Genomic DNA, 54,762 nt, shown 5'->3' with positions numbered 1-54,762 from the left:
AACAAGTTCATGTTGGCGGTGTTGACGTTGGCGTCGTTAACGTGTTTTCGTTGTCAGCATTAACAGCTCGCTGGAGACGAGGCACGTTATGTTCCGCAAGTACGTCATCGCTCTGATGCTCGTCGCCGGTCCGGCGCTCGCCGGGTGTGCGGCCTCGGCCGAGCCGGAGTCGCCTGGGCGGGCGGGGCCGGGGCGGGTCACCGAGCTCGTCATCGGGCTCGACATGCCGTGGGGGCTGGCCTTCCTGCCGGACGGGTCGGCCCTGGTCTCCGGGCGCGCGTCCGGGCAGATCCACCGGATTCCGGCCGGCGGCGGGCAGCCGGTGCTGGTCGGGGAGGTGCCCGGCGTTGTGGCCAGCGCCGAGGGCGGCCTGCTCGGGCTGGCGACCTCGCCCGAGTTCGCCGAGGACCGGACGGTCTACGCGTACGTCTCCGGGCCGCCCACCAACCGTGTCGTGGCGCTTCGCGTCGCGGAGGATCTGCGGTCGCTCCGGCAGGAGCGCGTCGTCCTGGACGGGATCGAGACGGCCGACCGGCACCACGGCGGGCGGCTGCGCTTCGGGCCCGAGGGCAACCTGTGGATCGGGACGGGGGACGCGTTCGAGCCCGAGAACGCGGCCGATCAGGAGTCGCTCAATGGCAAGATCCTGCGGATCAAGCCGGACGGGTCGATCCCTGAGGACAACCCCACACCGGGCTCTCCGATCTTCTCTTCAGGGCATCGCAACGTGCAGGGCATCGCCTTCGGTCCGGACGGCACCGCCTACGCGTCCGAACTCGGTCACCGGACGTGGGACGAGCTGAACGTCCTGCGGCCGGGCCGCGACTACGGCTGGCCCGAGACCGAGGGGACGGACGGCGGCACCGGTGTGCGGCCGATCTTCACCGTGCATCCCGACGACGCGTCCCCCTCGGGCATCGCCTACGCGAAGGGGTCCATCTGGATGGGCGCCCTGGGCGGGCAGCGGCTCTGGCAGCTTCCGGTCGACGGGCCCGAGGCCGCGGGGGAACCCGTCGAGCACTTCGTCGGCGAGTACGGGCGGATCCGCACGGTGGAGCGCGCCCCGGACGGCTCCCTCTGGATCGCCACGTCCAACACCGACGAGGCGACCTGGGGAGGCACCGACCCCCGGCCCGGCGACGACCGGATCCTGCGGCTCGACCTCGGGTGATCGACGGGGATCAGGACGGGTCGAGGCGGTAGAAGCGCCACAGGTCGTGGTCGATGGGCAGTTCGGTGCAGCCGCCGTAGCCCGCCGCGGCGGCGTAGGAGCGCACGGTGCCGGGGCGCAGGACGGTGCCGGCCTCCACCGCGGCGCCCTCGGCGCGCGTGGCGGGCAGGCAGTGCAGGACGCTGAACCCGTAGTTCAGCCGTTCCAGCAGGTCACCGGGGGCGGTGAAGCGCTCGGCGACCTTCTCGTCGCCGATCAGGACCGCTCCGCCGGGGGCGAGGAACTCCCGCGCCGACCGGAGCACCGCCACCGGATCGGCCATGTCGTGCAGCGCCTCGAACGTGCAGACGAGGTCGTAGGGTCCGGTGGCGCCGGGTTCGGCCGCGTCCGCGCAGGCGAAGGTCACCCGGTCCGCCAGGCCGTGGTCGGCGGCGTGCTCCGACGCCTCCGCGACCGACGCCTCGTCCATGTCGACGCCGTGGACGCCGGCGGCCGGGAACGCCTCGGCCAGCGCGATCGAGGACCAGCCGGTGCCGCAGCCGAGGTCGAGCACCCTGGCCGGGCCGCTGGACAGCCGGGCCTCGATGTCCGGCAGCGCCGCGACCCAGTCGGCGATGCCGGCGCGGAACCCGGGCCGGTTCATGCCGCCGATCCCGTGCCGGGTGCCCGGCCCGTACGCGGCGTACGGCACGCCGTCGCCGGTCCCGTACGCCTCGGCCACCTGCGGCAGGATCTCGGCGAGGGAGACGACGAGTCCGGGGAGCACCCCGGCGTAGTTGACGCTGTCGGTGTCGAGCAGCGTCTCGCGCACGTCGTCGGGCAGGGCGAACGCCCGCGCGTAGGGGTCTTCCTCGTCGGCGGCCGCGGTCAGCAACCCGCTCGCGGCCTGCTGTTCGAGCCACTCCCGGGCGTAGCGGGGGTGGATTCCGGTCTTGTCGGCCAGGCCGCGGGCGTCGAGGGGGCCGCCCGCGAGTGCCTCGTACAGGCCCAAGCGGACGCCCAGCGCGGTGCTCATCATCTCCATCGTCGAGACCGCGTCCGCCAGCATGCGCTCGGTGATCTGTTCTGCCGTCATCTCTTTCACCCCGATAGGTCGGCGAGCCCCTACCTAGACTGGGCTCATGCCACGACTATTTCCCGTTATCGGTGTGGACGACATTCCCCGCGCGGTCACCTTCTGGACCTCCGCGCTCGACCTCGTGGTGTGGGAGAAGTCGGCCACACCGAGGTGGCGGACGCTGGAGCACGCCGACGGGTCGGGCCCGGCGCTGGGCCTGATGCTCAGCGAGACGCCCGCGGAGCGGCACCCGCGCATCCATCTGGACCTGCTGGTGGACACCACGGAGGAGCAGGAGGCCGAGATCGAGCGCCTGGTCGGCCTCGGGGCGAGCAGGATCGACTGGGACCTGTACCCGCCGGACTCGGACTTCGTCGTCCTCGCCGACCCGGACGGCAACGCCTTCTGCGTCGTGGACATGAGCCGGTAGGCCGGCCCGCGTCAGCCGGTGCTGCCCGCGCTCACCAGTTGCCGGATGTCGTCGGGGAGGGCGTCCTTGACCTTGTTCATCATGCCGCCCTGGGTGGCCTCCCCCACCACTTCCAGGACGACCCTCGCCATGTAGGCGGCCCGGGGGTCGTCCGCACCGGAGCGGGCCGCGACGCGCTCGATGAAGTCGTGCCGGTCGAAGCGCTCGCCCGTCCCGGCGCCGCCGAACACCTCGGTGCGCCGCAGGTGCTCGCCGATCTCGCGCGGCAGCTGCGCGGCGAGGTTGTCCGCGAGGCCCTCGGGCAGCCGCTCGCCGAGCGTTTCGAGTGTGGCGCGGCAGGCGGTCTCGGCTTCCCCCCGGCTGCGCAGGTGGGCGCGTGCCTGGACCTGACCGATCAGATGATCGTGCTGCATGTCGTCCCCCTCACGACTGTTCACGCTTTTTCCCGCCTTTCCCCACCAGAGCAGGAAAAACCCGCCCGACCTCGGGGGACGTCGAGGACGGGGACCGCGTGCCCCGCGTCAGAGCTTGACGGCGATGCCCGCCATCCCGAGCTGCTCGCCGGGGGCGAGGTCGCCGGGGTCGACCGGGCCGTCGGGACGCCACAGGGCCGTATAGGTCACGCCGGGCTCGATCAGCTCGAAGCCGGCGAACTGGGCCTCGATCTCCTCGGGCGTGCGGGCCCAGCCCTCTTCGAGGTTCTCGCGGGTGATGCGGGCGAGTTCCTGCTGCTGCGGGAGGCCGGTGTCGACCAGGGACGTGATGAACAGGTGGCTCCCGGGGACGAGGACGTCGCGGTAGGCGCTGACGACGTCGTCGACCACGTCCGGGGAGAGGTAGTGCAGCATCCCGACCAGCATGATCACGGCCGGGCGGGAGAAGTCGAGGAACCCCTTCACCCCGGGCGCGGACAGGACGGCCCCCGGGTCGCGGACGTCGGCGGTCATCACCTTGGTGACGTCGTTGTTCGCGAGCAGGGCGCGCCCGTGCACCGACACCAGGGGGTCGATGTCGACGTAGACGACGCGGGCCCCGGGGTTCTCGCGCTGCGCGACCTCGTGGGTGTTCTCGACGGTGGGCAGCCCGCTGCCGAGGTCGAGGAACTGGTCCATCCCGGCTTCCCGCGCCAGGTACCGGACGCCCCTGACCAGGACCTTGCGGTTCTCGATCGCCGACTCCCGCAGCCCCGGGATCAGCTCGGCCGTCTGGTCGGCCAGGGCGCGGTCCACGGCGAAGTTGTCCTTGCCCCCGAGCAGCGCGTCGTAGGCGCGGGCGATGGTGGGCTTGTCGAAGTCGAGCTCGGCCGGAGGCCATTCCGGCGTTTCGTCCGCCATGGTCACCCTGTCCAGTTCATGGTCCGGTTACGGGATCATGGTATTGCGGACGCGCCGGAAAAGCCGCAGAACGCCGCGACGGCTTCGGCTTCCGGCCGGCTACGTGCTGCGGAGCGCCCTCAGCGACTCCTTCAGGGAGCCGACCGTGCCGAAGACCGCCGTGGGCTCGTAGCCGCAGTGGGCCATGCAGTTGGCGCAGCGGGGGTCGCGGCCCCTGCCGTAGGACTCCCAGTCGGTCCCGTCGAGGAGTTCCCGGTAGGTCTGGGCGTAGCCGTCCGACATCAGGTAGCAGGGACGCTGCCATCCGAACAGCGAGTACGACGGGATGGCCCAGGCCGTGCACGGGAAGTCGACCTTGCCCTCCAGGAAGTCGAGGAAAAGGGGCGAATGGTTGAGCCGCCACCGTTTCCGGTTGCCGCCGGCGAACGCCTTGCGGAACAGTTCCCGCGTTTCCTGGACGCCCAGGAAGTGCTCCTGGTCGGGCGCCTTGTCGTAGGCGTAGCCCGGCGAGATCATCATCTCGTCCACCTCGAGGTCGTCGTTGAGGTAGTCGAGGACCTCGATGACCGTCTGCGGGGTGTCGGTGTTGAAGAACGTCGTGTTGGTCGTGACGCGGAAGCCGCGGCGCCGGCATTCCCGGACGGCGGCCACGGCCTCGTCGAAGACGCCCTCCTTGCAGACGGATTCGTCGTGGCGTTCCCGCAGGCCGTCGATGTGCACGGCCCAGGCGAAGTAGGGCGACGGCTCGAACCTGTCGATCTTCTTCGGGATGAGCAGGGCGTTCGTGCACAGGAAGACGAACTTCCTGCGCCGGACGAGCTCCGCCACGATCCGGTCGATCTGCGGGTGCATGAGCGGCTCGCCGCCCGCGATGGACACCATGGGCGCGCCGCACTCCTCGACGGCGGCGACGGCCTGCTCGACGGGCATGCGCCGCTTCAGCACGTCGGCGGGGTGCTGGATCTTGCCGCAGCCCGCGCAGGCGAGGTTGCAGGCGAAGAGCGGCTCCAGTTCGAGCAGCAGGGGGAACTTGTCCCTTCCCCGCAGCTTGTTGCGGAGGATGTGGGTGCCGACACGGACGCTCTGGCGCAACGGAATGCTCATGATTCGCGAACCTCGTTCGACGCTGCCACGTAACGGCCCAGGGCGCTGATCGGGAACACGAGCCGGTAGAGGTGGTAATTGATGTAGAAGTCGCCGGGGAAACCGGTGCCGGTGAAGTGCTCCTCGTCCCAGTTCCCGTCCGGGCGCTGGTGGTCGACGAGCCACCGGACGCCGCCGTCCACGGCCGCGGAGCGCTCCCCGGCGGCGAGCAGCGCGAGCAGCGCCCAGGCGGTCTGGGACGGCGTGGACGCCCCCCGCCCGATCCACGCCGGGTCGTCGTAGGAGCGCAGGTCCTCGCCCCAGCCGCCGTCGTCGTTCTGGTGCTCCTCCAGCCAGCCCACGGCCCGGCGGATCGCGGGCTTGTCCGGGCGGACGCCGGCGGCGATGAGCGCGGGCACCACGCTCCCGGTCCCGTAGACGTGGTTGGCCCCCCAGCGCCCGAACCAGGAGCCGTCGGCCTCCTGCGCCTTCAGCAGCCACACCACGGCCCGCTTGACCACGGTCGTCCGCGCGTGCCCCTCCTTGGCGAGGGCCTCGACGACATGGGCGGTGACGTCCGCGGACGGCGGGTCGATGACCGCGCCGAAGTCGCAGAAGGGCAGCCTCGTGCACAGCTCGCGGGTGTTGTCGGCGTCGAAGGCGCCGAAGCCGCCGTCGCGCGAGGCCATGCCCGCCAGCCAGCGGACGGCCCGGCCGATCGGCTCCGCCGCGCCCGGGAGGCCGGACCTGCGCAGGGCGAGGATCGCTTCGGCGGTGTCGTCGGTGTCGGGGTAGACGTCGTTGTCGAACTCGAAGGCCCAGCCGCCCGGCGGGAGGGACGGGCGGCGCACCTGCCAGTCCCCCGGGCCGCGGACCTCCTCGGCGGCGACCCAGCGCGCGGCCCGGAGCAGGGCCGGGTCGCCCGGCGGCGTCCCCGCGTCGGAGAGGGCGTTCATCGCCAGGACCGTGTCCCAGACCGGCGACTGGCACGCCTCCAGGCGGCGGCCCTTCTCGTCCCTGATCGTGAACCGGTCGAGCCCGGCGAGGCCGCGCCGGACGACCGGGTGGTCGAGGCCGTAGCCCAGCTCGTGCAGGGCCATCAGCGAGTACACCCACGGCGGCTGGATGCCGCCCCAGCAGCCGTCGGCCTCCTGCCGGGCGATGATCCACTCGGCGGCGCGGCGCAGCGCGGCGGTGCGCAGCGGCCGGACCGGGCGCTTCTCGTACACGTGCAGGGCGCGGTCGAGCGTGGTGAACACTCGTCCCCAGCCCTTCGCGTCCTGAGCGGGACGCACCCCGGACCGCAGCTCGGCCAGGTCGAACGGCAGCGTCCGGACGGGACGCAGCGACCCGAGGACCGTCAGCGGGACAATCGTCTGCCGCGCCCAGCACGCCCAGTCGTAGACGTTCAGCGGCACCCGGCTCGGCAGGAACATCAGCTCGGGCGGCATGACGGGCAGGTCGTCCCACGACCACTGCCCGAACAGCGCGAGCCAGATGCGGGTGAACACGCGGCTCGCCTCGATCCCGCCGGCCTCACGCACGCAGCCGGCGGCGCGCCGCATGTGCGCGGCGCCGGCGGGGTCGCCGGCCAGCCGCAGCGCGACGTACGCCTCGATCGTGGTCGACAGGTCGGGCGGGCCGCCGAAGAAGTTCGCCCACGTGCCGTCGTCGCGCTGCCGCGACCTGATCCAGCGCGCCGCCTCGCGGGTCTCGCCGTCGGCGCGGATGCCGAGGAACTGGCGGAGCAACAGGTCCTCGGCGTCCATGGTCACGTTGGTCTCCAGCTCCGCCTTCCACCACCCCTCGGGCGACTGCAGGCCGAGCAGGTGGTCGCGGGCGGCCTCGACGGCGGCCGCCGCCGCGCCGGTGAGTCCCGGCGCCTCGATCGTGGTCATGGAGCGCTCCCTTCCCTCCCGGTCAGTGGTTCTGCGCGGTCGAGCGGAGGTGCCGGCGGACGAGGCGGGCGGCGGTGAGGCCGCTGCGCACGGCGCCCTCCATCGTGTCGGGCCAGCCCGTGTCGGTCCACGCGCCGGCGAGGAACAGCCACGGCAGCCGGGTCGCGGACGCGGGACGCAGCTCGCCGCTGCCGGGGCCCTGCCGGAACGTGGCGTGCCGTTCCCGCGTGACGAAGAAGTCGGTGACGCGCGCCCGGCGGGCGGCCGGGAACAGCCGTGCCAGCTCGGCGAGGTACACCCGGCGCAGCTCCGCGGTCGGCGTGTCGATCCGGTCGTCGGCCGCCGACACCGAGACCGCGAGGTACTGGCCGCCGGTCAGGCCGCTCACCGCGGTCCGGTCGAACACCCACTGGACGGGCGAGCCGACCGCCGCGGCGAACGGCACGTCCATTACCGGCCGGTCGTAGAGGACGTGGACGTTGACGATGGGGCTGGAGCCGAGGCCCGCCCAGCGCTCGCGGTCCGGGCACGCCTCCGCCGGGACGAGCCCGGCCGCCTGCCGGTGCGGCACCGCGACGACGACGGCGTCCGCGGTGACCGGGGCGCCGTTCACCACCAGCTTCGGCCCGGCCTCGATCGCCGTCGCCTTCGCGCCGAGGTGGATCCGGCCGCCGTCCCGCTCGATCTTCGCCGCCGCGACCGTGCCGTGCAGGTCGCCGAGCGGGACGGACGCGACGCCGATGTCCGCGGCGTCGGACCGGCCGAGCAGCGCCGTCTGGCAGACCATCGCGGCGGGGCCGAGCGCGGCGTCGTCCAGCCCGATGTTGAGCGCGGCGGTCACGAACAGCTCCCACAGCGCCCGCCGGGCTTCCGGCCGCTGCCCGTGGCGGGCGAGCCAGCGGCCCATGGCGATCCCGTCGAGGGACGGGTCGGCGGGGTCGAGGCGCTGGAGCGCCAGCGACGCGCGGACGGCGCGCAGCCGGTCGGCGGGCGGGAGCAGCGCGTAGCGGGCGAGCGCGGGCATGAAGTGCAGCGGGCCGGGCGCCTTGGCGCGGCGGAGCCGGCCGTGCGCGCCGTCCGGGGTGAGGACGCGGACGTCGAAGCGGTCCTGGACGTCGACCCGCTCCAGCGCGTCCAGCCGCTCCAGCAGCCCCCGGTACGCCGTGCAGCACTTCAGGAAGATGTGCTGCCCGTTGTCGACGGTGAGCCCGTCGCGCTCGAAGGAGTGCGTGGCGCCGCCGAGCCGGGGGCGCGCCTCGTAGATCGTCGTCCGCACGCCCGTCTCCTGCAGCGCGAGCGCCGCCGTGATGCCGGCGAGGCCGCCGCCGACGATGGCGACGTGTCCTTCCCGGTCTCCGACGGCGCTCATCGGCGGAGCCCCGCCATCGCCTTGGCGGACACGGCGGCCTTCTCCCAGCCCGGCAGGGACGTGCGCCTCTCCAGCGCCGCGAGGGGGTCCGCGGTGATGCGCCGCAGCAGGTGCCGGTAGATGCCCGCCATCGCCCCGGCGCAGGCCGCGCTGCGGCGGTCGAGCATGGGCAGCAGCTTCAGCCCGGTGGCGTACCACTCCTCCGCGCGGGACGCCTCGAACCGGACGAGCGCCGCCAGCCGCTCCGGCGGGTCGGCCGGGCGGCCGCGCTCGTCCCGGTGCAGCGTGCACCCGAACCGGGCGAGGTCCTTGGCCGGGAGGTAGACGCGCCCGTTCTCCCCGTCCTCCCGGACGTCCCGCAGGATGTTCGTGAGCTGCAGCGCGACGCCGAGCGCGTCGGCGCGCGGGACGGCCGTCTCCGGGTCGGCGGTGCCGAACACGCCGAGCGACAGGCGGCCGACGGCGCCCGCGACGCACCGGCAGTACCACAGCAGGTCGTCGAAGGTGTCGTAGCCCGCGCCGCGGACGTCGGCCTCGCAGCCGTCGATGAGCTCCCCGAACGCGTCGAGCGGGATCGGGTGGCGGCGCGCCGCGTCGGCCAGCGCCACCAGCACGGGATCGGCCGGATGGGCGGCCGGGTCGGCGAGCCGCGCGCGCTCGTCCGCCAGCTTCGCGAGCCGGTCCGCGGCCGGTGCCCCGTGGTCGTCGCCGATGTCGTCGATCCGCCGGGCGAAGGCGTAGACGGCGCTCAGCGCCCGGCGTTTCGGGCCGGGGAGCAGCCGGATCCCGTAGGCGAAGTTGCGCGCCTGCGAACGGACGACCCCCGCGCAGTGCCGGTAGGCGCCGGCCGTCCCCACTCCGGCCTCGTCCATCTCGTCAGCTCCTTCCCAGCGTCCGCGACCACTCGGCGAGCAGCCGCGCCTTCCTCGGGCGCGGGGGGCCTCCCAGGACGTCGTACGCCTCGCGCTCCAGCGCGGCGAGCGCCGCCCGGCCGCCGGCGATGTAGCCCGCGACGGCGATCCGCGCGAAGCCGCGGAGCCGGCCGGTCAGCGCCTCGCCCTCGTCCAGCAGCCGCGCCGCCCGGCCCGCCTGGAGGGCGAGCACGCCCCGCAGCCGGGTCGGGGTGACGGCGGCGGCCAGGTCGTCCTCCGCGCACCCGAACCGGCGCAGGTCCTCGGCAGGCAGGTAGACGCGGCCGTTGCGGAGGTCCTCGCCTGCGTCCTGGCAGTGCTCGATGATCTGGAGCGCGCTGCAGACCCGGTCGGACAGCGCGATCCGGCCGGGGGTGGCGGCGCCGAACACGTGCAGGACGATGCGCCCGACCGGATCGGCGGACAGCGTGCAGTAGCCGAGCAGGTCGCCGAACGTCTCGTAGCGGGTGACGTCCTGGTCGCGGCGGTTGGCCTCCAGGAGGCGGCGGAAGGGGTCCGCCGGGATGGATCGGGCGGTGACCGTCCGGGCCAGGTCGCGCATCACCGGGAACTCCGGGCGGGCGCCCGCGTAGATCCGGTCGAGGTCGCGCTCGACCAGGTCGAGCAGCGCGGGCCGCTCGGCGGGCGGCGCCTCGTCGCCGATGTCGTCCACGAGCCGGGCGTAGCCGTACACGTTGAGCAGGTGCGCGCGGTACCGCGCCGGCAGCAGGCGCGTGGCGACGGGGAAGTTCTCCCCGGCCTGGAGTTCGTCCCGGGACCGGCGTTCCTCGGACCCATTCCACAAGCGCTCGCGGACGGACATGGCGTTCCTTCGACGGCGGCGGCGAGGAGGGCGTCAGTGATGCCCGGTAACCGGATGGCCGGCCGGTAAACACGGGCGTCGCGGGAGGCCCCTGTGCCGTACGTCCCCGGAGTGCCGTGCGATTCCTCCTGAATATCCATTATTTATGGATATAGGCCGGAAGTGGTCAGCCGGGAGTGCGTGATCGCCGATCCTGCCGCCCGTTCCGGTCGCCGGTTGGACTGGAACGGTCCGAAAAGGAAAGGCCGCTGGGAACGGCCTGCTCGAATGGCTCAGTAGGTGGCGAGGATGCCGGCCAGAATGCGCGGCGTGCGCTCGGGAGGGGACGCCTCGGTCACCAGGGTGTTGAAGACGTGCCAGTGCCGCTCGACCTCCTGCGGCCGGACGGGGTACACGCCGCTGTTCGCCCGCTCCAGGTACACCATGTCGGCCAGGCCCTGCTGCGGGAACCGGACGAGGGTGAGCGGCCCGTCGCCCGCGACGCGCCCGCAGATCCCGAACGGCGCGATCTGCACGGTGACGTTCGGCCGCCGGCACAGCTCGACGATGTGCCGGATCTGGGCCCGCATCGTCTCCGGGTCGCCGATCGGGCGCCACAGCGCCGCCTCGTCCAGCACCGCCCACAGGTTGAGCGGGCGCGGGCGGCGGCGCAGCACCCGCTGGCGCCGCATCCGGAACTCCACGCGCCGCTCGACCTCCGCCTCCGGGGCGACGCGCCGGATCAACGCGCGGGCGTAATCCTCCGTCTGCAGCAGGCCGGGGACGAACTGGGCCTCGAACGTGCGGACCAGCTTGGCCGCCTGCTCGGCGCTCAAGTAGGGCCGCACCCACGCCGGGACGATGTCGCCGTCCGCGTGCCACCAGGGGCGCGCGTTCGCCTGCTCGGCGAGGGCCAGCAGCGTGGCGCGCTCGTCGTCGTCCACGCCGTAGAGGGTGAGGAGTTCCGCGACGTCGCCGGGCTTGTATCCGGAGCGGCCGAGCTCGAGCCGGGAGATCTTGGAGCCGGAGCCGCCGATCGCCCGCGCCGCGTCCCGCCGGCCGATCCCCCGCGCCTCCCGCAGCGCGCGCAGGCGCCGGGCCAGGAGCGTCCGGGGGACGAGCGGGTCCCCCTGGGCGTCGATGGGACGTGTTCTGCCGGTACTCGTGACGGAGGCCAACGGGACTCCTCGTCGGGGGACAGGCGTGGCATCAAGGAACGGAGCGGACGAACGGCTCACTATACCTTCACTGATCGCATCGGCCGCGGAACGGTGTGCGACCTTCCGCGGAGGCTCCCGCGCGCCTCCCGCGGGCCGCGGCGAAGCGCCGCCGGGGCCCGCGGTGGCGTGGCGGTCACGCTGCGTCAGGGTTTGCGGGCCACCCCGCAGAGGGTGGGGAGCTCCTCGGCCTCGCCGCCGACCTCGGGGCGCCAGGCTCCGCTCGTCACCAGCCCCGGCTCCTCCATCTCCAGGCCGTCGAAGTAGCCGCGGATGAACTCCGGGCTGCGGAGCCGGAACGGGATGGCCCCGGTCTCGTCGTAGGCGCGCTGCGCGGCGTTGAACGCCTCGTTGGTGTCGGTGGAGTCGTGCAGGATCAGGTAGCTGCCGGACGCGAGCGGCTCCATCAGCCCGCGGACGACGCCGAGCGCCTCGCCCGGGTCGACGATGTGCCCCATGACGCCGATCAGCATCAGCCCGACCGGCTGCGACAGGTCGAGCAGCTCCGCCGCCTTCGCCATGATCGTCTTGGTGTCGTGCAGGTCGGAGTCGATGTAGGCGGTGCGGCCCTCGCCGGAGCCGGTCAGCAGCGCGCGGGCGTGCGCGAGGACGAGCGGGTCGTTGTCGACGTAGACGACCTTCGTGCCGGGTGCGGCGCGCTCGGCCATCTCATGCGTGTTGTCCATGGTGGGCAGGCCCGTCCCGCAGTCCATGAACTGGCGGACGCCGCGCTCGGCGGCGAGGAACCGGATCGCGCGGTCCATGAAGTAGCGGCCGGCGCGCGCGATCGGGACGATGCCCGGGTAGAGCGCGACGTACTGGTCGCCGGCGATCCGGTCGACCTCGTAGTTGTCGGTGCCGCCGAGCCAGTAGTTCCAGATCCGGGCCGACTGCGGAACGTCGGTGTTGATCTTCGTCTCCGCGCCATGGTCGGGGCCGTGGGGGGATTCCGTCATCGGGCCGGCGCTCCTTTCGGTGATGCGGCTCTGCACTCCGGGGCAAACGTAGACCGCCCTGGCGGGGGGTGACCAGAAATTGAAAATTCGGCCCTGACCGCTTTGCCATTGGGGACACCGGCGGATACGCAGGGTAGGTGCGGCACAGAGGGGAAAGTGGCACCGGTGACCACGGGTATCAGGGTGAAACTTCCGGATGCCGTATACGGGCCCCGTTGCACGTCCCGCCGGAATGATCACTTACGGACGCGCCAGTATGCCGTCACCGATTCCGCAGGAAGACCGCACCCGCCGCCGGGCGTTTCCCGGCCGACATTCCTGACATTCCACCCAGTTTGCCCGGAAAACCCGCGCGAACCGACATTCAGTTCGTCGGCCCCGCCCAGATCGCGATGGCCAGCGCCACCCGGTCCTCGAACTGGAGCGGGTTGCGGCCCGTGAGCGACTCGATCCGCGCCAGCCGGTGGCGGAGCGTGTTCGGGTGCAGGAACAGGGAGCGGGACGTGGCGCCGACCGCCCCTCCCATGGCGAGGAAGGTGCTGAGCGTCTCGACGAGGCTCGTCCCGTGCGCGTTGTCGTAATCCCGCAGCGGCCGGGCGATCTGCTCGGCGAACGGGGACACCTGGTCGGGGGTGAGGCGGCGCAGCAGGGCCGGGAAGGTCGCCAGGTCCGCGCCGCGGACGACGCCGCCGGTCCGGCGCGCGACCTCCAGGGCGGCGACGCTCTCGGCCAGCGACAGCGCCAGGTGCTCCAGGGGGCCGGGGCTGCCCACCCCGGCCGGTTCGGCCCAGACGTGCTCCTCGCTGCCGATGAGGATGGCCGTGTCGCCGTCCACCCCGAGGAGCCCCGGCAGGTCGTTCTCCGGGACGTCCATCGCGATCGCGAGCAGCGAGCCGTGGTCGAGCCCGGTCTCGTCGATCCGGGCGCGCAGCACCTCGGCGGAGGCGTGCCCCTCCCGGATCATGCGCAGCAGCCGCCCGGTCTCCTCGCGCTCGTGCCGCTCGTCGTGGGTGGAGGCGAGCCGCTCGGCGAACCACTCGGTGAAGCTGAGGAACGGGATCTCGGGCGGGACCGCCATGAGCGGCAGGCCGAGGCGCTCGCAGACCCGGCTCAGGGCCTCCGGGACGTCCTCGGTCACGTCGCCGACGCCGTAGCCGATCGCGCTGGCGCGGCTGGCCTTGACCGAGCCGGCGAACGCGACGCACGAGTCCGCGTCCCGCAGCGCCGCGCCGACCGTCAGGACGACCTCGTTGCCGCGCAGGTACGGGCCGGGCTCGAGCAGCTCGGTCGAGTGGGCCCAGCGGATCGGCCGGTCGAGGCCGCTCTCCCCCGCGACGAGGCGCAGCCGGAAGCGCGGCACCTCGAGGAGCTGCCGGACGGTGAGGCGCAGCACCGCGGGTTCGCTGGTCACAGCCTCAGCCTCTCATTCCGCCACGGCGGTGGCCCGTGATCATGACCGTGTTTTGGAGAAGGGCACGACAGCCGCGGCGTCCCGCAGTGCATTTGGCCAAGAAATCGCCATGTCCCTTGTCACCTGGGGTTATGGCGGGTTTGCCTGTTGTCTTCCCGACTGTGCGGAGGATCGATGCGGGAGCGAGTCGCACTCGTCACCGGAGCGGCGAGCGGGATCGGCGCCGCGATGGTGCGCGAGCTGGCCGGGCGCGGCTGGACGACGGCCGGGCTGGACCTCGCGCCGGCCGAGGACGCCCACCACTCCGTCGGGGTGGACGTGGCCGACCCGGCGCAGGTGAGTGCCTCAATCAGGCGGATCGAGCGCGAGCTGGGGCCGATCGAGGCGGCGCTGTGCGCTGCCGGGCACTACGCGCTCGTCCCGGTGTCCGACATCGACTGGGGCGAGTGGCGGCGGATGCTCCGCGTGCACCTGGGGGGCGTGGTGAACGTGTGCAAGGCCGTCGCGCCGGGGATGGTGGTGCGCGGCGAGGGGAGCATCGTCGCGGTCACGTCCGATCTGGCGATCGGCGGCGGGCACGCCGAGGCGCACTACGCGGCGGCCAAGGGCGCGGTGATCGGGCTCGTCCGGTCGCTGGCGGTGGAGCTGGCACCCGCCGGCGTGCGGGTCAACGGGCTGGCGCCCGGCCCGACCGACACGCCGCTGCTGTCGGCCAATTCGCCCTGGCGGCGGCCCTCCTACGTGCAGACCCTCCCGGCGGGGCGGCTGACGGCGCCCGAGGAGGTCGCGCTCGCCGCCGCCTTCCTGGTCGAGGACGCGACGTTCTGCACCGGGGAGATCCTCTCCCCCAACGCCGGGGCGGTGATCTAGATGCCCGTCGCACTGGTCACCGGCGCGGCCGGCGCGCTCGGCACCGCGATCGCCCGCCGGCTCACGGGCGACGGCCACCAGGTCGCGCTCAACGACCGTCCCGGCCGGGACGTGTCCGCGCTCGCCGCCGAGCTGGGCGGGGTGGCGGCGCCCGCGGACGTCTCCGACCCCGCCGCCGTCGAGGCGATGGTCGGGGACGTCGAGCGGCAGACCGGCGGGTACATCGGGATCCTCGTCGCCGGGGCGGCCCGGCTGACGGTGGCGCCGTTCGCCGAGCACGACCTGGACGACTGGTGGCGGATCATCGACGTCAACCTCGGCGGGACGTTCGCGTGCGCCCAGGCCGTCCTGCCCGGCATGGTCGAGCGCGGCGGCGGCCGGATGGTGCTGATCTCGTCCGAGTGGGGGCTGATCGGCTGGCCGGACGCGACGGCCTACTGCGCGTCCAAGGCCGGGGTGATCGCGCTGACCAAGTCGCTCGGCCGCGAGCTCGGACCGCTCGGCATCGCGGTGAACGCCGTCGCGCCGGGCGCCGTCGACACCCCCTTGCTGGAGGTGGACGCGGCCGCGGCCGGGGTCTCCGTCGCGAGGATCCGCTCCCAGTACGTCGGCCGGACCCCCCTCGGGCGCATCGCCTCGCCCGAGGAGGTCGCCGAGTCGGTCGCGTTCCTCGCCGACGCGCGGCTCCCGACCCTCCTGGGCCAGGTCCTGCACGTCAACGGCGGCACCACCAGGGCACGCGCGTGACCTTCCGGGGGTGAGGCCCTCCGCGCCCGGGGAGGGCGGCGGACGGCCGTGACGGGGCGTTCGCAAGTGACCGGCGATTTCGCCGATGTTCGCGGGGCGGGCGGCTGCTGACAATGACGGCGTCCTGGAGCCTCCCCCGGCTCCACCCCCGTTCGGGAGCCGCTCCCCCCGGCTCCCCGCGAACAGGAGCGAATCGACGTGCTATCCACCCCCAGGCTCGCTGCGAAGATGCTGTTCGCCGCGGCGCTGACCGCGGGCACCGTCGCCGTGCCGCAGGCCGCGCAGGCCGCCGACAACCCCTACGAGCGCGGACCGGACCCGACCGTGTCGAGCATCGAGGCCCTGCGCGGCCCGTTCTCGGTGTCGGAGGACCGCGTCTCGTCGCTGGTCGTCTCCGGCTTCGGCGGCGGGACGATCTACTACCCGCGCGAGACGTCGCAGGGCACGTTCGGCGCGGTCGCGGTCGCCCCCGGGTTCACCGCCGACCAGTCCAGCATGTCCTGGTACGGGCCGCGGCTCGCCTCGCAGGGCTTCGTCGTCTTCACCATCGACACCAACTCGCGCCTCGACCAGCCCGACAGCCGGGGCCGGCAGCTGCTGGCCGCGCTGGACTACCTCACCGAGCGCAGCGGCGTCCGGTCCCGGATCGACTCCTCGCGGCTCGCCGTGATGGGTCACTCGATGGGCGGCGGCGGATCGCTGGAGGCGTCCCTGTCGCGTCCGTCGCTCCAGGCGGCGATCCCGCTGACCCCGTGGAACACGCAGAAGAGCTTCAACAGCCGCGTCCCGACGCTGATCATCGGCGCCGAGAGCGACTCGGTCGCGTCGGTGCGCTCGCACGCCGAGCCGTTCTACGAGAGCATCCCGGCGGCGACGGAGAAGGCGTACCTGGAGCTCAACAACGCCAGCCACTTCGCGCCGAACACCTCGAACACCACGATCGCGAAGTACAGCATCTCCTGGCTGAAGCGGTTCGTGGACAACGACACCCGCTACGAGCAGTTCCTGTGCCCGGCACCCCGGGCCGGCGGTGACATCGAGGAGTACCGCGACACCTGCCCGCACTCCTAGGGCCCTACCGGACGGGCCGCCCGACGCCTCCCCGCGCGGGCGGCCCTCCGCCGTGCTCGGGGCCGGATCCGTGCAGGCGCAGCGCGCTCAGCGCGAGGGCCAGCTCGACCAGGTCGCCGGGGCGGGTCAGCGTCCGGCCGGTGAGCTGCTCGATCTTGCGGAGCCGGTTGAGCACGGTGTTGCGGTGGCAGAACAGCCGGTCCGCGGCGCGGGCGGCGGAGCCGTCGCACTCCAGCCAGGTGCCGAGGGTCGTCAGCAGGACCTCGCGGAACGCCGGGTCGACGTCCGCGAGGCCGCCGAGCGCCACGTGCCCGAGCCGCCCGGACAGCCGGGGCTGGGACAGCACGAGGGCGTCGGGGAGCCGGCGGTCCAGGCGCGCTATCTGGTTGCCGGGGCCGCGGCAGGTGCGCAGCGCCAGCTCGGCGAACCAGCGGGCGGTGCCCAGCTCGGCGAGGGAGTCGACGACGGGGCTGACACCGGCGTGCGAGCGGGCGTAGGGGCGGACGGCGGCGACCAGGTCGTCCAGTTCCGCGGTGCCGAGCGCGACGAGCGCCACCTGGGCGTCGGTGCGCAGCCGCCAGATGAAGCGCATCCCGGCCGTGTCGCCGGGGCGGCGTTCCACGCCGTCGCCGAAGCCGCTCTCCGCGCCGAGCATGACGACGGCGTAGCGGCCGGTGGCGGGCAGGCCGAGGACCGACGTGGCGGTGGACAGCAGGCCGCCGTCGGCGCCCTGGCCGTCCAGGAGCGCGTCGACGATCGCGTGGACGCGCTCCTCGCTGCGCCGCGCGAGCGCGAGCTCGGTGCTGTGGTAGGACGCGGCCGCGGCGCCGGACTGCTGGTCGATCGTGTCCCAGGTGCGGGTCGCCTGCCTGATCAGCGTCGCGACGCTCTCCGGGTCGTGCCGGTCGACGACCTCGACCACGGCCTCCCAGAAAACCTTCCCGGCGAGCCGGTAGGAGCGCAGGAGCTGGTCGAGCGGCTGGCCCTGGTGGGCGCGCCGCCGGCCGAGCCGCTGCGCCCATTCGAGGTCGGCCCGGCCGCGGCCGGGTTCCAGGATCGTCTCGAAGCCGTGCCCGAGCCCGGTATGGCACATCTCCCACACGTCGCGGGTGAACTCCTCGTCGCGGTGGGCGCCGTCCCCGGAAAGGATCTCGGCGGTGAGCCGGTCGGCGAGGTCGGGGAGCCGGTCGGTGAGGCGCAGCACGGCCTTGCGCATGATCTCGCGGTCGTTGGAGCGATCGGGGTTCACCCCGGCGGCCGCCGCGGGCCGTCCTCCCGTCATCGAGGGCCACCTCCAGCACAACGCGAAGGCCTCATGGTGCCATCAAGGGCGCGTTCCGGCCATCTCCGGACGTCCAGACTGTGCGGGTGCACAACGGGGACCCGTCCGGATTGCGCCGCGTCCCCGAACCAGAACGCCGCTCTAGACCCGTCCCGTGGACGCATGGTCATCTATGGGCCCGCTCCCTATTCGAGGACCCGTCCAACCAGAGGTTCATTGTAGAGGCTCGTTCTAGAGGTCTGTTCTAGCCGAGACCCGCTCGGTCAGGGTCGTTCCCGCAGAGGAGGACCGGCATGGCCCCTGAATCCCCGCCCCCACGGATCCACGGACGCGCTCGCGAACTCGGCGTCATCGGGACGCTGCTCGACCGGGCCCGCGACGGCCACGGCGGCGCGCTGGCGATCGTCGGCGACGCCGGCACCGGCCGGACCGCCCTGCTGGACGCGGCGGCGCGCCGGGCCGCACCCGGCTTCCGCGTCCTCGGCACCACCGGCGTCCGCCGGGAGGCGGCCGTCCCCTACGCCGGGCTGCACCGGCTGCTGCGGCCGCTGGCCGGGCTGTTCGCGGAGCTGCCCGCGGCGCACCGCGACGCGCTCGGCGCGGTCACCCGCGGCGGCCGCGGCGGCACCCCGTTCGTCCTGTACGCGGCGGTGTGCGAGCTGCTCAGCCGGGCCGCGGAGCACGGCCCCGTGCTCTGCCGGGCCGACGACGTCCAGTGGCTGGACCCGGTCTCGCTGGAGGCGCTGGCCTTCGCGGCGCGGCGCGTCCAGCACGACCGGATCGCGATGCTGTTCGCCGCCCGCGGCGGGCACGGCGACCCCGACGGCCTCGCCGGTATCCGGCGGCTGCACCTCCCGCCCCTCGACGAGGACGCGAGCCGCCGCGTCCTCCAGGACGCGCTCGGCGAGGCGATGGGCTGCGCGGTCCCGTACGCCGCGATCGGCGGCGACCTCGCCGAAGAGGTCATCGACCTGGCCTGCGGCCGCCCGCTGGCGATCCGCGACCTCGCCGCCGCGCTGACCCCCGGCCAGCTGTCCGGCACCGTGCCGCCGCCCCGCTCGCTCCCGGCGGGCAGCTCCCTGCGCTCCCTGAACCGCCACCGCTACCTGCGGCTTCCCCCGGGCGCGCGGCGGCTCGTCCTCATGGTGCTGGCGGACGAGTGGGTCAATGCCGCGACCGTGGCGCGGGCCACGCGGACCGGCGGCATCGGCCCGGCCGACCTCGACGCGGCCCGCGCGTCCGGCCTGCTGCGGTTCGAGGGCGACGCGGTGACCGTGCGCAACCGGCTCGTCCGGTCCTCGCTGTGGGCCGACGCGTCGCGGGAGGAGCGGCAGGAGGCGCACGCACTGCTCGCCGAGGTCCTCGTGCAGGAATGGCAGGCGCCGGCGCGGCTCTGGCACCGCGCGGCCGTCACCGGGGAGCCGGACCCGCGGATCGCGGACGGGCTCGCGGCGGCGGCGCGGGCGGCCCAGGAGGCCGGCCGGTACGCCGACTCGTGGCGGGTCTGGCAGCGCGCCGCCGCCCTCACCGGCGAGGACGGCGCACGGACCGACCGGCTGCTGTCCGCGGCCGGCGACGCCTGGGCCAGCGGCCGGTCCCGGCGGGCCCGGTCGCTGCTGCGGCAGGTCCGCCAGGTCGCGTGCGGCGAAGCGTGCGCCGCGCGCGCCGACGGGCTGCGCGGCGAGATCGAGGCGGCGGCCGGCTCCCCCGCGGCGGCCGTCCCCATGCTCCGGGACGCCGCCGAACGGCTCGCCCGGCACGACACCGAGGCCGCACTGGGCGCGCTGGCCTGGGCGGCGGAGGCCGCCGACGCGTCCGGTGACCACGGCGCCTACCTGGAGATCGCCGACCGGGCCGCGACGCTCCCCGGATCCGGTCCCGACGCCGCGCCGCGCTCCGCGCTGCTGCTCGCCCACCTCACCGGCACGGCCACCGCGATCCGCGGCCGCTACGCCGAGGCGGCGGAGCACCTCCGGCGGGCCGTGCTGCTCGGCGCCGAGGCCACCGACCCGGCCGCGCAGACGTGGGCGGCGCTGTCGGCGTTCATGCTCGGGGACGGCGCGGCCACCCGCTCCCTCGCCGACGCGGCCGTCGCGTCCGCCCGCCGGGCCGGAAACGCGCCCTTAGAGTCGTACGCGCTGATGGTCGCCGGGCGCTGCGAGGCGCTCCTCGGGCATCCGCCGGGTCCGATCGCCGCCTGCCACGACGGGCTGCGCCTCGCCCGCGCCGCCCAGCTGCACGCGCACACGGCCGAGCAGCTCGCCACGCTCGCGCTCACCGCCGCGTTCAACGGCGACGACGCCACCGCGCAGGGGCACCTGGACCGGCTCACCGGCCCCACCGGGGGCCGCGGCATCACCCGCGCCGCCGCCTTCGGCTCCTGGGCGCCCGCCGCTCTCGACCTCGCCGCCGACCGGCCCGCCGACGCGGCCGCGCGCCTCCGGCTGCCCGGCGGCGCCGGGCTGGCCCATCCGCCCGCGCGGCTGCTGGCCGTCCCGCACCTGGTCGAGGCGCTCGTGCACACCGGCCGGCGGGAGCAGGCCGCCGAGGCGTTCGAGCACTACCGGCGCTGGGCGGACGGGACGCCGCGCGCCCCGGGACGCACCGCGCTCGCCCGGCGCTGCCAGGCGCTGCTCGCCGCCCGCGACGCCGAGGCCGCGGAGCACTTCACCGAGGCGCTCCGCCTGCACGAGGCCGCCGGCGCCGTGTTCGACCTGGCCCGGACCGAGCTGCTGTTCGGGCACCGGCTCCGGCGCGGCCGCCGGCCGCGCGCCGCCCGCGAGCACCTCCGCGCCGCCCTGCGCATCTTCGAGCGCTACGACGCCGTCCCGTGGACGGCGCGGGCCCGCGCGGAGCTGCGCGCCGCCGGCGAGACGATCGCGCCCGCGGCCGCCGAAACGGCCCCGCCGCCCAGCAGGGCCGGAACGGACGGCGGGGCCGCGCCCGTCACCGCGGACGGCTTCGGGGAGCTGACCGCCCAGCAGGCGCACATCGCGCGGCTGGCCGCCGAAGGGGCCACCAACCGCGAGATCGCGGCGCGCCTGCTGCTCAGCCCGCGGACCATCGACCACCATCTCCGCAACGTCTTCACCCGGCTCGGGATCCGGTCGCGCGTCGAGCTGGCCCGGCTGATCCGCTGACCGCGGGATGCGGCCGTTCGGGTCGGCGCCACCCGCCCGTCAGCGGGCGGGCTCGTACTCCTCGGTCTCCTGCTCCTCGGCCTCGGGAGCGTCGTCCTTGCGGTCGCGGTCCTCGTCGTCCAGGGCCTCCTCGTGCGTCCGGACGACCTCGCTGTCGCGGATCTCGCCGCGCCAGCCCTCGACCTCGTCGGCGCGGGTCAGCGACTGCGTCATCACGAAGCGGCGGAAGTGCTTGAGCTCCAGCCGGACGCGGCGGCCCTGAGCGCGCCAGATGTTGCCGGTCCGCTCGAAGAAGCCCTGCGGGTGGTACTCCAGGACCAGCAGGACGCGGGTCAGGTTCGGGGACAGCTTGTGGAAGCTGACCGTCCCGTCCACGTGGCCCTTCGCCCCCTGCGAGCGCCACACGATGTGCTCGTCCGGGACCTGCTCGATGATCGTGGCCTCCCAGGTCCGCTTGGACCAGAAGATCTTGGCCTGCCAGTTCAGCTTGGTCTCGTCGGCCTGGTCGACGCTGATGACCTTCTTCATGAAGGACGGGTAGTCCTGGAACTGCGTCCACTGGTCGTAGACGAGGCGGCGGGGCGCACCGATGTCGATGTGCTCGACGATGTTGGTGACCTTCACCTTCTTGCCACCGCCGCCCTTGCCGCCGCCCTTGCCGTCCTTGTCCTCGCCGTCCTCGTCGTTCTTGCCGAGGCCCGGGACGGCGCCGCCGACGGTGTCCTTGATGCGGCCGAGCACGCCCTGCCCGTTCTTGTCGGACTGGTCCTCGGACTGCTCGGGGGCCTCGTCCTCGTCCCGGGACTTCTTGCTCTGGGCTTCCTTCTGCTCCGGCTCCTCCTGGTGGGAGGACTCCTGGTCGTCCTTGCGGCCGGTGAAGGCCCGGCTCGCGGCGACGGCCGCGCCGGCGCCGAGCAGGACGCCGCCGGCGGTGCCGACGGCCCGCCCGCCGGGCAGGCTCTTGACGATCCCCCCGCCGCCGCCCGGCAGGGCCTTGGTGATGCCGCTCAGGCCGGGCACCTTCTTGCGGCGGCCGCCCGGCAGCAGCTTGGTGACGCTTCCGACGGGCAGTGCGCCCATCCGGCTTCCACGTTTCATGGTCTCGCTTCTCTCACTAGGGGCTGGTGACGGTCTCGCCGTCCCGGATCTCGCCGCGCCAGCCCTCGATCTCGTCGGGGCGGGTCAGCGACTGCGTCATCACGTGACGGCGGAAATGCTTGAGCTCAAGGCGGGCACGGCGGCCCTGGGCGCGCCAGAGGTTGCCGGTCCGCTCGAAAAGGCCCTGCGGGTGGTACTCCATGACGAGCAGGACACGGGTCAGGTTCGGCGACAGCTCGTGGAAGGTGACCGACCCGTCCACGTGACCCTTCTGGCCCTTGGACCGCCACACGATGTGCCGGTCGGGGACCTGCTCGGTGATCGTCGACTCCCACGTCCGGCTGGACCAGAAGATCTTCGCCTTCCAGCTCAGCTTCTCGTCGGACTTCTGGTCGACGCTCTCCACCTTCTTCATGAAGGTCGGCCATTCCTGGAAGAGCGTCCACTGGTCGTAGACGAGCCGGCGCGGGGCGCCCACGTCGATCTGCTCGACGATGTTGGTCGGCTTCCCCCGCCCCCGCCCGAAGATGTTGGCGAGGGTCTCCTTCAGTGCGGTCCAGCCGAAGCTCAGCAGCGCCCGCACCGGGGACTTGCCCGCGGCGAGCGCCTTGGCTCCGGCCAGCGCGGCCTTGACGATCGGCCCGCCCTGCTCGGCCTTGGCCGTGAGGTCCCGCACGGTGCGTTCCAGCCGCCGTTCGAGCCGCTGGACGGCCCCGCCGAGCACCCGCCGGCCCAGCCGCCGGGCCGACAGCACGGCGAGGGCACCGCCCGCGCCGGCGGCCAGACCCGTCCGGAAGTTCATGTTCTGTTCCCACTTCGATAGTCCGCTCGTGTACGGCGCCGCATTACCCGGTCAAATCACGGCAAAACAGGCTGCAGGCCAGGACAAGGCCGGAATTCCCCGATCTGACGGCTCCCGGTGACACGGGTCACGGTTGACCTCAAGTCGACTTGAGGTCCTAGCGTGGCGGGCGTCCGGCGGTTCGGCACGGGGAGGAAGCAGCATGCAGGCAGAAGGCCAGGTCAGCGTCATCGGCCTCGGGGACATGGGGTCGGCGATCGCCAGGATGTTCGTCGGCCGCGGCTACGCCACGACCGTCTGGAACCGGACGGCGAGCAAGACCGCACCGCTGACCGAAGCCGGCGCCACCGCCGCCGCGACGCCCGCGGACGCGGTGGCGGCGAGCCCCCTCACCGTGCTCTGCCTCCTCGACGGCGCGGCGGTCGAGGAGGTGCTCGCCGCCCTGGACGGCGCGGTCGCGGGCAAGGTCCTGGTCAACGTGACGAGCTGCTCCCCCGCCCAGGCCAGGGCGAACGAACGCTGGGCCCACGAGCACGGGGCCGAGTACCTGGACGGCAAGGTCATGGGAGACCCGCCGTACATCGGGACGGCGAACATCATGCTGCCGTTCAGCGGCTCACACGACGTCTTCAAAGCGCACGAGGCGACACTGGCGGAACTGGGCCCGATCACCTACCACGGCGAGGACGCCGGATTCGCCGCAGTGGAATTCCTGGCCCAGGTGGCGGTCTCCTACGAACTGCTCATCGGCTTCCTGCACACGCTGAAGTTGGTGCAGGCAGAAGGGTTCGACGTGGCGGAGTTCGCCAAGCGGATAGCCGACTCCCTGACCGCCTACCCGCCATTGCTCACCACGATGGCGAACGCGGTGCAGAACGGCGACTACGCGCCCGACATGGGCCCGCTCAACGTCCAGGCCGCGCTCATGGACGACATGATCACCCACCGCGAGTCCCGCGGCGTGGAGGCCCTCCGGATGCGCGAGGTGAAGAAGCTCATGGACGCCCGGATCGCCGAAGGCCACGGCGACCAGGGCTTCTCCAGCCTCTTCGAGCTGCTGCCGGTCGCGAGGGATCAGCTGTCGTAGCCGAGGTGTTCTTCGGAGTCCAGGTGCCAACCGTCGCCCCGCTTGACCAGGACGAAGGCGACGCGCTCGAAAACGTCGTAATACCCGGCATCCGGAGCGTGCCCGTGATGAAACAAGGACGCCACGACCCGCGCCGAATCTGGCGTCTCGCTGACGACGGCCACCTCATCCAACTCGACCGTGTCGCCTGTCGCATCGGTTACTGGGTCGCGGTGCGCTTTGGCGTACTCGGCACAAAAGCCAGCAGGACTCCGGTAGAGCATCTGAACCTCTTGGGTGCGAGTTGCGGCCGGTTCGCATGAGCGTAACGACGTTGTCGCCGCCCGCGGAAGCCGCCGCGGCTCAAGGCCGGGGGGCGAAGGCGCTGAGGAATGTGCCGACCGCGGATTCGGCGATGGCCTTGCGTTCGAGGCGGGGGATGCGGCGGGTGCCGAAGCGTGACCGCGCCTCCAGCGGCCCGGTCAGCAGTGCCGTGAGGTGCTCGGCGGCCAACACCGGGTCGGAGATGTCGATGTCGCCTTCCAAGGCCAGTCGGGCGAGCCGGTCGGCAAGTGCTTGGGCGACCGGTTCGGCGACGCCGACCTGCGTCAGTTCCAGCAGATCGGGAAACTGCGGAGTCTCGGCGTACAGCAGGCGCCTTAGCGCCCAGGACTGCGGGTCGCAGTAGCAGTCGACGAGGCGCGTCCCGACGTTGGTCAGCGTGGCGGGCAGGTCGTCACCCGCCTTGGCCAGCAACGCCACCGCGGCCAGGTTGCGGGCCAGCGCCCGCTCGGACAGCGCGGCGATGGTCTCGCGGAACAGGTTCTCCTTGTCGCCGAAGTGGTTGTAGACGGTGGCCTTGGCGACTCCCGCCTCCGCGGCGATCTGGTCGACACGGGCCTGCGGGTAGCCCTCGCGCGCGAACACGGCGAACGCGGCGTCCAGGATGTCCTTCCGCTTGTCGATGCGGCCCCGGTCCAGCTGTGGGCTCATTTTCTCAGCATACCGGCCCGTTCACCGAACCAGACTCATCAGGCTAACGCGTTCCCAGGTCGAGACTATCCTCAAAGGACTGTTGGATTAGACTCGTGAGTCTACTTGGGGAGGATCTTTGAAGACCATCGTGATCACCGGGGGCACTGACGGCATCGGCAAGGGACTCGGCCTTCACTACCTGGGCCGCGGCGACCGGGTGATCGTCGTCGGCAGCGCCCCGGACAAGGGCCGCCGGTTCCTGGAGGAGGCCCGGGCCATCGGCTCGGGCGAGCGCGCCGCATACCTGCAGGCCGATCTGAGCCTGGTGGCCGAGAACCGGCGGGTCGTCGCCGAAATCACGCGGAGCCACCCGGTCGTGGACGCCCTGGTGCTGGCCGCGCGCTATTACCGCTCGACCCGCCGCGAGACCGCCGAGGGCATCGAGCACAACTTCGCGCTCTTCTACCTCAGCAGGTATCTGTTCGCCCACGGCCTGGCCGGCCGGCTGGAGGCGGCGGAGCGGCCCGTGATCCTCAACCTGGCCGGGCCGGGCGGTGACCTGTCGGCGATGAACTGGGACGACCTCCAGTTCACCCGCGACTACCGACCGGACCGGGTCATGGCGCAATGCGGCAAACTCAGCGACCTGGCCGGCGCCGAGTTCACCGCCGTACACCCCGGCACCCGGATCCGTTACGTCCTGGCGCATCCCGGCCTGACCGCCACCGGATTCACCGGTGACTACAACGAGGCCGACGCCGCGCTGGTCGCCGGGATGGACGACCGCGGCCAGCCGGTCGACGCCGCCGTTGACATGCTGCGACGCCACCTCGACGACCCCGACCCGGAACCGTTGAGCGCCTACATGCAGTACACGAAGATCGACGTGGGCGGCGCACCCTTCGACCCCGCCGCCGCGCGACGGTTGGCGGACATCACCCGGGCCATCCTTTCCGGGAGCGGCCAACCGGCGACCTGAGCGGGAGGCGCACCAGGCACGAGGTCTCCGGTGCCGTTCTAGCCCTCCACCAGCTTCGCCAGGTTGTCGAGCGCCATCCGCATGCCCAACTCGTTGTCGGACGGGGACACCGCGTCGGGCATTCCCTCCTGCACCATGGTGATCTCCGTCCCTCCGTCGAATTCGACGAGCGCGGTTGTCATCGTCACCTCGCCGCGCAGGAAGAATCGGCGCACACGCTCCTCCGCCTCAGGTTCCGCCACGGCGAGAACGTCCAACGCCCCGTCAAGGGACGACACGGAAAGACGAACGTGCCCGCTGACCCGCCAATCACCGTCGTCGCCCTTCGTGATCGACCATTCCGGAAAGATCCGCTGAAGGAACAACAGCAGCACCCCCTCGTTCACACGTACACCGGCTCGATCTCGGCCCAGACGACCTTGCCGCCCTCGCTCAGCGGCCGCGTCCCCCACCGCCGGACGAGCGCCTCCATGAGGAGCAGCCCCCGCCCGCTCTCCGCCGCGTAGTCGACGACCCCGACCACCGGCACCACCTCGGACCGATCCCACGCCTCCACCACGGGCACCCCGTCCTCCCTCCGGTAGACCCGCACGACGACGAGATCCCCTTCACGCGACCCATGGGTGATGGCATTCGTGGCCAGCTCGCTTATCACCGTCCGGGCAACGTAGTCCTCCAGCCCCCACGCCCCGAACACCAGACCGACGAATTCCCGCGCCTCCCTGACCGCCCCCAAGTCCGCCTTCACCACCATCGTCGCCGGTTCATTCACCTGGCCCACCTCACAGATTGTTGTGATGTGGTGACACAGTGCGCCCGCCGGCCTATCGTTGTCGCCAGCCCCTGCAAAACCTGGAAATTTGGCGATCTTGGAAACCCAGAGGACACGACGAACCAACCCCCCGATCCGCGGTCGAGCATGTGGGCATGGATGGCCCACCACCTGCGTTTTCAACGCATAGAGCGCGGACTCAGCGGCGATGCCGTCGCCAAGACTCTCCACTGTTCACGATCCACGATTTCCAGACTCGAGAGTGGCGAGTCCCGGCTGACCGACAAGCAGGCAGTCAAGCTGGACAAAGCATGGAGAACGGGTGGTTTCTTCACCTACGCCCTGTGGTACGCGCGACTCGCCCCCGACCCGCAGTGGCTCTCGAGCTACACCGAGTTCGAGGCACGCGCATCGCTCATCCAGATGTTCAGCGGCCAGCTCATCCCGGTCCTTTGCCAGACTCCCGAGTACGCGCGCGCACTCCTGCTGGCCGGACGCAACGCGGACGTTGAGGGTGATCTCGCGAAGCGCCTTGCGCGCCAGAAGATCCTCTCTCGACATGAACCACCGGAACTGTGGATCCTCATGACGGAGAACGTGCTGACGTGGCCCGTTGGGGGCACGGAAACCATGCTCGGCCAGTTGACCTACCTGAAAGAGCTGGCTGAACGGCCCAACGTAGTCCTGCGCATTGTGCCCCGAGGCTCAGGGGAGTCCGAGGCGCTAGACGGCTCTTTCAAAGTCATCACGGTGCGAGAAGGTGAAATAGGGTACATAGAGGCCCCCACCGGCGGACGCCTCGTGATGGACGCGGACGGCGCGCGGGCACTCCGCCGACGCTTCGAACGTATCGGGGCAAAGGCCGCGCCCGTAGACTCCACGGCAGGATTCATCGAGCGAGCGATGGAGGCTTTGAGTGAGCACTCCGGCATGGCGTAAGTCCAGCCGTTCCGCTGAAGGAACGTCCGGTCAGTGCGTGGAGGTGGCGCGGTTCCCCCAGGCAGTGGCCGTCCGAGACTCCAAGAACCCCGACGGCCCCAAACTCCTGCTCACCCCCGACGCCTTCCGCGCCGTCCTCAACGACCTCAAGCTTTGAGCCGTCCGGCCTGCGCCCATAGCGACGTCAACGTAGTGAGGCCGCAGCCATCGGCATGACGGCCGTGCCTCTACGCGCTGACCGCCAACGTCCCCTGGATTCGTTGACTTGCGGCGTGTTGTTGTTATGGAGAGCTCCATAACAACAACACGCCGCAAGTCAACGGGCTGGCGAGTCGGGGGACGGTCGTGGACCGCCACTAGAGTTCGGTGGCCGATCATGACGACGACGGGAAAGGGGTGGTATGTCCAACTCCTCGGCCGCGGCGGGCCGGACCGGTAAGCGGCGGAGCGCGGCGCGATCGGTAGGGATCTGGGGTGTGACCGGGCTCGTGTCGTACGGGCTTACGCTCACGCTGGTCAGTGACACCTTCTTCTGGTTCGCGATTCCGGGGGTCCTCGGGCTGCTCACCGTTGTGATCGTCGCGACGCAGGCGGTGCTGACGCGAGCGCCCGGGAGCGGTGATCTCCGGGTGTTGTTGAAGCGCTACGCCATGATCGTGCTGGTCTCGGCCGTGCTGGTGGCCGTGCCGCTGGTGGTGGACGTCCGCTACGCCTACCCGCTGATCGGCGTGGGGATGATGGCTTTCCTCGTCGCCGGAAAGCTCCTGGTCGAGCAGAGACGCAGCGCCTGATGCCGGGCTAGGGTTTCGGCGTGCTGGTGGGACGGGACCGGGAGAGGGAACGGGTCGCCGGGCTGCTCGAGGGCGCCCGGGGCGGGCGCAGCGGGACGGTGGTGATCCGGGGCGAGGCGGGCATCGGCAAGACCGCGCTGCTCGACCAGATCGCGTCGGACGCCGGGGACATGGGGCTCGTCCGCGGTGCGGGCATCGAGGCCGAGACCGAGCTGGCGTTCAGCGGGCTGCACCTGATGCTGCACCCCTACGGCGACCGGTTCGCCGGGCTGCCGGCGCAGCAGGCGGCGGCGCTGCGGTCGGCGTTCGGCCTCGCCGAGGGACCGGCCGGGGACCGCTTCCTGATCGGCGCCGCCACCCTCACCCTGCTGTCCGAACTGGCGTCGGACCGTCCGCTGCTCTGCCTGGTCGACGACGCGCAGTGGCTCGACGGCGCCTCGCTGGACGCGCTGCTGTTCGCCGCCCGCAGGCTGGGCGCCGACCCGATCTCGATGATCTTCACGGTGCGGGACACGGCACGTCCTTTCCCCGACCACGGCCTCGACGTCCTGCGGCTGGCCGGGCTGGACCGCGCCGCCGCCCGGGAGCTGGTGGCCGCGCACGCGCCCGCCCTGACCGTCCCGGTGCGGGAGCGGCTCCTGGACGAGGCGGCCGGGAACCCGCTCGCCCTGATCGAGCTGGCGAACGCCCTCGGGTCGGAGCCGGCCCGGCACGCCGGGCCGCTGCCGGTCGGCGGCCGGGTGCAGGAGACCTTCCGCCGCCAGCTCGCCGCGCTGCCGGACACCGCCCGGCGGCTGCTCCTGGTGGTCGCCGCCGACGGGACCGGCGACCTCGGCGTCGTCCTGCGCGCCGCGAAGGCGCTGGGCCTGGGCCCGGCCGATCTGGAGCCCGCGGAGGAGGCCGGGCTCGTCGTCCTCGACGGCGCGGACGTGCGGTTCCGCCATCCGCTCATCCGCGCCGTGACGTACCAGGACGCCGCACATCACCGTCGCCTCGCCGTCCACGACGCCCTGGCCGGGGCCCTCGGCGGCGACGAGCACGCCGACCGCCGCGCCTGGCACCTGGCCGCCGCGGCCACCGGCCCGGACGAGGGCGCCGCGGCCGAGCTGGAGCGGGCCGCGGAGCGCGCCGGGCGGCGCGGCGGGACGGCCGCCGTCGCCGCCGCCTACGAGCGCGCGGCGCGGCTCAGCACCGACCCGGAGGGCAAGGCGCGGCGGCTCGTCCACGCCGCGCGGGCCGCCTACGACGCCGGCCGGCCGGACCACGCCACCCGCCTCGCCGCCGAGGCCGCGCACCACACGCGGGAGGACGCGGTCATCGCCGAGGCCGCGTTCATCCGCGCCCAGGTCGCCTACGAGCGCGTCTCGCCGGCCGCAGACGCCGAACTCGCGCTGGAGGGCGCGGGCCTCATCGCCGGGAGCGACCCCGAGCAGGCGGTGTCGATGCTGACCGAGGCCGTGTGGTCGGCGCGGGACGCCGGTGCGCACGATCTCGTGCGGCGGAGCGTCGAGCTGCTCAGGACGGTGCGGCTCCCGCCGGGCTCGGCGAAGGCCCCGGTGACCGGCGGCCTGATCGCCTACGGGCGGCTGATCGAAGGCGCGCCCGACGCCGTCCCGCCGATACGCGCGCTGGTCCAGGCCGCGCTCGCCGGGAAGGTCGAGGACTTCGTCGAACGCGTCATCGCCGGCTACGTGGGGCTCCTCGTCGCCGAGGACCGCGCCGCGACGACTCTGCTGGAGCGCATGGCGGCGGACGTCAGGGCCGAGGGCGCGATCGGCTGGCTCCCGTACGTCCTGGAGCCCCTCGCGATCGGGCGGCTCCTGCTCGGCGACCTGCACGGCGCGGATTCGGCCGCGGCCGAGGGCATCTCCCTCGCCGCCGACATCGGCATGGACATGCAGGTCACGGCGCTGAGATGCGTCGCCGTCCGACTGGAGTCGGACCCGGACCGCACCCGGACCGAGGGGCCCGGCGTCCTCCGGCACGCCGAGCTGCATCCGGCGAACGCCGCGCTGGCCGCCTGGGGCCTCGGGCTCCTCGATCTGGCCGGCGGCCATGCCGACGCCGCCCTGGTGCACCTGGACGCGGTGTGCTCGGGTCCCGCCCGCCGCGATCTGCTGATCCGCGCGATTCCCGACCACGCGGAGGCCGCCGTCCGGGCCGGGCGCCCCGAACTCGCCCGCGTCCACCTGCCCGCGTACGAGGCGTGGGCGGCGGCGACGTCGCGCACCGCCATGGTGTCGCGCTGCCGCGCGCTCCTCGCCGGCGGGAACGATGCGGACGAGCACTACCGGACCGCGCTCAGCCTGCACGGCGACCACGCCTACGACGCCGCGCGGACCCGTCTCCTCTACGGCGAATGGCTGCGCCGGAGACGCCGCCGCACCGAGGCCCGCACGGAACTGGCCGCCGCCGAGGACGCCTTCACCCGGGTCGGCGCCACCGCCTGGGCCGAGCGCGCCCGCACCGAACTGGAGGTGCTCGGCGACCGTCCCGCCGCCCGCGCCGGGGACTCCGACCCCATGAAACGGCTCACCCCGCAGGAGATGCAGGTCGTGCGGCTCGCCGCCGCGGGCCTCAGCAACCGCGAGATCGCGGCGCAGCTCTACTTGAGCCCCCGCACGGTCGGCCACCACCTCTACAAGGCGTATCCGAAGCTCGGTGTGACCCGCCGCGCGGAACTGGCCCGCCTGGTGCCGGTCACCTGACCCGGGGCCCGGCCCGGCTCAGGGCGTGATGACGAGTTTGCCGCGGGTGTGGCCACTGCGGCTGGCGTCGAAGGCGTCGCCCACCCGGTCCAGGGAGAACGTTTCGGCCACTTCGACCTTGAGCGCGCCGCGGTCGGCGAGGGCGGCCAGTTCGGCGAGTCCGGTTCCGTCCGGGCGGACCCAGATCCAGTGGCCGCCGTGCTTCTCCACCTCGTTGTCGGCGACGGAGACGTGCCGTCCTTCCGGCCGCAGGACCGCGAGCGTCGTGTCGAGCTGGCCGCCGGCGAAGTCGGCGACCGCGGAGACGCCGCCGGGCGCCATTTCCCCGACGCGGTCGGCCAGCCCCTCCCCGTAGGCCACCGGCTCCGCGCCGAGTTCCCGCAGGTAGTCGTGGTTCTTCTCGGACGCCGTGCCGATGACGCGGGCGCCCCGGTCGCGCGCGATCTGGACGGCGAGGCTCCCGACACCGCCGGACGCCGCATGGATGAGCAGGACGTCGTCGGGGCCGATCTCCAGGCGGTCCAGGGCGCGCTGGGCGGTCATCCCGGCGAGCGGCAGTCCGCCCGCCTGGTTCCAGTCGAAGGCGGCGGGCTTGCGCGCCACGTCGTCCGCCGACACGGAGACGTACTCCGCGAACGTCCCGGCGTGGACGACGTCCTTGCGGGCGTAGGACATGACCTCGTCGCCCGGCGCGAACTCGGGCGTGTCGGGGCCGAGGCCGCGCACCACGCCGGCGACGTCCCAGCCGGGGATGACGGGGAACACCGCGTCCATCATCCCGTCCAGGCCGCCGGCCATCACCTTCCAGTCCACCGGGTTGACGCCGGCCGCCCGCACCTCGATCAGCACCTGGCCCGGGCCGACCTTGGGGGCGGGGACGTCACCGACCTTCAGGCGGGAGTTGTCAGAGGCGAACGAGTCATAAGTGACGGCACGCATGCCCTCAACCTGCCACCGCCCCCACCGCCTAAACCCGCGGCCGCGGCCTCGGCAGGAACCGCTCATGGCCCGATCGGTATCCGTCACATGACTTAGCCGCGCGGCCCGCCCCCGCCGGGCACGTCCGGCGGGACCGTTCCGACGGCTCGCGTTTCCGCTTCGACCTGCGCTGTTCCACGCCCGTTCCGCGACCGATGCGGCTCGCGTGTCCGCGGTCCTAGCGTCGAGTCACCTCGAAAACAGACGGAACGGAGCACGACATGCTGCTGGAGAACAAGACGGCGATCATCTACGGCGGCGGCGGCGCGATCGGCGGCGCCATGGCCCGCGGGTTCGCCGCCGAGGGCGCGCGGGTCTTCCTCGCCGGGCGGACGCCCGCCACGCTCGACGCCGTCGCCGACGACATCCGGGCGCGCGGCGGGCTCGCCGAGACCGCGCGCGTGGACGCCCTGGACGAGGACGCGGTCAACGGCTGGGTCGACTCCGTCGCGCAGACCGCGGGCGGCGTCGACGTCTCCGTCAACCTCATCTCCCAGGACGCCGTGTTCAAGCCCTTGATCGAGATGCCGGTCGGGGACTTCGCCCGCGCCATGGACAAGGTGGCCCGGTCGTTCCTGCTCACGACGCAGGCCGCCGCCCGGCACATGGTCAAGCAGGGGTCCGGCGTGATCCTGCACTTCGGCGGCTCCGACGCCACGAACCGGATGCCCGGCCTCGGAACCGTGCAGGTCGGTTGCGAAATGGTCGAGGCGATGCGCCGCCAGTGGGCGTGCGAGCTGGGGCCGCACTCGGTCCGCGTCCTGACGATGCGCACCGGCGGCATCCCCGAGTCCATGCCCGACGTGCCGGAGATGGACCAGGTGAAGCAGCAGATGGTGGACGCCACCCTCCTCAAGCGCGCCGTGACGCTCACCGACGTCGGCCGGGTGGCCGCGTTCCTGGTCTCCGACCATGCCGCGAGCCTGACCTCGACCCAGATCAACATCAGCGCCGGCGCCCTGGTCGACTGAGCATTCGCCCCGATAACGGTAAGTAGGGATTTTCCTACGCTTGACACGTAGGGAAAGTCCTACCTATCGTGGGGTTCATGAACATCACGCATGTGCGGATGGTGACCGTGCCGGTCTCCGACCAGGACGCCGCCAAGAGCTTCTACGCCGACGACCTCGGGTTCGAGGTCGTGACGGACCAGACGATGGGGCCGGTCCGCTGGCTCCAGCTCGCCCCCAAGGGCGCGGACACGAACGTGGTCCTGGCGGACCACATGCCCGGCATGGCGCCGGGAAGCGTCCAGGGGCTGATGCTGGAGACGTCCGACCTGGACGCCGACTGCGCGCAGCTGCGCCGCGCCGGGGTGGACGTCGACGGGCCGCAGGACCTGCCGTGGGGGCGCCAGGCCACGTTCACCGACCCGGACGGCAACGGCATCGTCCTGGCCGAGCGCTGACATGGGCGCTGACATGGGCGCTGACATGGGCGCTGACATGGCCACGGACAGGGGCGGCGACGTGTTCGGCGCGCTCGCGAGCCCCGTCCGGCGGGAGCTGACGGCGCTGCTGCTCGACGGGCCGAAGCCGGTGAACGACCTGGCGTCCCACTTCGCGATGAGCCGGCCGAGCGTCTCGGAGCATCTGAGGGTGCTGCGGGACGCCGGGCTGGTCAGCGAGCGGCGCAGCGGCCGGCAGCGGCTCTACCGGCTGGAGGCGGGGCCGCTGCGGGAGCTGTCGGAGTGGCTCGATCCCTACGAGCGGTTCTGGCGGGAGCGGCTGTCCGATCTGCGTGAACTGCTGGACGAGGACGAGGAGGACGACCGATGACCCCTCCGCAGGACGGGAGCGGGGAGCGCGCGTCGATCGAGGTCGAGGAGTTCCTGCCGCATCCGCCCGCCAAGGTGTGGCGGGCGCTCACCGAGCCGGAGCTGCTGGCCCGCTGGCTCATGCCGAACGACTTCAAGCCCGTCGTCGGCCACCGCTTCACGTTCGCGTCGAAGCCGATCCCGAACGTCGACTTCGACGGGACGGTCGACTGCCGGGTCCTCGCCATCGAGGAGGAGCGCCTGCTGCGGATCAGCTGGGGCGGCGGCGGGCTCGACACGACCGTGACCTGGCGGCTCGTCCCCGAGGGGCGCGGCACCCGCCTGTTCATCGAGCACGCCGGGTTCGACCTGGACGACCCCGTCAACGCGTTCGCGTTCCGCGGGATGGGGAGCGGATGGCGCACCGGCGTCATCCGCTCCCTCCACGCGGCCCTGGCCGAGGTCGGCTGACCGGTCAGCCGACGGGTTCCAGGGGCGGCTCACCGGGCTGGTCCGCGAACTGAGTGTGGTACAGGTCGGCGTACCGGCCGCCGGCGGCCAGGAGCTCCTCGTGGGTGCCCCGTTCGGCGATGCTGCCGTCCTCCACGACGAGGATCAGGTCGGCGGCCCGGACGGTGCTGAGGCGGTGCGCGATGACGACCGCGGTCCGGCCGTCGAGCGCCTCGGCGAGGGCCTCCTGGACCGCCGCCTCGGACGTCGAGTCGAGGTGGGCGGTGGCCTCGTCCAGGATGACGACGCGCTGGCGCGCCAGGAGGAGGCGCGCGATGGTGAGGCGCTGGCGCTCCCCGCCGGACAGGCGGTAGCCGCGCTCGCCGACGACGGTGTCGAGCCCGTCCGGAAGGCCCCTGATGAGGGTGTCCAGGCGGGCGCGGCGCAGGACGTCCCACAGGTCGTCCTCGGTGGCCTCGGGCCGGGCGAGCAGGAGGTTGTCGCGGATCGACTCGTGGAACAGGTGGCCGTCCTGCGTGACCATGCCGAGCGTGTCGCGGATGGTCTGGAAGGTCAGGTCGCGGACGTCGACGCCGCCGAGGCGGACCGCGCCCGAGTCGACGTCGTACAGCCGCGGGACGAGCTGGGCGATCGTGGACTTCCCCGCGCCGGACGAGCCGACCAGCGCCACCGTCTGTCCGGGCTCGGCGCGGAACGACACCTCGTGCAGGACCTCGACGCCGCCGCGGGTGTCGAGGGTGGCGACCTCCTCCAGGGACGCCAGCGACACCTTGTCGGCGGACGGGTAGGCGAAGCGGACGCGGTCGAACTCGACCGAGACCGGACCGTCGGGGACGGCGCGGGCCTCCGGCCGTTCCGCGACGAGCGGCTTGAGGTCGAGGACCTCGAAGACGCGCTCGAAGCTGACCAGGGCGCTCATCACCTCGACGCGGGCGCTGGCGAGGGCGGTCAGCGGCGCGTAGAGGCGGGTGAGGAGCAGCGCGAGCGCGACGACCGCGCCGGCGTCGAGGTTGCCGCGCAGGGAGAAGTAGCCGCCGAGGCCGTAGACGAGCGCGAGCGCCAGGGCGGAGACCATGGTGAGCGCCGTGATGAAGACGTGCTGCACCATCGCGGTGCGGACGCCGATGTCGCGGACGCGGCGGGCGCGGGCGGCGAACTCGGCCGACTCGCGCGACGGGCGGCCGAACAGCTTCACCAGCGTCGCCCCCGGCGCCGAGAAGCGCTCGGTCATCTGCGTGCTCATCGCGGCGTCGTGCGCGGCGGCCTCCCGTTCGAGCCGCGCCAGGCGGCTGCCCATGCGGCGGGCCGGAAGGACGAACACGGGCAGCAGCACCAGCGCCAGCAGGGTGATCTGCCACGACAGGCGGACCATCACGGCGAACGTCAGCAGGACCATCACCAGGTTGCTGACGACCCCGGAGAGGGTGTCGCTGAACGCGCGCTGAGCACCGATGACGTCGTTGTTCAGGCGGCTGACCAGGGCGCCGGTGCGGGTGCGGGTGAAGAAGGCCACCGGCATCCGCTGGACGTGGTCGAACACCGCCGTGCGCAGGTCGAGGATCAGCCCCTCCCCGATGCGGGCCGACAGCCACCGGTTGGCGAGGCCGAGGCCGCCCTCGGCCAGCGCGAGGAACGCGATCAGGACGGCGAGCCAGACGACCGTGGACGGCGCGGCCTGCTCGACGATGGCGTTGACGACCTGCCCGGCCAGCACGGGCGTCGCGACCGCGAGTACGGCCATCACCACGCTGAAGCCGAGGAACACGGCCAGCCGCCGCCGGTGCGGGCGGGCGAACCGGCCGATGCGGCGCAGCGTCGCCTTCGAGAAAGGCCGGCTGTCGCGCGCGTTCATCGCGTGGTGCAACGACATCCACGCGGTGACTTCCATGTCCATGACGAACCCCGTGCTCGGTAGGCGATGATCGATATCTGGAAGAGAGCATGCGACCTCAATGAAGGTTGAGGTCAAGTCGCCGCCTGTGCCAAGGGTCGCGCGGGGGTACGACATTTTCGAAGGGACGCGGCACGTGGACATCGGCAGGCTCCGGACCGACACCCCCGGCTGCGCGAGGGTGGCCCATCTCAACAACGCCGGCGCCGCGCTCCCGCCGCGCCCGGTGATCGACGCCGTCGCGGAGCACTTCACGCTGGAGAGCACGATCGGCGGGTACGAGGCGGCGGAGGCCAACGCGGACGCCGTCGAGCGGTTCTACGGCGCGACGGCCGGGCTGATCGGTGCGCGCCCGGACGAGATCGCCTATGTGGAGAACGCCACCCGGGCCTGGGACATGGCGTTCTACGCGGTCCCCTTCGCCGAGGGCGACCGCATCCTCACCACGACGAGCGAGTACTCCAGCAACGCGATCGCCTACCAGCAGGTGGCCGCGGCCAGGAACCTGAGCGTCGAGGTCCTCCCGGACGAGGCCGACGGGACCCTCGCACTGGACGCGCTGGAGGCCGAACTCGTCAAGGGCGGCGTCCGGCTGGTGTCGCTGAACCACGTCCCCACCCACAACGGGCTCGTCAACCCGGTCGCCGAGGTCGGGCGGCTGTGCCGGGAACACGGCGTCCTCTTCCTGCTGGACGCGTGCCAGTCGGTCGGCCAGCTCGCCGTGGACGTCCGCGAGATCGGCTGCGACATGCTGTCGGCGACCGGCCGCAAGTTCCTGCGCGGCCCGCGCGGGACCGGGTTCCTGTACGTGCGGCGGGAGGTCGTCCAGACGCTGGAGCCGCCGTTCCTCGACCTGCAAGCGGCCGACTGGAAAGCCCCCGACGGCTACGAGACGCGCGACGACGCGCGCCGCTTCGAGACGTGGGAGCGGTACGTCGCCGGCCAGATCGGACTGGGCGTCGCCGCCGACTACGCCGCCGACCTGGGAATCGCGGCGATCGAGGACCGCGTGACCGGACTCGCGACCGGGCTGCGCGCCGCGCTGACCGAGCGGCCCGGGACGACCGTCCTGGACAAGGGCGCCCGTCCGTCCGGCATCGTCACATTCACCGTGGAGGGCCACGACCCCACGGAGATCAAGGACGCCGCCAGGGAAGTGGACGTCAACATCAACGTCACGAACCCGGTCTCACACGGATACGACCCGCACGCCGCTGCGGCGGCCGTGCGAGCTTCTGTGCACTACTACAACACCGAAGAGGAACTGGACCGCCTGCTGTCGGTCCTGCCCTGACGGGGACGGGCGCGCCCGGCGGCCGGGGACGGGGAATCACGGGAGCCTCCGGACGCGCCCTGGATCGGGGGGTGAGGCGGATCGGTCACCGCCGCGGATCAGGTGTTCGGACGGGCCGCGCTGATGTCGGCGAGCGCGGAGACCTCGTCCTTCTCCATCGCCAGGTCGCCGATCGTCACGATGCCCACCGGACGGCCGTCCTCGATCACCGGCAGCCGGCGCACGGCCCGCTCCCGCATGATCTGCGCGGCCTTGTCGAGCGAGTCGTCCGGCCCGACGGTCGCGGTCGCGGTGCTCGCGATCCCGCCGATCTTCTGCTGCTTCGGGTCGCCGCCGGCGGCGAGTCCGCGGATCACCAGGTCGCGGTCGGTGACGAGCCCCATCAGGTCGTCCCCCTCGGCCACCAGCACGGCGCCGATGTCCTCGTCGCGCATCGCGCGGGCCACGGTCACGATGTCCAGCTCCGGGGACACCGACGTCGGGGAACCGGTCATGATGTCGCGAATCTTCGTTGCCATGTGCTGCTCACTCCTTGAGCCTCGTGGGTCGTCGCTCGGGCCCGGGATGAGTCGGCACCTACCCGACAGAAATGACCTCACTCCTGGCTCACTCCCGGAACGGCGCGAACAGTCGCTCGGCGGCCTCCGCGTCCCAGACGAGCCGACTCGGGTCCGCCGCCGCCGGCCGGACGGGAACGGTCCTGAACTCCACGTCGTCCGCCCCGGTCCTCGCGAAGGTGTCCGCGAGGGCCCTGAGCCCGCCGACGTCCAGCCGGGGCACGGTCTCGACCGACACGGCCGCGGCGGCGAGGAACCTGCCGAAAAGCAGCCGGTTATCGCGCTGGTGCGCCCTCATCCGCCGCGCCAGCGCGGCCATGAACATCTGCTGGCGCTCGATGCGGCTCAGGTCCGAGCCGTCCCCGAGCCCGCGGCGGGCACGGACGTAGGCGAGGGCCTGGCGGCCGTCCAGCACCTGGGTGCCGGCGGGCAGCCGCAGGCCGGCCGCCGGGTCGGCGACGGGCGCGGGCAGCGTCATCTCGACGCCGCCGAGAGCGTCCACCATCCGCCTGAACCCGCCGAAACCGATCACCGCGGTCTGGTCGATCCGGACCCGGGTCAGCCGCTCCACGGTCTTCAGCGTGCATGCGGCGCCACCCTGCGTGAACGCCGAGCCGATCGGCACGGGGCCGACCGGGACGCCCTTCCCGCGCGGGTTCGCGCAGTCGGCCAGGGTCACCAGCGAGTCCCGGGGAATGCTCACCACCCGGACGTTCTTCCTGCCGGCCGGCACGTGCACCAGCATCAGGGTGTCCGCGCGCGTCGGGTACCCGTCGCGCCGCGCGTCCGAGCCGATGACGAGCACGTTGAGGGGCCCGGCCGCCGCCGGTGCGGACGTGCCCGCCGCCGGTTCCGTGCGCCGGTCGTGGAACGCCAGCATCGGAAGGAGGATGGCCGCGGCCGTCACCGCCGCCACCGCGCCGAGCATCCGCCACCGCACCCGGCCGCCCCGCCCGCGCGGCCGCGACGCCTCCAGCAGCCTTCCGCGCTGCCGGGTGAGCGAGGCCGGCGGCTCGTGCTCCAGCTCCCGGCCCAGGTCGCGGAGCAGTTCGAGATCGTCCATGGTCACGCCTCCTCGCGCGTCGGGTCGGTGCCGCCGAGCGCCTCGCGCACCTTGCGCCGGGCCCGGTTCAGCCGGGAGCGGACGGTGCCGACGGGGATGCCGAGCGCCCGCGCCACCTCGTCGTAGGCCAGGTCGCCCCACGCGACGAGCAGCAGGACGTCCAGGTCCCTTCTCGGGAGCCCCGCCAGCGCCTCGGCCAGCATCGGACGCGACGCCGCCGCGGTCACCCCGGCCGCCACCCGGTCGGCCGGCCCCTCGACCGGCCCGTCCACCGGGCTCCTGCGCAGCGCCCGGTAGCGCGCGGCCTCCGTCCGGTGGTGCCGCGCGACGAGCTTCGTCGCGATGCCGAACAGCCACGGCCGCGCGTCGCGCTGCGCGGCGTCGTACCGGTGCCGTCTGCTGAAGGCGGCGAGGAACGTCTCGCCCACGATGTCCTCCGCGGCCTCCGGCCCGAGCCTGCGGGAGACGTATCGGAAGAGCATCGCGGAATAGCGGTCGAACAGCGCGGCGAACGCCTCAGGGTCGGCGAGCGAACTCCTGATGAGATCGGCGTCGTGCTCCTGCGCCGTGGGGGGAACGGTCATCGCGGCCACCATGGCATGCGCACCGAGCCTTCCCGTGCGGGGATGTTGTCGGCGATGTCTCTCCACAACGCCCCGTACGGGTTCACGACGGGCTCGCGACACCCGCTCCGCGATCACCGGCCCGCGCGAACCTTCTCGGTAAACTGCGCATCTTCATATGCACGGGGCCGTCGGGGGAGACCGCTCCAGCTGCCTGGGGGCACCGGCCGAGGAGGGGCATGCCGTGGACGACGCCAAGCGGGAGCGGGAGCCGTCGGCGTCCGGCAGCGGGGACGAGCGCGAGTCCGCCCGCACCGCCACCACCGAGTTCCGCATCCCGGCGAAGGTCGACCTGACGCGACCGGACATCCCCGTCCGGCGTCCCGCCGAGCCGGAGGAAACACCGCCCGAAGAGCGCGCGGAGGACGAGGCCGCCACCGAAGAGGCCCCCGCCGAACCAGAGACCGAACCCGAAGAGACCAAGCCCGAAGAGGCCGAGGCCGCTCCCCAGAAGGACCCCACCGAGCCCGCACCTCCGCCTACCGGAACCGGGCCGACGCGGATCGAGCGCCTGCCGGATCTGACGGCCCCGCAGGAGCAGCCGGCCGTTCGTTCGTCCGGGCCCTGGACCGTCCAGTGGGACGGAACGCCGCCCGCGGCCGTCGCCGCGCCCGAGGCGCCCGCGCCGGAGGAGAAGGCGGAGGGCGAGGGGGGACGGACGTGGCTCGTCGTCCTGGCGGCGGCGCTCGTGCTGGTCGCCGGCCTCGTCGCCGGGCAGCTCGTGCGGCCGGTCCCGGAGCCGACCGTCGGGCTGACCGTCGACCCCAGCGTGGTGTTCGAGGGGCAGGCGCCCGCGTTGCCCTGGCCCTCGTCGGGGCAGTCGGCCGTCCACGTGGAGGGCCTCGGGGCGATGGGCGCGTCGGGCGGGTCGGCGTCGACCCCGACGGCGAGCGTCGCCAAGGTCATGACGGCGTACGTGTACCTGCGCGACCATCCGCTGAAGCCGGGTGAGCCGGGCCCGGTCATGACGGTGTCACCGCAGGCGGCGGCGGAGATCCCGGCTCGCGAGAGGCGCGGGGAGTCGATCCTCGGCGTGACCGCGGACCAGCGGCTGACGCAGCGCCAGGCGCTGGAGGCCCTGATGGTCATCTCGGCGAACGACGTCGCCCACGAGCTGGCGCGCTGGGACGCCGGAAGCAGCCCGGCGTTCGTGGCGAAGATGAACGAGACCGCGCGGTCGCTGGGCATGACCGGCACGCGCTACACCGACCCGAGCGGCTACGACTCGGGGACGGTGAGCACCGCCGCCGACCAGGTGAAGCTGCTGCGGGCGGCCATGGAGATCCCGGCGTTCACCGAGATCGTCAACAAGCGGGCGTACGAGCCCGGCGACGGCGGCGCACCGCGGCAGGGCGGGAACTTCCTGCTGGGTCAGCACGGTGTCGTCGGCGGGAAGACCGGCTACACCGACGAGGCGGGCGGGAACTTCGTGTTCGCGGCGCGCAAGGAAGTCGAGGGCGTGCAGACCCTGATCGTGGGCGCGGTGCTCGGGCAGGACACCGCGTCGGCGGCCGGAGCCGTCGACGCGGCGCAGCGGCTCGTGGTCGCGGCCCAGGAGGCGCTGGTCGCGAAGACCATCGCCCCGAAGGGCGCGCGGGTGGCGCGGATCGAGGACGGCCTCGGCGACCGGACGCCGCTGCGCGCCGCTGCGCCCGTGACCGTCGTCGGCTGGCCCGGCCTGACCGTGCAGGTCGGCATGGACGGCGACCCGCCGCGCGAGGCGGACGCCGGCGCGCGGGTCACCGCCCTGACGGCCGGTGCGGCGAAGGTGCCGCTGGAGCTGGTCCGGACGCTGGACGAGCCGTCCGTCTTCGAGCGCCTCACCCGCCTCGGCTGAGCCCGGCGGCGCCCGTCACGCGTAGAGCGCGGACAGGAAGCGGATCAGCAGCGCCTCGCGGGTGGCGGGCGGCAGCGCGTCCAGGATGGCGTTGACCACGGCCATCTCGGGCTGGCCGCCGCCGTCGAGGTCCACGCCGACCGACGCGAGCAGCCCGGCGAAACCGGCGTCGTCGAGCGAGTCGAGGTCGAGGCCGGCGAGGGCCTCCACCAGGTCGGCCGGGACGTCGGGCGGCCCGGCGGCGCGGGCGGCCTTCGCCGAGTCGGCGAGGGCCGAGAGCAGCGGCTCGATGTCGCTGACGCCGGTCAGCGTGAAGTGCAGGTTCGGCGGGATGCCCGCGTAGGAGAGCTGCGGCTGGAAGAACCAGCCGCGCGACCGGGCCTCGTCGGCGATGACGAACACGTCCAGGCCGGGCTCGGACGACGCGACGGCCACCAGCGGCGCCACGGGCTCCCCGAGCACCCGCAGTCCGGGGATCTCGGCGACACCGGCGACGAGCCGCTCCGCCGCCTCCATCGCGTTCCCGGCCAGCTCGCGGTAGCCCTGCGCGCCGACCGCGTTGAGGGTGGCCCACGCCGCGCCGAGCGGCCCGGCGCTCTTGCTGCTCTGGACGGTCGCGTTGATGACGGTGTAGCCGGGCCATTCCGCGGCGGCGAAGTAGGCGTGGCGGCGGAGCGACTCGTCCGCGTAGAGGACGACGGAGGCGCCCTTCGGCGCGTAGCCGTACTTGTGCAGGTCGCAGGACAGCGACGTCACGCCGGGCACGGACAGGTCGAAGGGCGGGACGTCGCGCCCGGTGTCCCGCAGCCACGGCAGGACCCAGCCGCCGACGCACGCGTCCACATGGCACGGGACGCCCGCGGACGCGGCGACCGCCGCGATCTCGGGGACCGGGTCCATGACGCCGTGCGGGTACGAGGGGGCCGAGGCGACGACCAGGACGGTCCGGGGCGTGATGGCGGCGGCGGTCGCGGCGGGGTCGGCGCGGAACGACGCGTCGACCGGGACGTGCACGACCTCCATGCCCAGGTAGTGCGCGGCCTTGTGGAACGCGGGGTGCCCGGTCGCCGGCAGCACGATCTGCGGCTTCCCGGCGACCGGGCGGGCGTCGCGCGCCGACTTGACCGCCAGCATGATCGACTCGGTGCCGCCGCTGGTGAACACGCCGGACCCGCCGCCGAGCCGGCTCGCGACGGCGGCGACGACCTGCCGCTCCAGGGCGACGATGCTGGGGAACGCGGTCGGGTCGAGGCAGTTGACCTCCAGCATCTCCAGGTAGGCGGTGGCGGCGAGGTCGTGCACGGCCTCGCGTCCGGTGTCGTAGACGTAGGCGGTGACCTGGCCGCCGCGCACGGGCAGGTCCGCCTCGCGCAGCCGCGCGAGTTCGGCGAGCAGCTCGCCGGCCGGGCGGCCGGTCTCGGGCAGCGCCGGGTCGTGGGACGGGGCTGCGGGGGTCTCCGGCGCGTGGTCAGACGGCATGGCGTTGCGCTTCCTCGGTGCTTCGGTGGGGGCGGGGCGGTCATCGGCGGGCCCGGGGGCCTTCAGGCCGCCGGGTCGGGCAGTCCGATCGCGGTGGCGACGAGCCGCCGCACGTTGGCGCGGAACCGGGCCAGCTCGCGCGGGTCGTCCAGTCCGTGGCGCGTTCCATCGGCATCGAGGACGCCGCCGGACCCGAAGCCGTGGGTGCACCAGACGACGGTCCAGATGACGTACTCGACGTCGACGCCGTCGGGCACGACCTTGCGGGCGGCGGCGGCGACCATCTCCAGCAGCGGCCTGACGTAGTGCTCCTCCAGGTGCGCGACGTCGGCGGCGTCCGACAGCCACCGGTGCATCCACAGGGCGGGGACCTCGGGGTGCTCGGCGCAGAAGTCGATGTACCGGTCGACGAGCGTGAGGAGCCCGCCGGCGTCCTCGACCTGGGCGACCGCGTCGGACAGGACCTGGCGCTCGGCCGTGTGGGCACGTTCCATGACGGCGACGTACAGGTCGCGCTTGCCGCCGACGTGGTAGGCGACGGTGGCCACGTTGAGCCCGGCCGCCTCGGCGATCATGCGGGTCGAGGTGCCGTCGTAGCCGAGCGCCGCGAACAGCCGGGTGGCCGCGTCGAGGATGCGCTCCCGGGCACCGTCGCTGCTGGTCATAGCCCCAAGCTAGGCGCTGGCCCGGCTGTCGGTCAATCGCTTGATTGAGAGGTCGCGGGCGCGGTGAGGTGCACGGCCAGCACCATCTCCAGCTCCAGCCGCGCCTCCGGGTCGTAGAGCCCCTCGCCGAACAGTTCCTCCAGCTGGTGCAGCCGGTACCGGACGGTCTGCGGGTGGACGTGCAGGCGCCCCGCGACCTCCGTGGCGTTGAACCCGCTCTGCAGGCAGGCCAGCAGCGTGCGCATCAGCCGCTCGCGGTGCCGCGGCCGGACGCCGTTCAGCGGTGCGAGGCGCAGCTCGGCGACCGTCCGGACGAGCTCCTCGTCCTTGAACATGACGAGCGCCGGCATGTGGTCGGCGCAGCGGATCAGCCGGTCGGCAGGCAGGATGCCGCGGCGCGCGAGCGGCAGCGCCTCGCGGGCCCAGCGCAGCGACCGGGCGGCGTCCTCGACGCGGACGGTCGGGCCGAGCGCGGCGACCCAGTCGCGCAGCAGCGGCTCCAGGACGCGGCCCCGGCCTGGCCCGTCCGGGTCGGGGACGACGAGGCACGGCTCCCGGCGGTTCACGTCGGCGAGCACGTCGGGCGGCAGCCGCGGGCGGGAGAACGGCTGCTGCCGCCGCTCGTACAGGACGACCGCGGCGACCTCGCGCGGCACCCGCCACTGCGCGAGCCGCGCGAGGTCCGCGACGGCCTGCGGGGCGGCGGGCGGTTCGGCGAGCAGCAGGTCCAGCAGCCTGCGGCGGCGGTGCTCCAGCTCGCCCGCCTCCTGCTCGCGGGCCTTGGTGTAGCCCTCGGTGGCGGCGCGGGCGATCTCGTCCAGGAACGCGAAGATGGCCTCGGCGATGCTGGCGAGCGTGCCGCGCGAGATGTTGTACCGCTCGGACTCGGCGGCGAGGCGGCGCCAGGCGACGCGGGCGCCGAGCCGCAGCGACGTCTGCAGGATGTCCAGGCTGCGGCCTTCGCGGGCCTCCGCCCAGCCGATCTCCCGGTAGACCGCGGCGACCGGCTCCCACGAGCTCTCCGGGTCCATGATGAGGTCGACGAACTGGCGCAGGGCGCCCTCGACGGCGAGCCGGACGAGCCGCGCGTACTCCTCGTCCTGCGGGCGGGAGTACTCGGGGATGCCGGCGAGGATCTCCTCGATCATCTCTTCGGCGAGGGCGTCCAGGTGGGGGCGGAAGACGTCGGACAGCTCGCTGGGAACACCGGCCCAGGGCTTCAGCGGCGAGCGCTCCCCCAGCGTCGTCGTCACTGTCCGCACCTCCCGGCCGCTCCGCTTGCGGGCTCTAGGGAAGCTACCGACGGCGGGCCGGGCGGGCTGTGTCCCCGTCCAATCAATGCGCCGCGAGCCTTGTCATTCGGATGACAAAACCGGCGCCGGCAGGTGCGGGTGCTGGACCGTTACGGGGCGGTGGTGGCGGCGAGCGCTCCGGCCAGCACCAGCCGGCCCGCGGTGCGGACCATCGCGGCGACCTCGTCGGCCGGCTGCCGCAGCGACGCCAGGCTGACCAGCGCGGAGAGCAGGACGTGCCCGAGGACGATCTCGACGTCGTCCCGCTCGGGCACCGGGTCGCCGATCGCCGTGGAGAGCCGGTCGCGCAGGAACAGGAACAGGACCGTCCGCGGGTCGTCCACGCTGGAGTCGTCGGAGGTCACGGCCTGGATGATGGCCGAGGTCAGCGTCGGCTCGGCGGCCGCCACGTACACGATGCGCTCCAGCAGCGCGGTGAGCCGCTCCAGCGGGGTCTCGCCGATCTCGACCGCGCCGATGTCGTCGATGGCGCGGTGCGCCCAGGCCGCCGCGACCTCGGTGAGCAGGTGGTCCTTCGTGGCGAAGTACCGGTAGACGGTGGCGCGGGCGACACCGGCGCGGTCCGCGACATCGTGCATGGTGACGGCCGCGTAGCCGCCCTCCAGCGCGAGTTCCCGCGCAGAGTCGATCAGCCGTTCCCGCCGCGCCTGCTGGTCCTTGCTCAGCGTGCGCGTGACGGTGAACCGCATGTCGCCGCTCAAAGCGTCCTGCCTCTCCCGATGCCCCCGCCTGGCCGTGGCCTCTCCCATTCTTCCGTACCGGGCCGCCGAACACCTACATCGCGGGTCTTTCCCGACTTCACGCCCCGCTTCACGACCCCGCCTTACGACCCCGCCTTACGACAACCGACGCTTACTGCCGTCGAACCCGCCCGCCCGGCGCCGCGTACCACCTGCCAGACCGGGGACCACGCCCGGCCAGGGAATGCGACAGGGATTGGTTCGCGTGGAATCGGGCTTGCGGCTGACGGAGCGCTACCGGCTGGTGGACCTCCTCGAGGACGACGGGACGCGGGAGGTCTGGCGCGCCTGGGACGAGCTGCTCGGCCGTCCCGTCGCCGTGAAGCTCCTGGCCTCCGCGCGCACCGACCTGCACCGCGCGTTCCAGAAGGGCGTCAACCGCGCCGCGGGTCTGTCCCACGCCGCCCTGGAGACCGTCTACGACAGCGACCAGACCCGCGACGTGTCCGGACGCCTCGTCTCCTACGTCGTCACCGAGTTCCTGAGCGGCGAGACCCTCGCGGAGCGCCTCCGCCTCGGGCCGCTCAGCGCGTCCGAGACCGCCGGGATCTGCGCCCAGGTCGCCGGGGCGCTGCGGACCGCGCACCGCGCGGGGGTGCCGCACGGGGACCTGACCACCGGCGAGATCGTCCTCTTCTGCGGCGACGTCAAGGTCGTCGACACCGGTCTCGCCGGGATCGTCCGGGGCGCCCGCGGCACGTCCGGCCATGACCGGACTCCCGGCACCGCCGAGTCCGCGGTGGCGGAGGCGAAGGCGTCCGACGTCCGCGCGCTCGGCGCCGTCATCGCGGCCTGCCTCCCCGCCGGGCCGCCCGCGGACCTGGCCGCGCTCGCCGCACGCTGTGCCTCCGCGACCGCCGAGCACGGCCCGTCGATGAACGAGATCGCCGCCCTCCTCACCCGCGAGGACGAGCCGCCGAACGCCGTCTTCAGCACGGTGCGCCGGGCGCCGTCCCCCGAGGACCGCACCCGGACGCTGCGCCCGATCGCGCGCCCGCGCCGGTACGGCAGGCACGCCCGGCTGGCGGCGCTGGCCCTCGTCATCGCCATCCCCGCCACGGCCGCCGCCGCGATGCTCGTCTCCGCGCCGCGCGCCCCGGTCACCGTCGTCCCGGCACCGTCCCAGCCGCGCGCGGACGGTCCGCCGGCACCGGCACCGCCGGCCGCACGCGGCGGCCGCGCGACGGAGACGGGCGTGACCGACGCGCTCGGGCGGCTCCGCCCGATCGTCAGCCGCGGCTACAGCTCGGGCGAGATCCGCTCCGACGTCGCGATCGACCTCAACAACGTCATCACGAACCTGGAGGACGACCTGACCTCCGACCGGGCCGTCGACGTGGCGCAGCGGATCGGCCTGCTGCGGGAGAAGATCGTCACCAGGGAACGGGAGCGCGGCCTGTCCCCCGGGCTCGCCGACGAACTCGACCGCGTACTGGCGACGGTCCAGACATGACGGACGACCAGGGCACCGGCGGGTGGCGCAGCGAGGAACTGCGCCCGGCGCGCGGTTTCCAGCTCCCCTGGCTCGCGCTCGCGGGCGTCCTCGCCACGGTCGTCGCGGCGACCACCCTCGTCATCGGGATCGGCGGCTCGCTGGCCGACGACCGCCCGCCCGACCGCCTCCTCCCCCTCCAGGCTGCCGCACCGCCGCCATCGCCGTCCCCCGCCGCGACCCCGGCCACCCCCACACCCGAGAGCACGCCTTCCCGAACCCCGGAGTCGTCGGCTGAGCCCCGCCTGTACGAGGCGCTGCTCCGGCTCCGCTTCGCCGTGGACGAGGGCGTCGAGGAGGGCGACGTCCGGGACGACGTGGGCCTCGACCTCAACAACGTGATCGAGAACATCCTGGACCGCCCCCGGGAGGCGCTCGAAGGCGGCCACTCGGACGTCGCCTACCTGCACCACAAGATCGCCACACGCGCGCGGGAAGGCGCGATCGACGGCGACCGAGCCGACGAGCTGCACCACATCCTGGAGCGCGCGACCGGCTAGTCGCAGCCCTCGAACTGGGGGATCTCGATGATGGACAGGTCCAGGCCGGGGGTGCCGCCGAACCACTTGGTCACCAGCTTCACGGCCGTGCCGTCCTGGTACATCTGCGTGATGGCCCGGTTCAGCGCCTCGCACCCGTCGGGGTCGTTCCGGCGCAGCCCGATCCCGGTGTTCTGCTCGCCGATCCGGGCGTTGACCAGCCGGAACCCGCCGCCCTCCCGCCGGATGAGGCCCGCCAGGATCACGTCGTTCGTGGTGATCGCGTCGATCTCGTCCGCCTTGATCTTCGTCATGCACTCGTCGTAGTCCCGGGCGGGGACGAGATCGGCGGTCATCCCGTGGATCGCCAGCAGCCGCGCCGCGGTGTTCGCGCCCTCCACGGAGCAGAACCGGCGCCCCTTCAGATCGCGGACCTCGTCGACGCCGCGCGCGTCCGACGGCACGAGGACGTCCTGGTAGGACACGTAGTAGGGCCCGGCGAACGCGATCTCCGTCTTGCGCTCCGGCGTGACCGACAGCGTCGCGAGCACCATGTCGGCACGGCCGGAGGTCAGCAGCGGGATCCGGTCGGCCGCCAGCGCCTGGACGAACGCGACCTTCTTGCCGAGCCGGTCCGCCACATAGCGCGCGACGTCGACGTCGAAGCCCTCGAAGCGCCCGTCCCGAAGCCGCTGCCCGAGCCCCGGCAGGTCCGGCCGGACACCGACCACCAGCGTCGACTTGTCCAGCAGCGACTCCTGCCCGCGCTCCCCGCAGGCCCCCGCGAGCCCCGCCGCGAGAACGACCGCGGCCAGTGCCCGTGCCACCCCACCCAACCTCGTCACGGCGTAACAGTAATTCGCCGGACTTATGGAGGTAAGTACCTATAGCGGAGCGGCCGCCCCGCGTCCGCCGCTCACTCCTCGCGGGGCCCGAACTCGACGCAGCAGTAACCGGAGTGCGGGGCGAGCCTCGCCTCGATGGAGGACGCGCCGAGGCCGTCCACCACACCGGACAGGAAGGCGTGGTTGACCCCGCACACGAGGTCGGGGTCGTCCTGGGCCATCGGGTGGAACGGGCAGTTGCGCAGCCGCAGCCGCGTGGGCTCCTCCCGGTCGGGCTCGAAGCCGTGGCGGTCCAGGACCTCCGCCGCGCGGGTGAGCGCGCGTTCGGTGCCGAGCCGCCCGCCCCGGACGGGACGGCTCTCCGCGGCGCCGAGTGCGCGGCCCCGCTCCCCCGCGGCCCGCAGCGCCGCCTCCTGCCCGCTCTCCGCCGCCCCCTGCCCGCGGACCGCGTCCAGCAGGATGCTCGCGAGCAGCCCGTGCTCGCGCTGCGGGATGCTGACCCGCACGTCGACCCCGGACGGCTCGTACACCTTCGGCGCGCGCCCCACCCGCCGGACGCCCGCCGGGCTCGCGTAGTGGGCGCGCAAGAGCCCCGCCTCGACGAGCTTGTCGAGGTGGAACGCGGCGAGCTTGCGGGAGATCCCGACGCTGGCGGCCGCCTCGTCCCGGGTCACCGGCGCCCTTGCCGAGCGGATGAACGCGTACATGCCGCGCCGCAGGTCGTCACTCAGGATCGCGGCGGCTTCGAGGGGATCCGAGGTCACGGCCCCACCCTAACCCCGACCGACGAAAACACCCAGAACACTGTACGAAATCCAACGACACACCAACAAACTCGCACCCCATTGACTCCGAACCCATAAAACACCAATACTTGTTGGCGAAATAGGAGGCGTCATGGACGACCCGCAGTACCGCGCCAAACAGCCGGTGAGCCCGCTCGCCGGAGGCTACGGCCACCCCCTGCACCCGATCCTCGTGACGGTGCCGATCGGGGCCTGGGTGAGCAGCCTCGTGATCGACGTCGCCGCGCACCTCGGCACCGGCCCGCCCTCCGCCGCCGAGGTCTCGCTGTGGCTCATCGGCCTCGGGATCGCCGGCGCGCTGGCCGCCGCCGCGACCGGCTTCCTGGACCTGCTCGCCATCCCGCCCGGCACCCGCGCCTTCCGCACCGCGCTGAGCCACATGTCCCTGAACCTCGCCGCGACCTTCGCCTACGTGGCCGGTTTCGGCTGGCGGCTCGGGGACGGCGCCGTCTCGCCCGCCCAGACCGCGCTCTCGGCCGCGTCCCTCGCATGCCTGGCCGCGGCGGGGTATCTCGGCGGAAAGCTCGCCTACCGCTACGGCGTCCGCGTGGCCGACGAGAACACACAGGCCGAGGGCTTCGTCCGTCCGTCCCGGAGAACACAGTCTTGACGTCCTCCCCCGTCTGACGTGAAGGCGGGGGATTCCAACCCGGTCCCTACGCAGGCAGGAGAGCAGGTTGAGGTTCGCGGTTCACCGGCCCGCCCAACGGCGTGCCTCCCCGCGCGGCCACCGTGCGTCCCACGGCGGTGTCTTTGATGTTGCGTGCGGCGTTGACGTCGGCGTTGGCCCGGTGCCCGCAGGCCGTGCACTGGAACACCGCTTGGCTCTCGCGGTTGTCCGGGGCGCGGTGCCCGCAGGGGTTGCAGGTCTGCGACGTGTACGCGGGGTCGACCTTGACGACCCGTCCGGGGGCCTTGTGTTCCAGCCGGGCGGCGAGTCGTCCCCAGCCGTTGGCGAGGATGCCCCGATTGAGCCCCGCCTTGGCTCTGACATTCACGCCCGGCGTGTCAAGGGTGCCGCGCGCCGAACGGGTCATGGCGGCCACGTCGAGTTTCTCGACGCCGATGACGTCGAAGCGGCGCGCCAGGCCGGTCGAGGTCTTCTCCACCCAATCTTTGCGGCGGTCGGCCTCACGGGCTTTAAGCCGGGCGATGGCGGCCTTGACCCGGGCGCGGCGGTTCGACCCCGGTTTCGCGCGGGCCAGACGCCGCAGCAGCCGGTTCAACCGCTCCGCCTCACCCGCCGTCAGGCCCGGCACGTTCAGGGTTTCCCCGGTCGACAGCGCGGCCGACACCGCCACACCCCGGTCGACGCCGACCGCCGCACCGTTGCCGGGAGCGGGGACCGGGCCAGGCACGTGCGCGAACGCGACATGCCACCGGCCGGAGCGGTCGCGGGTCACCCGGAACGACTTCACCCCGTCGGGCACCGGGCGGGACCAGCGGAACCGCACCCACCCCACCTTCGGGACCCGCACCTGGCCGTTGCGGCGGTTCAACCGCCGCACCTCCCACGCCCGGCCGCGTGCCCCCACGATCCGGAACCCCTCATGCCGCCCGGCCTTGCGCCAGGTGGGGCGGCGGTGCGTCCCGCCGAAGAAGTTCGCCATCGCCTGCGCGAAATCCTTGAGCGCCTGCTGCTGCACCGTCTGCGACCCGCCCGCCAGCCACGGGTTCGCCGCGCGGGCCTCGGTCAATTGGCGGGCCTGGGCGACGTACCCCGGCGCGGGGCCGCGGCGCGGCGTCCACCACCCGTGCTGCTCCACGGCAAGGTTCCACACGAACCGGGCATGCGCGCAATGCACCAGCAGCCCCGCCTCCTGGGCGGGGGTCGGGCACAACCGGTACCGGGACACGCCCGCACCATACCGACCGCCACCGACAAAACCCGGAGAGTCACCGCGCCGCACCGCCCCCCCCGTTTCCTCCCCGCCCTCAAGGACGGGGTCTCCACGCTGTAGGTATCGGATGAACACGGAGGAACCATGAGCATCGCCGCACTCGTCGCCTGGCTCGTCACCGCGGTCGGCGGCTTCTACATGCTGGGCACCTGGACGGCCCGCGGCGGGGCGAGCCGGGAGGGCTCGTCCCGGCTCCCCGTCCCGGTGATCTTCGGCCACTTCCTGCTCGCCGCGACCGGCCTGGTCGTCTGGGTGGTCTACCTGTTCGCCGACACGAGCGCGCTGGCCTGGACGGCGTTCGCGATCCTCCTGCCGGTGGCGCTGCTGGGCTTCGTCATGTTCGCCCGCGGGCTGGCCGTGACCCGCTCACCGGCCGTCCGCACCACCCAGGGCGCCCCCGGCGCCGCGACGCCGGACACCCCGGCCGAGCACGCCTTCCCCGTCCCGGTCGTCCTGGGCCACGGCCTCTTCGCGGTCGCGACGCTGATCCTGGTCCTCCTCGCCGCCCTCCAGGCGTAGCACCAGGAACCAGATCCCAATCCCCCTTGACGGCGGCATATCGATTTTCGATACTATCGAAGAACGATATGCCGCTGCACGGGGAGCGACCCATGAAGACCACCTCCTGGTGGAGAACACTCGACCGCCACAGCCTGGAAGGGATCATCAGCCTCGGCCTCCTGGGGGTCGGCCTGAGCATCCTCTTCCCGTTCCTGGGCGTGACCGGCCTGATCCCGCCGACGGAGACCCGCGAGGTCCACCTGGACGACCGCGCCCAGGTGACCGCCCCGTCCGCGGACGGGATGACCCTCCAGGGAACCCACCAGGCCGAACTGACCGTGAGCGACCCCGGCCTCCTGGACCGCGTCCTGCTCGTCGGCCCCCAGATCGTCCAGGGCATCCTGGTCCTCGCGATCCTGACCCTCATCATGCAGATCGCCACGACGTTCCGCGCCGACCAGGAGATCTTCGACCGCCGGAACACGCGCCGCCTCTTCGCGGTCGCCGCCACCCTCCTGGTGACCGCCACCTTCGTCCCGGCCTTGGACGTCCTGGCGACGACGGTCCTGGTCTCCGGCACCCCGATGGAACAGGCGGTCGAGATCAGCTACGAACTGTCCGCACTCCCCGTCCTGCTGTCCTTCCTGGCCGCCGGCCTGGCAGGCGCGTTCGGCTACGGCACCCGCCTCCGCGCCGACACCGAGGGCCTGGTCTGATGCCCCCCGAGGACCCCCACCAGATAGAGGTCCACCTGGACCACCTCCTAGAGGAAAGAGGAATGACCCTAACCGACCTCGCCGAACGAGTAGGCGTAACCCCGGTAAACCTCTCCATCCTCAAAAACGGCAGAGCCAAAGCAATCCGCTTCACAACCCTAAGCGCCCTATGCAGAGAACTAAACTGCCAACCAGGCGACCTACTAAGCCACACAAAGCAGTAACCGAAAGCCCCACACAAACCCGCACCCACAAACACACAAAACCAGCCACCACAGCAACCCCGCAACAACCAGAACCACCGCGATCGCGTCCGAAGGCAGGTTTCGAGCGAAGCAAGAAACCTGATCGCGCAGCGAGCCGCTAGGCGAGCCGAAGCGATGCAGCGATCGCAAGCAGCGCCCGCCGAAGGAAGGCGCTCTAGCGCCTGACGCCAAGGGCGATGCAATCAAATACAGCGGGCACCTTCTCCGGATGAAGGTGCCCGCTGTGATTCGGGATCTGCGGGCGAACCGAACCTTTCGGTCCGGGTCAAGGCTTCGCCCGCGGCCCGGGTCTTTCGGTTATGAGGCGCGGGCGACCACTTCCGTTTCTGTGTCGGGGACGGTGGGGGAGGGCTGCGGGCGGCGCGGGTTCATGCCAAGGGCGGTGATGGCTGCGATCACCATGAACCCGCCGACCATCAGCCAGGCGTTCACGTAGGCGTCGTGTGCTTCGGTGTAGCCGATGGGGGCGCCGAGGGCGGCGACGGCGAGGCTGACGCCGAGGACGGTGCCGATCTGCCGGCTCATGTTGACGACGGCGCTGCCGGTGGCGTAGCGGTGCGCGGGCAGGTCGACGGCGGCGGCGGAGAGGATGGTGGGGAGGGCGAGGCCGACGCCGACTCCGCCGATGAGCCAGCCCGGCAGCAGCTCGGTGGTGTAGGCCGGTGCCGGGCCGAGGCTCATCGCGATCAGGGCGACGCCGAAGGCGCAGAGCGTGCACCCGACGGCGGTGATCAGACCGGCGGGGACGCGTGCGGCGGCCATCTTGCCGGCGATGATCGCCATGACCGGGACCATCAGCGGGCCGGGCGCGACGGCGAGCCCGGTCCTGATGGGCGAGTAGTCCCAGATCTGCTGCATCCAGAGGACGCCGAGCAGGAGGTTGGCGGCGAACGCGACGCTGAACAGCAGCACGGTGACGTTCGACCAGGAGAAGGTGCGCACGGCGAGCAGGGACGGCTCGATGACCGGCGCGGGGTGCCGCAGGGAGCGGAGCCAGAACCAGGCGACGGCGAGCAGCGCGGCGCCGACCACGAGGGCGGTCTGCTCGCCCGGCCAGTCGTTGATCTTCACGAGGCCGAGGGCGAGGGCGGCGACGGCGAGGGTGAAGACCGTGGTCCCCGGCAGGTCGGGGATGCGGGCGGTGGCGCCTTCGCGGGAGTCGGGGACGTAGCGCAGCGCGAGCAGCGTCACCGCGATCCCGATCGGGATGTTGATCTCGAAGACCAGGCGCCAGGAGACGTCCACGAGGACGCCGCCGACGACGGGCCCGGCGGCGGCGGCGAGCGCGGCGGAGGCGGACCAGATCCGCACGGCGCCGCCCCGGCGCGCGGCCGGGTAGACCGACAGCAGCAGGCCGAGGCTGGTGGGGATGAGCGCGGCGGCGCCGACGGCCTGCAGGACGCGGAAGCCGACGAGCGACCACAGGTCGGGGGCCATGGCGCACGCCTGGGACGCGGCGGTGAAGACGACGAGCCCGGCGATGAGGACGGGCTTGCGTCCGTACCGGTCGGCGAGGCGGCCGAGGGGGACGAGCAGCGCGGCGAAGACGATCGCGTAGGCGTTGAGGACCCAGGACAGGTCGGCCATGGTCCCGCCGGCGAAGTCGCGTCCGATCTCGTCGAAGGCGACGTTGACGATGAACAGGTCGAGGCCCGCCATGAAGGAGGCGACGGAGAGCACCGCGAGCACCGGCCGTGGGCGTACCTGACTTTGTTCCACCATAGTCAGGGAGGCTAGCGAGCGGGCTGACTTTGGTCAAGCGAAGTCAGCAGGTTTATAGTGGAGGGGTGACAATCGCACTTGAGGGGCACTTCGCCGACCGCGACGCCTGGTCGATGCAGAACTGCCCGGTCGCGAGGACGCTCGCCGCGCTCGGCCCGCCGTCGGCGGTGCTGGTGCTCAGCGAGGCGTACTTCGGGACCAACCGTTTCGGCGACTTCGTCCGCAACCTCGCCATGACCGAGTCGGCCGTGACCGCACGCCTGCGCCACCTCGTCAAGGCCGGCCTGCTCAGCCGGGAGCCCTACCAGGAACCGGGGCAGCGCACGCGCTACGAGTACCACCTGACGAAGATGGGCCAGGACCTCGCGCCCACCCTCGTCGGGCTCATGGAGTGGGGCGAGACCTACCTGCCCGGCGACGAGGGGCGCCAGGTCATGCTCACCCACGCCGGCTGCGGCGCGGCGGTCCAGTCGCAGGTCCGCTGCACG

Annotated in this window: 56 protein-coding genes (1 of these 56 cut by a window edge); 25 read left to right on the top strand and 31 right to left on the bottom strand. The window is 72.8% G+C overall.

Features of this window, described 5'->3' with window-relative positions; all coding sequences use genetic code 11:
• The first annotated feature begins 88 nt into the window (after window positions 1-88).
• Window positions 89-1,171 carry a PQQ-dependent sugar dehydrogenase gene (locus IEZ03_RS11765; RefSeq protein WP_184888312.1) on the top strand — a complete coding sequence of 361 codons (1,083 nt, stop codon included), beginning with the start codon at window positions 89-91 and terminating at the stop codon, window positions 1,169-1,171.
• 10 nt (window positions 1,172-1,181) lie between these two features.
• Here IEZ03_RS11765 and IEZ03_RS11760 read toward each other — a convergent pair whose 3' ends face one another.
• A complete protein-coding gene (locus IEZ03_RS11760; protein ID WP_184888314.1) occupies window positions 1,182-2,246 on the bottom strand; it encodes a class I SAM-dependent methyltransferase in 1,065 nt (354 codons plus the stop codon).
• A gap of 73 nt (window positions 2,247-2,319) precedes the next feature.
• Between IEZ03_RS11760 and IEZ03_RS11755 the strand changes: the two genes are divergently transcribed.
• Complete coding sequence (locus IEZ03_RS11755) at window positions 2,320-2,658, top strand: VOC family protein (protein WP_221480880.1); 339 nt, start codon at window positions 2,320-2,322, stop codon at window positions 2,656-2,658.
• A gap of 11 nt (window positions 2,659-2,669) precedes the next feature.
• On the opposite strand, the gene IEZ03_RS11750 is transcribed toward IEZ03_RS11755, so the two are convergent.
• The 10 genes from IEZ03_RS11750 to IEZ03_RS11705 form a co-directional block, all read right to left on the bottom strand.
• Window positions 2,670-3,095, bottom strand: a complete 426-nt coding sequence (locus IEZ03_RS11750; protein ID WP_229808222.1) for a DUF2267 domain-containing protein — start codon at window positions 3,093-3,095, stop codon at window positions 2,670-2,672.
• An 84-nt stretch (window positions 3,096-3,179) separates the two neighbouring features.
• The gene (locus IEZ03_RS11745; RefSeq protein WP_184888318.1) at window positions 3,180-3,992 is read right to left on the bottom strand and encodes an SAM-dependent methyltransferase; all 813 of its coding nucleotides are present in this window, start codon (window positions 3,990-3,992) and stop codon (window positions 3,180-3,182) included.
• Window positions 3,993-4,091: 99 nt separating this feature from the next.
• Complete coding sequence (gene hpnH / locus IEZ03_RS11740) at window positions 4,092-5,096, bottom strand: adenosyl-hopene transferase HpnH (protein WP_184888320.1); 1,005 nt, start codon at window positions 5,094-5,096, stop codon at window positions 4,092-4,094.
• Window positions 5,093-6,973, bottom strand: a complete 1,881-nt coding sequence (shc, locus tag IEZ03_RS11735; protein ID WP_184888322.1) for a squalene--hopene cyclase — start codon at window positions 6,971-6,973, stop codon at window positions 5,093-5,095. Before shc ends, hpnH begins: the two co-directional genes overlap by 4 nt.
• Before the next feature lie 22 nt (window positions 6,974-6,995).
• Window positions 6,996-8,342 (bottom strand): hydroxysqualene dehydroxylase HpnE, encoded by a 1,347-nt coding sequence (hpnE, locus tag IEZ03_RS11730; RefSeq protein WP_184888324.1) that lies wholly within the window; start codon window positions 8,340-8,342, stop codon window positions 6,996-6,998.
• Entirely contained in the window at window positions 8,339-9,214 is an 876-nt protein-coding gene (hpnD, locus tag IEZ03_RS11725) for a presqualene diphosphate synthase HpnD (protein ID WP_184888327.1), read from the bottom strand. The genes hpnE and hpnD overlap by 4 nt, the downstream gene beginning before the upstream one ends.
• A 4-nt stretch (window positions 9,215-9,218) precedes the next feature.
• Window positions 9,219-10,076, bottom strand: coding sequence for a squalene synthase HpnC (hpnC, locus tag IEZ03_RS11720; RefSeq protein ID WP_184888330.1), 858 nt, complete (start codon window positions 10,074-10,076; stop codon window positions 9,219-9,221).
• A 272-nt stretch (window positions 10,077-10,348) separates the two neighbouring features.
• Complete coding sequence (locus tag IEZ03_RS11715; protein WP_184888332.1) at window positions 10,349-11,233, bottom strand: helix-turn-helix domain-containing protein; 885 nt, start codon at window positions 11,231-11,233, stop codon at window positions 10,349-10,351.
• A gap of 185 nt (window positions 11,234-11,418) precedes the next feature.
• A complete protein-coding gene (locus IEZ03_RS11710; RefSeq protein WP_184888333.1) occupies window positions 11,419-12,228 on the bottom strand; it encodes an SAM-dependent methyltransferase in 810 nt (269 codons plus the stop codon).
• 364 nt (window positions 12,229-12,592) lie between these two features.
• A complete protein-coding gene (locus tag IEZ03_RS11705; RefSeq protein WP_184888336.1) occupies window positions 12,593-13,639 on the bottom strand; it encodes a PucR family transcriptional regulator in 1,047 nt (348 codons plus the stop codon).
• Between the two features lie 174 nt (window positions 13,640-13,813).
• Here IEZ03_RS11705 and IEZ03_RS11700 point away from each other — a divergent pair, with 174 nt between their 5' ends.
• The 3 genes from IEZ03_RS11700 (at window position 13,814) to bdeA (ending at window position 16,327) form a co-directional block, all read left to right on the top strand.
• Complete coding sequence (locus IEZ03_RS11700) at window positions 13,814-14,509, top strand: SDR family NAD(P)-dependent oxidoreductase (RefSeq protein ID WP_184888338.1); 696 nt, start codon at window positions 13,814-13,816, stop codon at window positions 14,507-14,509.
• Window positions 14,510-15,256: an SDR family NAD(P)-dependent oxidoreductase gene (locus IEZ03_RS11695; protein ID WP_184888340.1), complete on the top strand. Its 747-nt coding sequence runs from the start codon at window positions 14,510-14,512 to the stop codon at window positions 15,254-15,256. It begins immediately after the preceding gene.
• Between the two features lie 228 nt (window positions 15,257-15,484).
• Window positions 15,485-16,327: a bis(hydroxyethyl) terephthalate hydrolase gene (gene bdeA / locus IEZ03_RS11690; protein ID WP_221481692.1), complete on the top strand. Its 843-nt coding sequence runs from the start codon at window positions 15,485-15,487 to the stop codon at window positions 16,325-16,327.
• Window positions 16,328-16,331: 4 nt separating this feature from the next.
• Here the strand turns inward: bdeA and IEZ03_RS11685 are convergent, their stop codons facing one another.
• Complete coding sequence (locus IEZ03_RS11685; RefSeq protein WP_184888344.1) at window positions 16,332-17,609, bottom strand: PucR family transcriptional regulator; 1,278 nt, start codon at window positions 17,607-17,609, stop codon at window positions 16,332-16,334.
• A 293-nt stretch (window positions 17,610-17,902) separates the two neighbouring features.
• Between IEZ03_RS11685 and IEZ03_RS11680 the strand changes: the two genes are divergently transcribed.
• Window positions 17,903-20,749, top strand: a complete 2,847-nt coding sequence (locus IEZ03_RS11680; protein WP_184888346.1) for a helix-turn-helix transcriptional regulator — start codon at window positions 17,903-17,905, stop codon at window positions 20,747-20,749.
• A 39-nt stretch (window positions 20,750-20,788) separates the two neighbouring features.
• On the opposite strand, the gene IEZ03_RS11675 is transcribed toward IEZ03_RS11680, so the two are convergent.
• Window positions 20,789-21,847: an SRPBCC family protein gene (locus IEZ03_RS11675; protein ID WP_229808221.1), complete on the bottom strand. Its 1,059-nt coding sequence runs from the start codon at window positions 21,845-21,847 to the stop codon at window positions 20,789-20,791.
• Window positions 21,848-21,863: 16 nt separating this feature from the next.
• Window positions 21,864-22,649, bottom strand: coding sequence for an SRPBCC family protein (locus tag IEZ03_RS11670; RefSeq protein ID WP_229808220.1), 786 nt, complete (start codon window positions 22,647-22,649; stop codon window positions 21,864-21,866).
• 202 nt (window positions 22,650-22,851) lie between these two features.
• On the opposite strand from IEZ03_RS11670, the gene IEZ03_RS11665 reads away from it, so the two are divergent.
• A complete protein-coding gene (locus IEZ03_RS11665) occupies window positions 22,852-23,736 on the top strand; it encodes an NAD(P)-dependent oxidoreductase (protein WP_184888348.1) in 885 nt (294 codons plus the stop codon).
• Here the strand turns inward: IEZ03_RS11665 and IEZ03_RS11660 are convergent.
• The gene (locus tag IEZ03_RS11660) at window positions 23,724-23,999 is read right to left on the bottom strand and encodes a hypothetical protein (RefSeq protein ID WP_184888350.1); all 276 of its coding nucleotides are present in this window, start codon (window positions 23,997-23,999) and stop codon (window positions 23,724-23,726) included. The two genes, IEZ03_RS11665 and IEZ03_RS11660, sit on opposite strands and share 13 nt — an antisense overlap.
• Before the next feature lie 79 nt (window positions 24,000-24,078).
• On the bottom strand, window positions 24,079-24,708 hold the full coding sequence (locus IEZ03_RS11655; protein ID WP_184888352.1) for a TetR/AcrR family transcriptional regulator: 630 nt from the start codon (window positions 24,706-24,708) through the stop codon (window positions 24,079-24,081).
• Between the two features lie 118 nt (window positions 24,709-24,826).
• Between IEZ03_RS11655 and IEZ03_RS11650 the strand changes: the two genes are divergently transcribed.
• Window positions 24,827-25,669: an SDR family NAD(P)-dependent oxidoreductase gene (locus IEZ03_RS11650; RefSeq protein ID WP_184888354.1), complete on the top strand. Its 843-nt coding sequence runs from the start codon at window positions 24,827-24,829 to the stop codon at window positions 25,667-25,669.
• Window positions 25,670-25,707: 38 nt separating this feature from the next.
• On the opposite strand, the gene IEZ03_RS11645 is transcribed toward IEZ03_RS11650, so the two are convergent.
• On the bottom strand, window positions 25,708-26,055 hold the full coding sequence (locus tag IEZ03_RS11645) for an SRPBCC domain-containing protein (protein ID WP_184888356.1): 348 nt from the start codon (window positions 26,053-26,055) through the stop codon (window positions 25,708-25,710).
• Window positions 26,052-26,441: an ATP-binding protein gene (locus IEZ03_RS11640; RefSeq protein ID WP_184888359.1), complete on the bottom strand. Its 390-nt coding sequence runs from the start codon at window positions 26,439-26,441 to the stop codon at window positions 26,052-26,054. Before IEZ03_RS11640 ends, IEZ03_RS11645 begins: the two co-directional genes overlap by 4 nt.
• Window positions 26,442-26,600: 159 nt before the next feature.
• Between IEZ03_RS11640 and IEZ03_RS11635 the strand changes: the two genes are divergently transcribed.
• From IEZ03_RS11635 to IEZ03_RS11620, 4 genes are all read left to right on the top strand, one after another.
• Window positions 26,601-27,380: a helix-turn-helix domain-containing protein gene (locus IEZ03_RS11635; protein ID WP_184888361.1), complete on the top strand. Its 780-nt coding sequence runs from the start codon at window positions 26,601-26,603 to the stop codon at window positions 27,378-27,380.
• A 37-nt stretch (window positions 27,381-27,417) separates the two neighbouring features.
• Complete coding sequence (locus IEZ03_RS11630) at window positions 27,418-27,537, top strand: DUF397 domain-containing protein (RefSeq protein ID WP_308427960.1); 120 nt, start codon at window positions 27,418-27,420, stop codon at window positions 27,535-27,537.
• A 319-nt stretch (window positions 27,538-27,856) separates the two neighbouring features.
• Complete coding sequence (locus tag IEZ03_RS11625) at window positions 27,857-28,171, top strand: hypothetical protein (RefSeq protein WP_184888365.1); 315 nt, start codon at window positions 27,857-27,859, stop codon at window positions 28,169-28,171.
• Between the two features lie 20 nt (window positions 28,172-28,191).
• Complete coding sequence (locus IEZ03_RS11620; RefSeq protein ID WP_184888367.1) at window positions 28,192-30,879, top strand: ATP-binding protein; 2,688 nt, start codon at window positions 28,192-28,194, stop codon at window positions 30,877-30,879.
• An 18-nt stretch (window positions 30,880-30,897) separates the two neighbouring features.
• Here the strand turns inward: IEZ03_RS11620 and IEZ03_RS11615 are convergent, their stop codons facing one another.
• The gene (locus IEZ03_RS11615; protein ID WP_184888370.1) at window positions 30,898-31,818 is read right to left on the bottom strand and encodes an NADP-dependent oxidoreductase; all 921 of its coding nucleotides are present in this window, start codon (window positions 31,816-31,818) and stop codon (window positions 30,898-30,900) included.
• Window positions 31,819-32,078: 260 nt separating this feature from the next.
• Here IEZ03_RS11615 and IEZ03_RS11610 point away from each other — a divergent pair, with 260 nt between their 5' ends.
• The 4 genes from IEZ03_RS11610 (at window position 32,079) to IEZ03_RS11595 (ending at window position 34,084) form a co-directional block, all read left to right on the top strand.
• A complete protein-coding gene (locus IEZ03_RS11610; protein ID WP_184888372.1) occupies window positions 32,079-32,828 on the top strand; it encodes an SDR family NAD(P)-dependent oxidoreductase in 750 nt (249 codons plus the stop codon).
• A 77-nt stretch (window positions 32,829-32,905) separates the two neighbouring features.
• Window positions 32,906-33,265: a VOC family protein gene (locus tag IEZ03_RS11605; RefSeq protein WP_184888374.1), complete on the top strand. Its 360-nt coding sequence runs from the start codon at window positions 32,906-32,908 to the stop codon at window positions 33,263-33,265.
• Window positions 33,266-33,302: 37 nt separating this feature from the next.
• The gene (locus IEZ03_RS11600) at window positions 33,303-33,635 is read left to right on the top strand and encodes an ArsR/SmtB family transcription factor (protein ID WP_184888376.1); all 333 of its coding nucleotides are present in this window, start codon (window positions 33,303-33,305) and stop codon (window positions 33,633-33,635) included.
• Window positions 33,632-34,084, top strand: a complete 453-nt coding sequence (locus tag IEZ03_RS11595) for an SRPBCC family protein (protein ID WP_184888378.1) — start codon at window positions 33,632-33,634, stop codon at window positions 34,082-34,084. Before IEZ03_RS11600 ends, IEZ03_RS11595 begins: the two co-directional genes overlap by 4 nt.
• Before the next feature lie 4 nt (window positions 34,085-34,088).
• Here IEZ03_RS11595 and IEZ03_RS11590 read toward each other — a convergent pair whose 3' ends face one another.
• Window positions 34,089-35,978, bottom strand: a complete 1,890-nt coding sequence (locus IEZ03_RS11590) for an ABC transporter ATP-binding protein (RefSeq protein WP_184888380.1) — start codon at window positions 35,976-35,978, stop codon at window positions 34,089-34,091.
• A gap of 133 nt (window positions 35,979-36,111) precedes the next feature.
• Here IEZ03_RS11590 and IEZ03_RS11585 point away from each other — a divergent pair, with 133 nt between their 5' ends.
• Window positions 36,112-37,269 carry an aminotransferase class V-fold PLP-dependent enzyme gene (locus tag IEZ03_RS11585; protein WP_229808219.1) on the top strand — a complete coding sequence of 386 codons (1,158 nt, stop codon included), beginning with the start codon at window positions 36,112-36,114 and terminating at the stop codon, window positions 37,267-37,269.
• Between the two features lie 98 nt (window positions 37,270-37,367).
• Here the strand turns inward: IEZ03_RS11585 and IEZ03_RS11580 are convergent, their stop codons facing one another.
• The 3 genes from IEZ03_RS11580 to IEZ03_RS11570 form a co-directional block, all read right to left on the bottom strand.
• Entirely contained in the window at window positions 37,368-37,787 is a 420-nt protein-coding gene (locus IEZ03_RS11580; protein WP_132049932.1) for a CBS domain-containing protein, read from the bottom strand.
• Window positions 37,788-37,875: 88 nt separating this feature from the next.
• On the bottom strand, window positions 37,876-38,889 hold the full coding sequence (locus IEZ03_RS11575; protein WP_184888385.1) for an LCP family protein: 1,014 nt from the start codon (window positions 38,887-38,889) through the stop codon (window positions 37,876-37,878).
• A 2-nt stretch (window positions 38,890-38,891) separates the two neighbouring features.
• Complete coding sequence (locus IEZ03_RS11570) at window positions 38,892-39,473, bottom strand: RNA polymerase sigma factor (RefSeq protein ID WP_184888387.1); 582 nt, start codon at window positions 39,471-39,473, stop codon at window positions 38,892-38,894.
• Window positions 39,474-39,696: 223 nt separating this feature from the next.
• On the opposite strand from IEZ03_RS11570, the gene IEZ03_RS11565 reads away from it, so the two are divergent.
• The gene (locus IEZ03_RS11565; protein ID WP_229808218.1) at window positions 39,697-41,349 is read left to right on the top strand and encodes a D-alanyl-D-alanine carboxypeptidase family protein; all 1,653 of its coding nucleotides are present in this window, start codon (window positions 39,697-39,699) and stop codon (window positions 41,347-41,349) included.
• 15 nt (window positions 41,350-41,364) lie between these two features.
• Here the strand turns inward: IEZ03_RS11565 and IEZ03_RS11560 are convergent, their stop codons facing one another.
• The 4 genes from IEZ03_RS11560 to IEZ03_RS11545 all read right to left on the bottom strand — a co-directional run bounded on the left by IEZ03_RS11560 (window position 41,365) and on the right by IEZ03_RS11545 (window position 45,507).
• Window positions 41,365-42,828 (bottom strand): pyridoxal phosphate-dependent decarboxylase family protein, encoded by a 1,464-nt coding sequence (locus tag IEZ03_RS11560; protein WP_184888389.1) that lies wholly within the window; start codon window positions 42,826-42,828, stop codon window positions 41,365-41,367.
• 62 nt (window positions 42,829-42,890) lie between these two features.
• The gene (locus IEZ03_RS11555) at window positions 42,891-43,493 is read right to left on the bottom strand and encodes a TetR/AcrR family transcriptional regulator (RefSeq protein WP_184888392.1); all 603 of its coding nucleotides are present in this window, start codon (window positions 43,491-43,493) and stop codon (window positions 42,891-42,893) included.
• 32 nt (window positions 43,494-43,525) lie between these two features.
• Window positions 43,526-44,746 carry a PucR family transcriptional regulator gene (locus IEZ03_RS11550; protein WP_229808217.1) on the bottom strand — a complete coding sequence of 407 codons (1,221 nt, stop codon included), beginning with the start codon at window positions 44,744-44,746 and terminating at the stop codon, window positions 43,526-43,528.
• Between the two features lie 149 nt (window positions 44,747-44,895).
• On the bottom strand, window positions 44,896-45,507 hold the full coding sequence (locus IEZ03_RS11545; RefSeq protein ID WP_184888396.1) for a TetR/AcrR family transcriptional regulator: 612 nt from the start codon (window positions 45,505-45,507) through the stop codon (window positions 44,896-44,898).
• Between the two features lie 244 nt (window positions 45,508-45,751).
• On the opposite strand from IEZ03_RS11545, the gene IEZ03_RS11540 reads away from it, so the two are divergent.
• Together IEZ03_RS11540 and IEZ03_RS11535 are read left to right on the top strand one after the other, a co-directional pair.
• On the top strand, window positions 45,752-46,999 hold the full coding sequence (locus IEZ03_RS11540) for a protein kinase domain-containing protein (RefSeq protein WP_184888398.1): 1,248 nt from the start codon (window positions 45,752-45,754) through the stop codon (window positions 46,997-46,999).
• Window positions 46,996-47,538 carry a hypothetical protein gene (locus tag IEZ03_RS11535; RefSeq protein ID WP_184888400.1) on the top strand — a complete coding sequence of 181 codons (543 nt, stop codon included), beginning with the start codon at window positions 46,996-46,998 and terminating at the stop codon, window positions 47,536-47,538. Before IEZ03_RS11540 ends, IEZ03_RS11535 begins: the two co-directional genes overlap by 4 nt.
• Here the strand turns inward: IEZ03_RS11535 and IEZ03_RS11530 are convergent.
• Together IEZ03_RS11530 and IEZ03_RS11525 are read right to left on the bottom strand one after the other, a co-directional pair.
• Entirely contained in the window at window positions 47,535-48,362 is an 828-nt protein-coding gene (locus IEZ03_RS11530) for a transporter substrate-binding domain-containing protein (RefSeq protein WP_229808216.1), read from the bottom strand. The genes IEZ03_RS11535 and IEZ03_RS11530 overlap by 4 nt on opposite strands.
• A gap of 71 nt (window positions 48,363-48,433) precedes the next feature.
• Complete coding sequence (locus tag IEZ03_RS11525; RefSeq protein ID WP_184888402.1) at window positions 48,434-49,126, bottom strand: helix-turn-helix transcriptional regulator; 693 nt, start codon at window positions 49,124-49,126, stop codon at window positions 48,434-48,436.
• Window positions 49,127-49,259: 133 nt separating this feature from the next.
• Between IEZ03_RS11525 and IEZ03_RS11520 the strand changes: the two genes are divergently transcribed.
• Window positions 49,260-49,778 carry a DUF2231 domain-containing protein gene (locus IEZ03_RS11520; RefSeq protein ID WP_184888404.1) on the top strand — a complete coding sequence of 173 codons (519 nt, stop codon included), beginning with the start codon at window positions 49,260-49,262 and terminating at the stop codon, window positions 49,776-49,778.
• A gap of 46 nt (window positions 49,779-49,824) precedes the next feature.
• Here IEZ03_RS11520 and IEZ03_RS11515 read toward each other — a convergent pair whose 3' ends face one another.
• On the bottom strand, window positions 49,825-51,024 hold the full coding sequence (locus IEZ03_RS11515) for an RNA-guided endonuclease InsQ/TnpB family protein (protein ID WP_184888406.1): 1,200 nt from the start codon (window positions 51,022-51,024) through the stop codon (window positions 49,825-49,827).
• Window positions 51,025-51,153: 129 nt separating this feature from the next.
• Between IEZ03_RS11515 and IEZ03_RS11510 the strand changes: the two genes are divergently transcribed.
• From IEZ03_RS11510 to IEZ03_RS11500, 3 genes are all read left to right on the top strand, one after another.
• Window positions 51,154-51,588 (top strand): hypothetical protein, encoded by a 435-nt coding sequence (locus tag IEZ03_RS11510; protein ID WP_184888408.1) that lies wholly within the window; start codon window positions 51,154-51,156, stop codon window positions 51,586-51,588.
• 92 nt (window positions 51,589-51,680) lie between these two features.
• Window positions 51,681-52,286, top strand: a complete 606-nt coding sequence (locus tag IEZ03_RS11505; protein WP_184888410.1) for a DUF2975 domain-containing protein — start codon at window positions 51,681-51,683, stop codon at window positions 52,284-52,286.
• Entirely contained in the window at window positions 52,286-52,510 is a 225-nt protein-coding gene (locus tag IEZ03_RS11500) for a helix-turn-helix domain-containing protein (RefSeq protein ID WP_184888412.1), read from the top strand. Before IEZ03_RS11505 ends, IEZ03_RS11500 begins: the two co-directional genes overlap by 1 nt.
• 339 nt (window positions 52,511-52,849) lie before the next feature.
• On the opposite strand, the gene IEZ03_RS11495 is transcribed toward IEZ03_RS11500, so the two are convergent.
• Window positions 52,850-54,274 carry an MFS transporter gene (locus IEZ03_RS11495; protein WP_184888414.1) on the bottom strand — a complete coding sequence of 475 codons (1,425 nt, stop codon included), beginning with the start codon at window positions 54,272-54,274 and terminating at the stop codon, window positions 52,850-52,852.
• 65 nt (window positions 54,275-54,339) lie between these two features.
• Between IEZ03_RS11495 and IEZ03_RS11490 the strand changes: the two genes are divergently transcribed.
• Window positions 54,340-54,762, top strand: the 5' portion of a protein-coding gene (locus IEZ03_RS11490; RefSeq protein WP_207946022.1) for a winged helix-turn-helix transcriptional regulator. It continues 72 nt past the right edge of the window; the window shows 423 of its 495 coding nt (coding positions 1-423); the start codon lies at window positions 54,340-54,342; its stop codon lies off the right edge, out of view.

It is taken from the genome of Actinomadura livida (assembly GCF_014648675.1).
Lineage (GTDB): Bacteria > Actinomycetota > Actinomycetes > Streptosporangiales > Streptosporangiaceae > Spirillospora > Spirillospora livida.
The sequence above is the reverse complement of the archived record's forward strand: the minus strand, read 5'-3'. Positions and strand labels throughout refer to the sequence as shown.

Bases quoted from the DNA above. Each gene is read 5' to 3' on its own strand.
- IEZ03_RS11660 (WP_184888350.1), bottom strand. From the start codon at position 23,999: ATGCTCTACCGGAGTCCTGCTGGCTTTTGTGCCGAGTACGCCAAAGCG.
- IEZ03_RS11575 (WP_184888385.1), bottom strand. From the start codon at position 38,889: ATGGACGATCTCGAACTGCTCCGCGACCTGGGCCGGGAGCTGGAGCAC.
- hpnE (WP_184888324.1), bottom strand. From the start codon at position 8,342: ATGAGCGCCGTCGGAGACCGGGAAGGACACGTCGCCATCGTCGGCGGC.
- IEZ03_RS11535 (WP_184888400.1), top strand. From the start codon at position 46,996: ATGACGGACGACCAGGGCACCGGCGGGTGGCGCAGCGAGGAACTGCGC.
- IEZ03_RS11600 (WP_184888376.1), top strand. From the start codon at position 33,303: ATGGCCACGGACAGGGGCGGCGACGTGTTCGGCGCGCTCGCGAGCCCC.
- IEZ03_RS11500 (WP_184888412.1), top strand. From the start codon at position 52,286: ATGCCCCCCGAGGACCCCCACCAGATAGAGGTCCACCTGGACCACCTC.
- IEZ03_RS11675 (WP_229808221.1), bottom strand. From the start codon at position 21,847: ATGAAACGTGGAAGCCGGATGGGCGCACTGCCCGTCGGAAGCGTCACC.
- IEZ03_RS11510 (WP_184888408.1), top strand. From the start codon at position 51,154: ATGAGCATCGCCGCACTCGTCGCCTGGCTCGTCACCGCGGTCGGCGGC.
- hpnD (WP_184888327.1), bottom strand. From the start codon at position 9,214: ATGGACGAGGCCGGAGTGGGGACGGCCGGCGCCTACCGGCACTGCGCG.
- IEZ03_RS11635 (WP_184888361.1), top strand. From the start codon at position 26,601: ATGGCCCACCACCTGCGTTTTCAACGCATAGAGCGCGGACTCAGCGGC.
- IEZ03_RS11745 (WP_184888318.1), bottom strand. From the start codon at position 3,992: ATGGCGGACGAAACGCCGGAATGGCCTCCGGCCGAGCTCGACTTCGAC.
- IEZ03_RS11680 (WP_184888346.1), top strand. From the start codon at position 17,903: ATGGCCCCTGAATCCCCGCCCCCACGGATCCACGGACGCGCTCGCGAA.
- hpnH (WP_184888320.1), bottom strand. From the start codon at position 5,096: ATGAGCATTCCGTTGCGCCAGAGCGTCCGTGTCGGCACCCACATCCTC.
- IEZ03_RS11655 (WP_184888352.1), bottom strand. From the start codon at position 24,708: ATGAGCCCACAGCTGGACCGGGGCCGCATCGACAAGCGGAAGGACATC.
- IEZ03_RS11760 (WP_184888314.1), bottom strand. From the start codon at position 2,246: ATGACGGCAGAACAGATCACCGAGCGCATGCTGGCGGACGCGGTCTCG.
- hpnC (WP_184888330.1), bottom strand. From the start codon at position 10,076: ATGTCCGTCCGCGAGCGCTTGTGGAATGGGTCCGAGGAACGCCGGTCC.
- IEZ03_RS11610 (WP_184888372.1), top strand. From the start codon at position 32,079: ATGCTGCTGGAGAACAAGACGGCGATCATCTACGGCGGCGGCGGCGCG.
- IEZ03_RS11505 (WP_184888410.1), top strand. From the start codon at position 51,681: ATGAAGACCACCTCCTGGTGGAGAACACTCGACCGCCACAGCCTGGAA.
- bdeA (WP_221481692.1), top strand. From the start codon at position 15,485: ATGCTGTTCGCCGCGGCGCTGACCGCGGGCACCGTCGCCGTGCCGCAG.
- IEZ03_RS11695 (WP_184888340.1), top strand. From the start codon at position 14,510: ATGCCCGTCGCACTGGTCACCGGCGCGGCCGGCGCGCTCGGCACCGCG.
- IEZ03_RS11560 (WP_184888389.1), bottom strand. From the start codon at position 42,828: ATGCCGTCTGACCACGCGCCGGAGACCCCCGCAGCCCCGTCCCACGAC.
- IEZ03_RS11605 (WP_184888374.1), top strand. From the start codon at position 32,906: ATGAACATCACGCATGTGCGGATGGTGACCGTGCCGGTCTCCGACCAG.
- IEZ03_RS11495 (WP_184888414.1), bottom strand. From the start codon at position 54,274: ATGGTGGAACAAAGTCAGGTACGCCCACGGCCGGTGCTCGCGGTGCTC.
- IEZ03_RS11615 (WP_184888370.1), bottom strand. From the start codon at position 31,818: ATGCGTGCCGTCACTTATGACTCGTTCGCCTCTGACAACTCCCGCCTG.
- IEZ03_RS11710 (WP_184888333.1), bottom strand. From the start codon at position 12,228: ATGACGGAATCCCCCCACGGCCCCGACCATGGCGCGGAGACGAAGATC.
- IEZ03_RS11580 (WP_132049932.1), bottom strand. From the start codon at position 37,787: ATGGCAACGAAGATTCGCGACATCATGACCGGTTCCCCGACGTCGGTG.
- IEZ03_RS11590 (WP_184888380.1), bottom strand. From the start codon at position 35,978: ATGGACATGGAAGTCACCGCGTGGATGTCGTTGCACCACGCGATGAAC.
- IEZ03_RS11520 (WP_184888404.1), top strand. From the start codon at position 49,260: ATGGACGACCCGCAGTACCGCGCCAAACAGCCGGTGAGCCCGCTCGCC.
- IEZ03_RS11765 (WP_184888312.1), top strand. From the start codon at position 89: ATGTTCCGCAAGTACGTCATCGCTCTGATGCTCGTCGCCGGTCCGGCG.
- IEZ03_RS11665 (WP_184888348.1), top strand. From the start codon at position 22,852: ATGCAGGCAGAAGGCCAGGTCAGCGTCATCGGCCTCGGGGACATGGGG.
- IEZ03_RS11570 (WP_184888387.1), bottom strand. From the start codon at position 39,473: ATGACCGTTCCCCCCACGGCGCAGGAGCACGACGCCGATCTCATCAGG.
- IEZ03_RS11555 (WP_184888392.1), bottom strand. From the start codon at position 43,493: ATGACCAGCAGCGACGGTGCCCGGGAGCGCATCCTCGACGCGGCCACC.
- IEZ03_RS11595 (WP_184888378.1), top strand. From the start codon at position 33,632: ATGACCCCTCCGCAGGACGGGAGCGGGGAGCGCGCGTCGATCGAGGTC.
- IEZ03_RS11700 (WP_184888338.1), top strand. From the start codon at position 13,814: ATGCGGGAGCGAGTCGCACTCGTCACCGGAGCGGCGAGCGGGATCGGC.
- shc (WP_184888322.1), bottom strand. From the start codon at position 6,973: ATGACCACGATCGAGGCGCCGGGACTCACCGGCGCGGCGGCGGCCGCC.
- IEZ03_RS11685 (WP_184888344.1), bottom strand. From the start codon at position 17,609: ATGACGGGAGGACGGCCCGCGGCGGCCGCCGGGGTGAACCCCGATCGC.
- IEZ03_RS11670 (WP_229808220.1), bottom strand. From the start codon at position 22,649: ATGAACTTCCGGACGGGTCTGGCCGCCGGCGCGGGCGGTGCCCTCGCC.